The 41668-nt window shown below is 55.4% G+C and carries 34 protein-coding genes and 1 pseudogene; 20 read left to right on the top strand and 15 right to left on the bottom strand.

Annotated features, from left to right (window positions below; translation table 11 throughout):
* Window positions 1–241: 241 nt before the first annotated feature.
* The 9 genes from SFX18_13885 to SFX18_13845 form a co-directional block, all read right to left on the bottom strand.
* Window positions 242–2056, bottom strand: coding sequence for a cbb3-type cytochrome c oxidase subunit I (locus SFX18_13885; protein ID MDX1964239.1), 1815 nt, complete (start codon window positions 2054–2056; stop codon window positions 242–244).
* Entirely contained in the window at window positions 2056–2955 is a 900-nt protein-coding gene (gene coxB / locus SFX18_13880; GenBank protein MDX1964238.1) for a cytochrome c oxidase subunit II, read from the bottom strand. Before coxB ends, SFX18_13885 begins: the two co-directional genes overlap by 1 nt.
* A gap of 116 nt (window positions 2956–3071) precedes the next feature.
* The gene (locus SFX18_13875; protein MDX1964237.1) at window positions 3072–4283 is read right to left on the bottom strand and encodes a cytochrome c; all 1212 of its coding nucleotides are present in this window, start codon (window positions 4281–4283) and stop codon (window positions 3072–3074) included.
* A gap of 78 nt (window positions 4284–4361) precedes the next feature.
* Window positions 4362–5198, bottom strand: coding sequence for a hypothetical protein (locus tag SFX18_13870; GenBank protein MDX1964236.1), 837 nt, complete (start codon window positions 5196–5198; stop codon window positions 4362–4364).
* Between the two features lie 113 nt (window positions 5199–5311).
* Window positions 5312–6085, bottom strand: coding sequence for a hypothetical protein (locus SFX18_13865; GenBank protein ID MDX1964235.1), 774 nt, complete (start codon window positions 6083–6085; stop codon window positions 5312–5314).
* A 148-nt stretch (window positions 6086–6233) separates the two neighbouring features.
* Complete coding sequence (locus tag SFX18_13860; protein MDX1964234.1) at window positions 6234–11303, bottom strand: hypothetical protein; 5070 nt, start codon at window positions 11301–11303, stop codon at window positions 6234–6236.
* A gap of 101 nt (window positions 11304–11404) precedes the next feature.
* The gene (locus SFX18_13855; GenBank protein ID MDX1964233.1) at window positions 11405–12787 is read right to left on the bottom strand and encodes a hypothetical protein; all 1383 of its coding nucleotides are present in this window, start codon (window positions 12785–12787) and stop codon (window positions 11405–11407) included.
* A 141-nt stretch (window positions 12788–12928) separates the two neighbouring features.
* A complete protein-coding gene (locus SFX18_13850; GenBank protein MDX1964232.1) occupies window positions 12929–13702 on the bottom strand; it encodes a cytochrome b N-terminal domain-containing protein in 774 nt (257 codons plus the stop codon).
* 108 nt (window positions 13703–13810) lie between these two features.
* Window positions 13811–14956: a Rieske (2Fe-2S) protein gene (locus tag SFX18_13845; GenBank protein MDX1964231.1), complete on the bottom strand. Its 1146-nt coding sequence runs from the start codon at window positions 14954–14956 to the stop codon at window positions 13811–13813.
* Window positions 14957–15496: 540 nt separating this feature from the next.
* On the opposite strand from SFX18_13845, the gene purD reads away from it, so the two are divergent.
* Window positions 15497–16792 carry a phosphoribosylamine--glycine ligase gene (purD, locus tag SFX18_13840; protein MDX1964230.1) on the top strand — a complete coding sequence of 432 codons (1296 nt, stop codon included), beginning with the start codon at window positions 15497–15499 and terminating at the stop codon, window positions 16790–16792.
* Between the two features lie 398 nt (window positions 16793–17190).
* On the opposite strand, the gene SFX18_13835 is transcribed toward purD, so the two are convergent.
* Entirely contained in the window at window positions 17191–17784 is a 594-nt protein-coding gene (locus SFX18_13835; protein MDX1964229.1) for a transposase, read from the bottom strand.
* 189 nt (window positions 17785–17973) lie between these two features.
* Window positions 17974–18198: pseudogene (locus SFX18_13830) on the bottom strand (site-specific integrase).
* A 164-nt stretch (window positions 18199–18362) separates the two neighbouring features.
* On the opposite strand from SFX18_13830, the gene SFX18_13825 reads away from it, so the two are divergent.
* The 4 genes from SFX18_13825 to SFX18_13810 all read left to right on the top strand — a co-directional run bounded on the left by SFX18_13825 (window position 18363) and on the right by SFX18_13810 (window position 21107).
* On the top strand, window positions 18363–19022 hold the full coding sequence (locus SFX18_13825) for a DMP19 family protein (protein MDX1964228.1): 660 nt from the start codon (window positions 18363–18365) through the stop codon (window positions 19020–19022).
* A gap of 63 nt (window positions 19023–19085) precedes the next feature.
* Window positions 19086–19523 carry a hypothetical protein gene (locus SFX18_13820; protein MDX1964227.1) on the top strand — a complete coding sequence of 146 codons (438 nt, stop codon included), beginning with the start codon at window positions 19086–19088 and terminating at the stop codon, window positions 19521–19523.
* A gap of 723 nt (window positions 19524–20246) precedes the next feature.
* The gene (locus SFX18_13815) at window positions 20247–20546 is read left to right on the top strand and encodes a hypothetical protein (GenBank protein MDX1964226.1); all 300 of its coding nucleotides are present in this window, start codon (window positions 20247–20249) and stop codon (window positions 20544–20546) included.
* A gap of 129 nt (window positions 20547–20675) precedes the next feature.
* The gene (locus tag SFX18_13810; GenBank protein MDX1964225.1) at window positions 20676–21107 is read left to right on the top strand and encodes a DUF4279 domain-containing protein; all 432 of its coding nucleotides are present in this window, start codon (window positions 20676–20678) and stop codon (window positions 21105–21107) included.
* Between the two features lie 265 nt (window positions 21108–21372).
* On the opposite strand, the gene SFX18_13805 is transcribed toward SFX18_13810, so the two are convergent.
* Window positions 21373–22050 (bottom strand): putative 2OG-Fe(II) oxygenase, encoded by a 678-nt coding sequence (locus SFX18_13805; protein MDX1964224.1) that lies wholly within the window; start codon window positions 22048–22050, stop codon window positions 21373–21375.
* A 584-nt stretch (window positions 22051–22634) separates the two neighbouring features.
* Here SFX18_13805 and SFX18_13800 point away from each other — a divergent pair.
* Together SFX18_13800 and SFX18_13795 are read left to right on the top strand one after the other, a co-directional pair.
* A complete protein-coding gene (locus tag SFX18_13800) occupies window positions 22635–23033 on the top strand; it encodes a hypothetical protein (GenBank protein ID MDX1964223.1) in 399 nt (132 codons plus the stop codon).
* A 250-nt stretch (window positions 23034–23283) separates the two neighbouring features.
* Complete coding sequence (locus SFX18_13795) at window positions 23284–23856, top strand: sigma-70 family RNA polymerase sigma factor (GenBank protein MDX1964222.1); 573 nt, start codon at window positions 23284–23286, stop codon at window positions 23854–23856.
* A gap of 1014 nt (window positions 23857–24870) precedes the next feature.
* Here SFX18_13795 and SFX18_13790 read toward each other — a convergent pair.
* Together SFX18_13790 and SFX18_13785 are read right to left on the bottom strand one after the other, a co-directional pair.
* Window positions 24871–25380, bottom strand: coding sequence for a HEAT repeat domain-containing protein (locus SFX18_13790; GenBank protein MDX1964221.1), 510 nt, complete (start codon window positions 25378–25380; stop codon window positions 24871–24873).
* On the bottom strand, window positions 25358–25795 hold the full coding sequence (locus SFX18_13785; GenBank protein MDX1964220.1) for a hypothetical protein: 438 nt from the start codon (window positions 25793–25795) through the stop codon (window positions 25358–25360). Before SFX18_13785 ends, SFX18_13790 begins: the two co-directional genes overlap by 23 nt.
* An 88-nt stretch (window positions 25796–25883) precedes the next feature.
* On the opposite strand from SFX18_13785, the gene SFX18_13780 reads away from it, so the two are divergent.
* The 3 genes from SFX18_13780 (at window position 25884) to SFX18_13770 (ending at window position 29257) form a co-directional block, all read left to right on the top strand.
* Window positions 25884–27065 carry an ATP-binding protein gene (locus SFX18_13780; protein ID MDX1964219.1) on the top strand — a complete coding sequence of 394 codons (1182 nt, stop codon included), beginning with the start codon at window positions 25884–25886 and terminating at the stop codon, window positions 27063–27065.
* A gap of 193 nt (window positions 27066–27258) precedes the next feature.
* Window positions 27259–28677, top strand: coding sequence for an MATE family efflux transporter (locus SFX18_13775; GenBank protein ID MDX1964218.1), 1419 nt, complete (start codon window positions 27259–27261; stop codon window positions 28675–28677).
* Between the two features lie 127 nt (window positions 28678–28804).
* Window positions 28805–29257, top strand: a complete 453-nt coding sequence (locus tag SFX18_13770) for an isochorismatase family protein (GenBank protein MDX1964217.1) — start codon at window positions 28805–28807, stop codon at window positions 29255–29257.
* Between the two features lie 133 nt (window positions 29258–29390).
* Here the strand turns inward: SFX18_13770 and SFX18_13765 are convergent, their stop codons facing one another.
* A complete protein-coding gene (locus tag SFX18_13765) occupies window positions 29391–29741 on the bottom strand; it encodes a DUF3467 domain-containing protein (GenBank protein MDX1964216.1) in 351 nt (116 codons plus the stop codon).
* A 318-nt stretch (window positions 29742–30059) separates the two neighbouring features.
* Between SFX18_13765 and SFX18_13760 the strand changes: the two genes are divergently transcribed.
* The 10 genes from SFX18_13760 to SFX18_13715 all read left to right on the top strand — a co-directional run bounded on the left by SFX18_13760 (window position 30060) and on the right by SFX18_13715 (window position 41552).
* The gene (locus SFX18_13760; GenBank protein MDX1964215.1) at window positions 30060–30455 is read left to right on the top strand and encodes a Dabb family protein; all 396 of its coding nucleotides are present in this window, start codon (window positions 30060–30062) and stop codon (window positions 30453–30455) included.
* 6 nt (window positions 30456–30461) lie between these two features.
* Window positions 30462–31172 (top strand): NAD(P)H-hydrate epimerase, encoded by a 711-nt coding sequence (locus SFX18_13755; GenBank protein ID MDX1964214.1) that lies wholly within the window; start codon window positions 30462–30464, stop codon window positions 31170–31172.
* A gap of 369 nt (window positions 31173–31541) precedes the next feature.
* Complete coding sequence (locus tag SFX18_13750) at window positions 31542–32891, top strand: DUF6690 family protein (protein ID MDX1964213.1); 1350 nt, start codon at window positions 31542–31544, stop codon at window positions 32889–32891.
* Window positions 32892–32944: 53 nt separating this feature from the next.
* Window positions 32945–33952 (top strand): GNAT family N-acetyltransferase, encoded by a 1008-nt coding sequence (locus SFX18_13745; protein MDX1964212.1) that lies wholly within the window; start codon window positions 32945–32947, stop codon window positions 33950–33952.
* A 540-nt stretch (window positions 33953–34492) separates the two neighbouring features.
* On the top strand, window positions 34493–36139 hold the full coding sequence (dnaA, locus tag SFX18_13740; protein MDX1964211.1) for a chromosomal replication initiator protein DnaA: 1647 nt from the start codon (window positions 34493–34495) through the stop codon (window positions 36137–36139).
* 474 nt (window positions 36140–36613) lie between these two features.
* Window positions 36614–37492: a glucose-1-phosphate thymidylyltransferase RfbA gene (gene rfbA, locus SFX18_13735; GenBank protein MDX1964210.1), complete on the top strand. Its 879-nt coding sequence runs from the start codon at window positions 36614–36616 to the stop codon at window positions 37490–37492.
* A gap of 90 nt (window positions 37493–37582) precedes the next feature.
* Entirely contained in the window at window positions 37583–38362 is a 780-nt protein-coding gene (gene rfbC / locus SFX18_13730) for a dTDP-4-dehydrorhamnose 3,5-epimerase (GenBank protein ID MDX1964209.1), read from the top strand.
* Window positions 38363–38663: 301 nt separating this feature from the next.
* Entirely contained in the window at window positions 38664–39173 is a 510-nt protein-coding gene (locus tag SFX18_13725; protein MDX1964208.1) for a hypothetical protein, read from the top strand.
* A gap of 268 nt (window positions 39174–39441) precedes the next feature.
* Window positions 39442–40887: an SPFH domain-containing protein gene (locus SFX18_13720; protein ID MDX1964207.1), complete on the top strand. Its 1446-nt coding sequence runs from the start codon at window positions 39442–39444 to the stop codon at window positions 40885–40887.
* 305 nt (window positions 40888–41192) lie between these two features.
* Complete coding sequence (locus tag SFX18_13715; protein ID MDX1964206.1) at window positions 41193–41552, top strand: hypothetical protein; 360 nt, start codon at window positions 41193–41195, stop codon at window positions 41550–41552.
* Window positions 41553–41668: the final 116 nt, after the last annotated feature.

Raw genomic sequence — 41668 nt, 5'->3', positions numbered from 1 at the left:
AGGGCAAAAAGAGCAAAAAATACCCGCCGCTATTCGGCCAATCGGCGTAGGCCATCCCGGCGTCGGTGGTGGTGACCAGCCCGCCCGAAAAAATCAGCACCCAAGTCGCGCAGCACAACATTCCGGCCAGCCAAAGCGGCCACGGGGAAGTCGACTGTGGGGAAGTGGGGGGCATGAGGGGCGGATAAGAAAATGGGGCGGCGGCGAGTCACTGGATCGCCGCCGCGGAGCCGTTCAAAAATTAGTGATGTTCCACGGCCGGTTTAGCCCCCGGAGGGGGAGGCTGGATTTGCGGGTAATAATCCTCGGTCGTTTCCGGAGAGCCATATTCGTAAGGCCCGCGGTAAATGATCGGCTGGAAATCAAAGTTACCATGGCCCGGGGGGCTGGGGGCGGACCATTCCAGTCCATTGGCCTTCCAGGGATTTCGTCCCGCCACCGGTCCATAAAACATGCTGTAAAAGAAGTTGATGGCAAAGATGATTTGCGTGGCAACCATGCCAATGGCGCACCACGTCATGAACGCATTCAGCGGCTGCATGTGCTGGAATAACTCATAGTGGTAGGCATCGGCCAAACGGCGGGGAAATCCCCCCGCCCCCAGGATGTGCATGGGAAAAAATGTCCCGTTCAAAAAGATGAACGTTAGCAAAAAGTGGACTTTCCCCCAAAATTCGTTCATCATCCGGCCAAACATTTTGGGGAACCAAAAGTAGATCGCCCCCCACACGCCCATCGCCGTGCCGGCAAACAACACATAATGAAAGTGGGCGACGATGAAATAGGTGTCATGGATAAAAATATCGACCGGCGTGGCCGCCATGAAAATGCCGGAAAGCCCCCCGATGATAAACATCGAAACAAAGGAGAGGGCAAACAGCATGGGCGTGGTGTACTGGATTTTCCCCCCCCAAATGGTCCCCAGCCAATTGAATGTCTTAATCGCGCTGGGAAGCGCGATCATCATGGTGGAAACCATAAAGGTCATCCCCAGGGCCGGATTCATCCCCGACACAAACATGTGATGTCCCCAGACGATAAAGCCCAGGCCGGCAATCCCGGCGATGGAATAAACCATCGGCTTATATCCAAAGATGGGCTTGCGGGCAAAACAACTGAGGATGTCGCTGACCATTCCCATGGCGGGGAGGATCATGATGTACACGGCGGGATGGGAATAAAACCAGAACAAGTGCTGCCAGAGCAGCGGCTGCCCCCCCCCGGCGGAGACGCTAAAGTTGTTCACAACGTTTCCTTCGGCCGTAAAAAAGCCGGTTCCCATCTCGCGGTCCATGAGCTGCATAAAGCCCGCGGCGGTTAGCACCGGCAGGGCAAAGGCCTGCAATACCGCGGTGATAAACATCCCCCAGATGGTTAATGGCATGCGAAACATTGTCATGCCCGGGGCGCGCATCAAGATGATCGTGGTCATGTAATTGACCGAGCCCATCATGGAACTGACGCCGACAAATGTCAGGCCCAGGAGCCAGAGTGTTTGGCCATTCAGGCTGCCGGGGGTCGCGGTTTTAACCACGCTTAGCGGGGGATAGCTGGTCCAGCCCGCCGCCGAAGCCCCTCCCTCCACAAAAAAGCTGGCTCCAAAGCAGATAAATGCTGGCCACATAAACCAATAGCTCAGCATGTTTAGCGTTGGAAACGCCATGTCGTCGGCGCCGATCATCAGCGGAATCAAAAAGTTGCCAAACGCCCCGGCCAAGATGGGGATAATGACCAAAAAGATCATGACCGTGGCGTGCATGGTAAACAGCATGGTGTACGCCTCCGGGGACATCTGGCCCCCTTCGGCCGTGTACAAATGCGCCAAACCAGGCACCGGCGACCAGGGCCAGGCGATCTGCCAGCGCACCGCCAGGGCCAATAGCCCGCCGATCAAAAACCAGATCAAGGTCGAGAACAAAAACTGAATCCCGATCACCTTGTGGTCGAGCGAAAACACGTAAGTGCTCAGAAAGCTGGCCGAGTGGCCATGGCCATGCGCGTCGGCATGGTGGGCCACGCCGTGGCTATCATGCGAGGGGAGTGCGGCGCTACTCATTATAGTTCACCCTGATTGGCGGAAGTGAGTTGTGTGGAATCGGCGGGGGCATTGTTGGAGGTGGCATTATTGGAGGTGGCATTGTCCGCGGTGGCGTTTGTCTGTGTGGTCGCGGGTTGCGTGCGAAATTGCTCGCGGGTCAACTTGCGCAGCCAAGCTTGGTAATCTTCGGGAGTATCCACCACCAGCATGCCTTTCATGGCATAGTGCCTCGCGCCGCAGTGCTCGGCGCAGACCAGCTCGTACCGTCCGGTTTTGGTCGCCTGGAACCAAACGGGAATTTTCATCCCCGGCACCGCGTCCTGCTTGACCCGCAGTTCCGGCAGAAAAAAGCTATGCAAGATGTCCATACTTTTCAGCGAAACCACAATGTCCTGATTGACCGGCACATGCAGTTCATTCACCGTGAACAGGTCGTCCGCGGTTCCCAGGCGCCCGTCCTGGCCAGGGTATCGCAACCGCCATTCCCATTGCCGCGCGGTCACTTCCAGCGTGGGGGGCATGTCGTCCGCGGTGCCGGGCTTGCCGTCGGGACCGTACATGGGATTACGCATCTTGGCTTCCGCCCATGAATCAAACTGAAAAATAGAAATAAACAAGAGCGTGGCTGCGGGAATAATCGTCCAGACGATCTCTAGCGTGTGGCTGCCATGCGTGTAGGTGATGGGGTCTTTGTTGGTGTTGGCCTCGTACCGCCACATAAAATAGAACAGCACCGACTGCGTGGCGATAAACACGATGCCGGTCAAGGCCAGGATAAAGTAATACAGGCCGTCGATGGTGTGTCCATGCGTGGAAACATCCTGCGGCAAGCTCATGCGATACGTGGGGCCGATGGCAAAGGTCAGCACCCCGCCGATCAACACGGCCAACACCAGTAAACTCCAAAGTCGTGCCACGGATTCACCCTCCGGCGTCAAACATCAAAAGTTCAAAAAATACCGCCCACCACCGATTTACCACTCCCCGCCCACTCTCCACGTCCCACCTTTCACTCCACACTCTCCACTACCCACTAATTCGTCTCTTTGACCGGCGCCGCCTGTTCGGCATGGGGGTCAAACCGCAATGCTCCTCCCGGCTCGTACGGCAGGGACAGGACATAATCCACAATCGCCCAACGTTCGTCGGGCGTCGCCTCGGCCGTGGCGCCGGACATGCCGGAACCCTGGATCCCCGCGTGGACGCGGTAATAGATGTCCAGGGGCCGTCGTCCCCCGCGATAAATGCCGTTGCGCAGATTGCGCGGCTGCAAAAACCGCACGGGAAGCGAAAACTGATCAATCAGCGCTAATGCGGCGGTGTCGGGGTTTTCGGTACCCTCCCCCGCCACGGTCCGGGCCTCCACCACGCTTTTTGACCATTCGTCCTTGACGATCAATTGACCGTCACCCAGCGCGGTTGTCCCATGGCAACTGGTGCAATTTCCTTTTTTAGCGTCAAAAAACGCCGCCCTCCCCAGGGCGATCGATTCAGCCGTGCCAAAGTTTGCGGGTGGTGTCGGCGGTTCGATGGTTTGAGCGAGGGAATTGATCCATTTATCAACGTTCGTTCGCGCGAGTGCCACGATGGTTTCTTGATCCTGGGGAAGCGATTCGTCCTCGCCCGGAAATTCGTCATTGACCATTTGATAGAGGGCCAGTTCGGTTTCCCCCCGGACAGTCAGGTACTTCACATATTCCACCAGCGCCTCGCGGTCTTGGTCCGGCAACAGGCGGAAGGACGGCATCGATGAGCCGGGCAGCCCCTCAACCAGGGTTCGCATCAGATCGTCATGCGTGGGCCGGACCGGCGTGTCCGAACTGGTCGATTTGAACTTGTACAGACCGGGGCGGTAATCGCGGGGATAGGGATTAAGAAACGCGGCGGTTGTCCCCATGCCGTCCCCGCTAATTCCGTGGCAGTGCACGCAATGTTCGCGGTACAGACCGTTTTTTTTGCGGCTGACGTCACTCCCCACCGGGCCCGCCGCCCGCCGGACCAGGTTGATATCCAACCCCCCGTCCGCCTGCAATTCCGGCGGCAAATACGGGTCATCCGGCGTCCCAAACAACGCCGTCAGCAGATTGGCCACTTCCTGCTGTTTCTTGGGCGAGATTTTATTTTTTACCGCATGAACCATATTCAGGTGAAAGCGGGCCGGCTCGGGCTGGCCGCAACCGGTAAAAAACGGCACGGCCACAGCGGCAATGATCGCCCAGCGGGAAATACTTGTTAAAGCGAACATGTTACTAAACGGGATCGGGGAAATTATAGATTGGTGGTTAGGCAAGGCTGGCATCTCATTGGTGAGTCGCGGGAAGGGCTATTTGCCGAACATGGCGGGTGTTAAGGAAACATCCAGGGGTTTGGTCTCGTCTTCGGTTAGTTTGAGCTTAAACGAACCTTTGGCCACTTTAATGTCCCCCACGGCCAGTTCCAGCTTGTCGTTTTTTTCGTGCCAGATTTTGAATTCCAGTTCTTCCCCCGCGGGCAGGTTGGGAATTTCAAACGTGCCGTCCGCCTTGGTCACGGCAAAGTAGGGATTGTCCCGCACCAGCAAGCGCGCCGCCATCCAACCATGAATGTTGCAACTGACCCCGGCGGGGGCGTTCTCTCCCTTGGCGAGTGTCCGTTCCTTGGTGCTATTGGGGGCTAAGAGTTCGTTAAATCCCTGGGACGTGGAGGAGTAGTTGGTGTTATGGCCGACGTCATCGGAGTTTTTGAGGATCAGCTTTTGTTTGGTCCACAGGGCGGAGACATGCGGGCGAAAGACGCACTTGACGTTGTCCAGCACCACGGGGGTCTCGGCGATTTTCTCGGTCTCGGGATGGATGCGGCTGGCCTTGCTGCGCAAAAAGACGATGATGTTGGCGACTCCCTTGTCAGAGCCGACCACCAACGATTCATCCAGAATTTTTTCCTTACAACAGGTGCCGGAATCCTTATCGCAATTCAAGGTCGCTTGGACGGGAATTTCGCCGTCCCACACGAACCGCCCCTTCAGCGTCCCCCAACCGGTGCCGACGGGGGCGGCCTGCTCGGTGGCGTCCGCCGCCGGGGCCGCGGTTTTCCACTTGGTCCGGATGGCGGCCGCCGCGTCCAGGTCGGGCCGCGGATCGGGATAGCTGGAGGAACAACCCGTCAATACAAGTGCCGCCATGGGTAAAATACACACTAACATCAACTGAAAAGATTTAAGTTTCATATTTCCACCTAATGTTAGTGTGATGCCGAACCACCAAAAACCACTTACCATAAAACCAAAAAGCCAAATTACTTACTCAGCAGCTTGACCGGGATTTTGATCTCGCCCAGGTCGGTGTCGCCAGCCTTTATGTCCAGCTTGAACCGACCCTTGTCGTCGACCGCGCCGCTGGCGAACTTGACCGATTTGACGTAGCCCGATTTTTCATGCCACACGACAAACTCCGCCCCTTTGTCCAGGGGGAGATGCTTGATTTCAAACGTGCCGTCCGCCGCCGAGACAACTCCGTACGGGTTATCCCGCACCAACAACTTGGCCGACATCCAGGGGTGGATGTTGCAGCTTACGTTTTGCGGCAGATTCTCCGACGCCTTTAGGGTCTTGTCCACGGAACCTTCCGCGGGGATCAGTACGTTAAATCCTTGTACCGCCGAACCGTAGTTGGTGTTGTGGCCCACATTGTCGGAATTCTTGAGGAGCAGTTTGCGCTTGTTCCACAGGACCGACGCATGGGGGGTGAACATGCAGTTCTTGTTGTCTAGTTCCAGGGGAGTGGCCGCCAGCTTGTCATAGTCGGGGTGGACCTTGCTGGGCTTTGACCGCAGGTACACAAACACATTGGCGATTTCCTTATTAGGGCCAATGACCAGGGTGTCGTCGATCAACTTTTGGGCACAGCAGGTCGCGGGATCCTTGTCGCACTTGAGTTCCTTGGGAGCCGGGGCTTCGCCATCCAGGACAAATTTTCCCTTCAGTGTTCCCCAGTCCTGCGCGGAACAAAGCAACGGAGTCAACGACAAAAATAGTCCGCACACAACGCCGGTCAAAATGAAATGTTTCATAAAAATTATCCTGTTACGCGGGGGGAGAAGTTGGCCATCCAGGCCGAATGATTTCTCCCGGGTCAAGGTGGGACCGCTCATGCCAAGCGGTAAATTGGGTCTGTAAGGAATTATAGGGACGGACAAAGGTAAGACATCAAAAAAAGCATTATTCTGGCGGGGTTTGCGCCGGGGAAGTCTCGCCCGGTTGTTCCGGTTGCGCGGCATTGGCCCCGGCCCCCTTGGCATCTGTCGCCGCTCCATCGGTCGCTGGTGGAACGGTTACCAACGGTTTGATCGAAAATTGCGATTTGCTGTACTTATGGAAATTCAGCAGCAGGTCCAATACCCCCTGCAACTGGGCCGAGCTTTGCTCCTCAGGCGTTTCGCCGGGGAACTGGGCATCCGGGACGGGAGCGCCGTGGGCAATGACCCGCAACATGCCGGTGTAAGGAAGGATGCTATTAGGATTGGCCACCCACTTTTGAATATATTCCGGACGCAGACGCTCGTGCACGCGGTTAAGCTGCGGAGCGAGCGCTTTGGGGCTTCCCCCCGCGGAGTAATCATTGAGCAGGTGGCACTTGATGCATTGGGCGTTGACGATTTTTAGCGCGTCGTCCAAGCGGGTGGAATGGGCTTGTTGCGCGGCGGCTAAATAGGTTTCTTGCGTTTGGGGATTGGCCTCGTACGGGTACGGAACACCATCCATCGCCGCAAAGTAATTGGCAAATTGGAGGGCCTCGGCGGAGGACATGTTAAATTTTGGCATGCGCAGCGCGGCGGCCGGACGGATGGGGTGGGGTTCTAACAAAAAGTCGTGCAGCCAGCCGGTTTGAACCTTACGCCCCTCGTGAAAGAGTGTCGGTGGACCCCAGCCCCAGGCCTCTTGTTCCTTGCCATCTAATTTGTATTCTTTTTCGTTCTTTACCAAGATGGGAAATAAATACTTGGCAAATGCACCCCCCAAGGTGGGAAAGACCTTCAAGCGGTTGTCTCCCTGGCCGCGACGCGCGATGGCGGCTTCCGGCACGCGAACGGGGATTTTGCTTACCTGGCGGTATTCGCCATTGAGGATGACCGGCTCAAACAGGTCAAAGTTATAGTATCCCGGGGTCGTGGTGTCCCCCGGTTCCAGCGGCGAATCATCGTCCAGGCTGAATTTTTGTATTTCGCCTGTTTGCGGATTACGCTGCGCCAGACCGTGCAGGGTGGCGGTCATCAGCCCCGCCGCATTCAGCTTTTTGGACTGGGCGATTTGTTCCGGCGTGACAATCGGTTTTTCAAAGGGGAAACCGTCAAAATCCGGCCCGGGAGCAATCATTTCCGGGGTGTAGGCGATATCCCACTGTTCCATTCTGATCATGTGGCAGCCGCCGCAGTTGTATTTTTCTAGCAGCAACTTACCGGCAATGATGTCCCGCTTGGCCGGGGGAGGATTAAAGATGTACTGCGGAGCGGGTGGTTCGGCAACGAGGCCCAACACAAAGGTGACCACCGATTCGAGCGCGCGTTGGTGGGCCGCCTCGTCCCGGGCAAAGCGAAACTTGGGCATGCGCAGTTTATCGTTGTACGGCTTCATGGCCGTCTTTTGATAATCGTAACTGCGGGGGGCGTTGAGTTTTTGCCAGATAAAGCCTTCACGCTCGTTAAGGAGCAGTTTTTCGATGAAGAACTCGCGTGTTTGCGCTTGAACCGAGAGCGGAGGAAGCGGATCGGCGGTGGCCAGGGCAAAGGGATCGGTCACGACCCGGGGAGGTCCATCCTGCTGTTCCAGGATCGCGGGGTTTACCGTGGCACTAAGGGGTTTGTTATTGGTGGCGGGATCAGCGGGAGTAACCGCATCGGCCCCGTGCCCCGTTGCATGCGATAAAGCGCCTTTATCCGGTCCAGGCATATCCCCCGCATGGCCGCCGGATTGATCATTGGCGTGCGCGTTACCGTGACCGCTATTTCCGCCATGCCCATGACCTTCCATGACATGATGCACGTAGGCGGAGATATTTTCAAACGCCAGCTTGGAGGTATCCTTGCGGCCCCAATCGGCCAGAGCGGCGCCGATGGGCTTGGCATCCTCGTAGCCGGGGATATCATGGCAGCCAAAACAGCCATACTTGTTGAGCGAACGCTTCCCCACGTACTGCAAGAGGCGCTGGTGGCGATTTTCGGCGGTCAGGCCAATCAACAGCGCCTCGTCCCCTTGGATTTGTTCGGCGGCGGTCGCGGGGAGTCCGTTTTGCAGTAATTCCGCGGCACGCGACTTAGTAAAGCGGCCAATCAAGTGCTCGTAGGCCAGGGCTTCTAGGGGAGTCAGGGCGGTTAGCTTGATACTGGTGTCATAGCCGCTATCGCGGAACTTTTGGAATTTTTGCGGGTCGTTGAAGGCCGTCGCGGCGGGTCCGGCCAGCCCGCGCGCTGGGACATCCAGCGGCTGGTAGACCGCGTCCGAATGGGGATCTAATTTTTGAGAGGCAAACAAGTAGGCCGCGATATCCGCCGCGGGATCGATGACGCCCAATTGCGCGTCCTCGTAGGGATCGAGGTACAGGTTGGGCATCACCGTGCGGACATGGTAACGGTGTGGCTCGCGCACCCAACTATAGAGCCACTTTTGACCCTTTACCGGATCGAGACTTAGTTTGGCCCCCAGGTTGCTCAGGTCGGGACCTTGATTGGCGGTGATAGACGGAAAATCAACATGCGAGTGGCAGGCTAAACAACCGCGCACTTCAAAGAGTTGCTTGCCCCGTTCGAGCGAGGGGGGAAGCGCCTTTTCGGTCGGTTCCACCGGTTGGTAGGTCTGCGAGGCGGTCAGCAGATATTCGGTAATTCCCTGGATTTCGGCTTGTTCAAAGAGCTTGGCTTTTTCCAGTTGATCCCCGGAGAGCGCGTCCCACAACCCAAAGAAGCGGGGCATTTTGGTGGTGGGGCGGAAGTGCGTCGGATCGCGAATCCAGTCGTACAAAAAGTCGTAACCCACTTTCTCGTTAATAAATCGCAAGCTGGGACCGACTTTGCGCAGTTTGCCAGGTACGGAGACATCCTTGAGCGCGGCTTCCAGGCGATGGGCGTCCGGCGACAGCACCGGGGGAGTGGTGGATTTTCCCTCGCGCACGGCGGCGGCCGCCGCGGCATCCAGTGAGATCATTTCCAGCAAGCGCCGACGAGTGGCGTCATCCTCGGGATGTTGGACCACGGTTTGGGCGAGTTGTACGGCATCGGGGCCGAGGGCGTTGAATTTGGCATCGGCCAAAAGCTGCTGCGCCGCGGCGTAATAGGAAGGTTCATTCCGCAAATCGGGACCGATCCGGCGATTTGGCCCATCATAGCCGTTGATTTCGTGACAGCCAAAACAGCCGTAATCCTTGATCGTGTTAAAGCCTTCCACCAAGCGGGGGGCGGGGGTATCGGGAAAACGTTCGCTGGAATCTAGTTCAGCTACTTCGTGGTGGCACTTTAGGCAACCGGATTCGGCAAAGCGCGCCGGCCACATGGGATAAACCCAATGGTGATTGTTAAACCAGCCATACTCGCTGGTCCATTCCGATTCGGTCTCGACCAAGTTCGGCGTATGGGACGCCCATTTGAACGCCGTGGCCGAGCCATTTCCCTGGTGGCAGACGGAGCAGCCAAAGGATTCGATCGGATGCGGACTCAACGAACCTACAAACAAGTCCAAGCGCGGATGGGCGCAATAAGGCTGCGGCGCGCCGCGCTTAACGGTAATTTTAAATGGTTTCCCCCACGTCATGTCCTCGAGGAGATAGGAGAAAGCCAGATTAATGGTGGAAGTCTCGGCGGTCTGGACCGAGAGAATCACATCACCCATGTTCAGGCCGGCTTTGGCGGCTAAACTTTCGGGCAGGACGGAACTGATGGTGGCCTCGTCCGGGCGGAAAAGCCCCGTCTCGGCCAGGGTAAAGCCAAACTGCTGTGAAAGAAAGTTGTTTCCTTCGGTAAACAGATCGCCCGCGGCGAACTTTTCTTGCATTTCGTTGATTTTGTCCTGTTCCAGCGCGGGGGCAATTATTTCCACCGTGAACGAATGCTGGGGAGGAAACAGGGGTTCAACCGCGGAGCCGGGCTTGGTCTTGGCGATGCCCATGTGGCAGGTCGTGCAGCGGTCAAACCGCGCCACCTGGCCAAAGCTGCCAAAGGTCTGGGTAAGATTGGGGAGCCAGGTTTGGTCGGGTCGCAGCCGCGCGCCAAAGGCATTGATGATGGGTAGGTCCACAACGTCTTTTTGCCAATGATTCGCCCGTTCTTCCAGGCTCTTGCGCAGTTGCTCTAACTTGGCCAGTTGATCGTCCAGCTTTTTGCGGGAGGCGGTTTCGATGGCGGTGACGGACTTTAGCTGGCCTTCCAGCCCTTCCCGCAAGGTCTTTATCTGTTGCAATTGCGGCAACATGCCGACCACTTGGGCCGCGGGTTGCGTTCCGGGGGCTGGGCGGGCAAGTTCTGTCCCCTCGAGTTGTTGCTGTAAATCGCTATAAGTTTTTTTGTATTTGGCGATAACATCGTCAGGTTTATTCTCATTGATGGATTGGTCGTATTCCGCGCGGGCCTTGTCTAGGTTGGCGCGTTGCAATTTCACTTCCGCGACCAGGTTTTGTTCCACAAAAAATACTTGCTTGATCAAGTCGCGCACTTGGCCAAGGACTTTTTCCCGTGCGAGGCGGTAGTTTTCTAGGGCGGCGGTTTGGGCGGTAGTCCCCTGTCCCGCGGCAATCTCCAAAAGTTTCTTTTGGGCCGCGTTGTCGTCCGGCAGAGGTTGGCCGGGGGGGACCGTGGCGGGATCCAGGCCCGCGGCGGTCAGTAGCTCATTCCGGGCGGTGCCGGCCGCGGTAATCGCGGTGGTCAATTGCTCGGTGACATTATCCGTCGAAGTCAAATAACCGGTCGACAACTTTAACGGCACCAGCTCTTTGGCGTCCTGGACCATTTGGACCAGTTTTTCGACGGCGGTGGAATCAACGAACCAGCTTTGGACGGTATCGGCCAGGACGTCCCGCCGCAAACTATCCACGTCCTTTTTAAAATTCGCCGAATCCGTCTCGTTAATGCGCTGCGAGACGCTCCACGCCTCCAAGTCGTACCATTTTGTCTGGTACTGCCGCCATTCGCGATTATGGTCCGCCACCAAGAGCCACACCGTGGTCAAAAACATCAAGATCGCCGAGATCCCAAAGACCACATGCAGTTTTGGCAGGCTGCGCCAGGTTTGTTCGTTAGCAGGCATGAACGATCACCGCAAAAAATGAACCGCGTCCCCAGAAAAAAAACCGCCCTAGCCAACGGACGTTTAACAACGCCGCGTCTCGGTCACGTCCTTCTGACACGCTAAAAGTTCAGGAAATATTCGGGAATGTTAATAAAGTATTTCAGGTTGACGGTCCAACGCAGGACCATCTTGATTGGCAAGGTCATCATGAACAAAAACAGATTGATCATGACCATATAACGCACAAAGCCCATCTTGACGTAAAATTTGCGAAACACGGTCACGGCCAAAAGCGGCGGCAAAAACAAAAAGTACGCCAGCACCGTCACAATCCCTGGCAATTCCCGCAACAAGATGTACGCAAAACCCGTCCCCGCCCCCGAGCCTTCGGGAGCCTTGGGCAATGGCATTCCCAACAAGTCATTCCAAAAGAATTGCGACAAATCGCGGTTGGACAGCACCTCAACCTTGTGCGGATCCCATAATTCAAAGGGTCCGTAAAAATTCCAGTTAGGCCCGCGCAAAAACGTCCCCAGGATAATCAGCGTCACCCACAATTCCAAAAAGCCAAATTGAAAAACCAAATAGCTAAATTGTCGTTCCTTAATCGTGTAATAGCCGTTTCCTTTTTTGTTAAAATCCAAATACGGAATGGCCATCAAACCCACAATGACCAGGCTGGGGAGCACCACGCCGGCGTACCAGGGATCAAAATACACCAACATTTCTTGCAAGCCCAAAAAGTACCACGGAGCCTTGGACGGATTGGGTGTTTTGACGCTGCTGGCGGGTTCTTCCAGCGGGGCGGGAAGGGCAATGGCCCAGACCAATAGGAACGCGGTCAGGGCGATCATGCAGATCAATTCGGTGTAGACCAGATCGGGCCAAACGAGAACTTTTTCGTCCATGCCGTCGGACTTTTCTAAAGGAGGCAATCCTTGCTCGATCCGATCGTCATTTTTTACGGCTATGGCGGTGGCCAGCCAGGTAAAATAACCCAGCAAGTAAACCAGCCCCACGATTGGCACGTTGTCGGGCTTCATGACAATCGCGGCAAAGTTGGGGTCGGCCATCGCTAGGCCTAATGCCAGCAGCGAAAGATTTAGCATGGTCCAGGCGACATCCGTCTGGACAAAAAATCGCCGAAAGATGTACATCACCACCAGGATGAGGGTGGTTCCCAGGGTGTAGGCGACCGGTCCAGAGAGATAATTGACGATCTGCTTAATAAAGTCGGGCATGCTGGGGACCCAGCCCTGATGGCCGCTCATGGCCAAGGGTGCCAACACCCCGGCAAGCAGGACCGCCACCACCGTCCAAATGAGCGCCCGCGCGTTATCGTTTTCCCTTTGCCACCATAGATAGGCCGCCACGCCGTTCATCACGGCCATCAGCACGTAATAGCCCCCCAAAAAGGTGGCCACGGCGTACAAATGCTTGACCGGGTCGGGACCGGCCGACGCCAACAGCGGTGACAACAACAGTGTCGAGCTAAGTTCCATCTGCGTCCTTCACCCGCCGCCAGCGCGGCAAATCAAATGCGTAACAATCGCCGGATTAACAAAAAATCTTTCAACAGACTATCACATTCGTCCAAATGCTGAAGCGCCCAGACACTAACGCGCCCGGGACTCCTGCCCAAGCTACAGCGGCCCGCTAATCCCGCCATCCTTGCGCACCCGCCAGAAATGGATCGCCAAGAGCAACGCCACCACCAGGGGAATGGCAATACAGTGCAACACATAAAAGCGATTAAGGGTCTCTTCACCCACAAACCGCGCTCCCAACAACCCAAATCGCGCGTCCGAGCCGGAAGTGATCATGTCCCGACCACCGAACGACAACAATCCCTGCAATGGTCCCTCATGGCCTAAAAGCGGCGTGGCCCGGGCCATATTGGAACCGACCGTGATCGCCCAAATTGCCAATTGGTCCCACGGCAATAGATAGCCTGTAAACGACAACAACAGCGTCAGTAACAATAAAATCACACCCACCACCCAGTTAAACTCGCGCGGGGGTTTATAGCTGCCGGTTAAAAATACGCGGTACATGTGCAGCCAGACGGTAATCACCATCGCGTGGGCTCCCCAGCGGTGCAATTCGCGCAGCACCCCCAGGCTGGTCACATCGCGCAAATTCATGATGTCCTGGTACGCCCACTGCAGCGTGGGACGGTAATAAAACATCAGCAGGACGCCGGTGATCGTCTCGACCAAAAACAAAAAGAACGTGATCCCCCCCATGCACCAGGTATAACTAAGCGCAATCCCCTGTTTTTTGATGGAAACGGGATGCAAGTGCAAAAAGAAATTGGTCAGCATCACGACGATGCGATTCCGCCGATCAAGCGGAGCCGGATGCCGAAAAATGCTTTTCCAAATTTGGGAATTACGGATGGATTCGCCAAGTGACATGCGAACAATTCCTAGCCGTCGAGGGATAAGGGATGATTTGGGTGGGTGATTCGCAAATGATAAAAAAACGAGTGATCGATTGTCGTTCGAAAAGGAAAATTTACCCGCTTAAACGGGAATAAACGAGCTGGGATCGGCCCATTGGCCCAATTCCTCTTGGAACATCCGGCTTTTATCAATTTCTAGTTGACCGTCATCGGCAATGCGGATCGCGTATCGTTCGAGGGGCCGCGGCGCGGGTCCCTCAAAGTTAATGCCATCCTTATAAAAACCGCTGCCGTGGCACGGACATTTGAATTTTTGTTCCCCTTCTAGCCAATTTGGCGTGCAACCCAGGTGCGTGCATACCGTCCGCAACGCGTAAATCATGCGTTGACCTTGAAATTCGGTATTGACCACCCACACGCCAAATTGAGACACAAATCGGGTGTCGACCATACCTGGTGCAAAGGCGTCCTTAAAGCCGACTTTGAACCGACTGGGGGGTTCCGTAAGAATATTGGGAAACATGTAACGCGCCATGCCCAATGTCCACAACCCGCCGGTCATCGCCATGGCGGTGTTCCCCAGGGCAAAGGCGGAGCCAGTCACAAAGGCCGCCGCGCCGGCAATCCACCCAAACATCCCCCGCCGCGAAATCTCCGCCGCTTCTTTTCCTTTTGGCTTGGGCTTGGCATAGTCGGGCTTGGCCGGCATAGGCGGCACCGCGGCTAATTTTGCCTTGGCGGCTGCGGTGGCTTCTTTGTCTTCCTTGGCTTCGGCCGCGGCCGCTTCAGCTTTGGTCACGGGGCCAGGTTTTGCTCCCCCCCGAGCAGAAGCCAAAATACTGGCCGTGTCCTTCGGCACGACTTTGGCGGCGGCTGGCTTGGCCGCGGCCTTATCCGCGGCTTTTTCAGCCGGTTTAGGGGCGGGTTTTGCCGCTGGAGCAGGTTTTTCGGCGGGGGCCGCAGTGGCCGCTGCCGCGGCGGGCGCGGGCGATCCGCCAGCTTTTTGAGCGCGGGCCATAGCCAGCATTTCAGCCACGCTGGGCTTTCCACCGCTAGCGGGTTTAGCAGCAGCAACCTTAGGCGGAGCGGCCTTTGCCGGGGCAGCGGCCGGATTGCTGGGGGGTGAAGTAGCGGCCGTGGCGGCTGTTGACGATTTTTCCGGGATTTCCGCAGCGGGCGCCGACGACTCCGTCCCTTCCGCAGGTTTATTTTTACGTGCGGCCGCTAAAATCTCGGCAACAGTTGGGCGTTTTTTCTCTTCAGCCATGATCACTCACCCATGACAGCACCGTAATGGCGTCTGGTCAAAAGAGGTTGCAACCGGGTTAAACATCAAAAAATCCGAAATTTGCAGAAACACAAAGATCGGAAATCCGTATAGGGAAAAGCTTTGTATACGTTCGGTCGAAAGCCGGGTCGTCCTTGTGACTTTTTTCACGAACTATTTCAGTTTATGATTTGTCAGCGGATTGTCAACGGCTTTTCCCCAACAATTGCCAGAAACCGCATTTTCCCTCTTTTTGCTACCCTCCCCGGGTCAAATGGGGTGGCTAGCAGGCAATTTCAGGCACGTATCTTAACAAGTTTTTAGCCGCTGGCGAGTCATAACTTTTGGTAATATCCAAATCCCCGCCTGTGTCAATTAACTGAGGAAATCCACCCGCAAATAACAAGCCTTGGTGGTGGAAAATCATGCCGCTGGGGGAAGTTCGGATTTCGCGGCTTGTCTTTTTAGGATGATCCCTGAAAATAAGGTGCAAATCGCTTGATTCAGTGGGGGGCCGGTAGACTATTTATTTAACTAACAATTGCCAGCATGAAAATTTTAATAATTGGCCAAGGGGGCCGGGAACACGCGCTCGCCTGGAAGTTGCGGCAAAGCCGTCGTGTGCGCGAGGTCTTTATCGCGCCGGGAAACGCTGGCACCCTGGCCGTGGGAGAAAATGTCCCCATCGCGGCCACGGACCTTCCCCGGTTGCTCGCCTTTGCCAAAGCGCAAAAAATAGATCTGACGGTGGTGGGGCCGGAACAACCCCTGGTGGCGGGGGTAGTGGATCTTTTTCAAAAAGAAAAGTTGCGGATTTTTGGTCCCAGCCAGGTCGCCGCCGAACTCGAGGGGAGCAAAGCCTTTTGCAAGCATCTGCTGCGGCAAGCGGACGTTCCCACGGCCGATTATCAAACGTTCTCTGATCCGCAACGCGCGCTGATTTACCTGCGGGGCCGAGAGGATGTTCCCGTCGTAGTCAAGGCCGACGGTTTGGCCTCGGGCAAGGGAGTCTTTGTCTGCCATAATCGTGTCGAAGCGATCGACGCGGTGAATCGTATTATCGATCAACGCGAATTTGGCAACGCCGGTCGCCAAATTGTGATCGAGGAACGCCTGGATGGCGAGGAAGCCAGCGTGTTGGCAATTACCGATGGGCAAACAATTATCACGCTCCCTCCGGCACAAGATCACAAACCGGCCTTTGATGGCGATAAAGGGCCAAACACTGGCGGCATGGGGGCCTATTGCCCCGCCCCGTTGGTGAAACCCGCCGACCTGCACAAGATCGAAGAGCAAGTGTTGGTTCCGGTGGTGCATGCCATGAAGCGTGCTCGGCGACCCTTTAAAGGGGTGCTTTACGCCGGGCTAATGATGACCAATCAAGGCCCCAAGGTGCTGGAATTTAACGTCCGCTTTGGCGATCCCGAATGCCAGCCGCTGCTCATGCGGCTAAAAAGCGACTTTTGCGATTTGCTGCTGGCGACCGTCGAGGGGCGCCTGGCGGAATTGCCCCCGATTGCCTGGGATCCCCGACCCAGCGTTTGTGTGGTCATGGCCAGCGAGGGCTATCCCGGCAATTATACAAAGGGACTGCCAATCCGTGGTTTGGAAGACGCGGCCAAAGTCCCCGATGTTCAAGTCTTTCACGCCGGAACCACGGTGCGCGACAACAAAATTGTCACCGATGGGGGCCGCGTCCTGGGCGTGACGGCACTGGGTAATACCATCGCCCAGGCCAAGCTGGCCGCGTATACCGCGGTGAAAGCGATTCGCTGGGACGGGGCCTGGTGCCGCAAGGACATTGCCGATAAGGCGCTGGCGTGGGAGACGGGGTGATGGGGAGTGTCTAGTGGATAGTGGGGAGTGTGTAGTGAGGAGTGGATAGTGTGTAGTGGGGAGTGTGTAGTGGGGAGTGGGGAGTGTGTAGTGGGGAGTGGGCGGATCGCGTTTTTCAGCCCGCAGCGTGAGCAAGGGACATTTCAGCCCGCAGCGTGAGCAAGGGATCATCCCGTAGGTCGGATCATGATCCGACAAACGCGTATTGGCACTGACGAATCTCCTGCAGTGCATATAAGCATTGCCCTGTTCTTGTTGGCAACCATTTCCTTGCACTACCACGAACTACCGTTAATTGGGCCATCTTGACAAGCATTCGTGTGCCACTGGCGTTTCGCCAGTGCTTGCGTGGCGTGACGTGATATACATAAGATAATCGTTCCCTTCTGTGCGAAATTTCACGCCCTAGCGTATTCGGCTGGCAGTTTCCAGAGTCGGGGCAAGTCCGGGTCGTCTGTTTGAGCCTCGCTGGCAAACCAACGGGCACTCGACCATTTCCAATCGGTGGGCAGCTTGCACAGGCCCGCGCGCACCGGGTTGAGATGCAGATAATCGATAGCGGCCTGGATGGTGGCGGCGGTTTTCAGGTTGCGGTCATAACCACCCCCTTCTTGCCAAAAGCGAAACACGATTCGCCCCGGACGTTCCTGAATGGTCAGCTTCGCTAAGAGAGCATTATTACCCCGCTCGCAATCTTCTTTCACCTGGACGGAACACTTGCGTTTAAAAGCGGCGAGATAGTGACTTAGAGATTCCTTCTTATTGATGCCCACGGGATTCACTAACAAATGGAGATGCTCCCGCATAAAGACAAAAGCATACAGTTGAATTTGCGCCGCTTGGGCGGCAGTATCCAAGGCACGGGCCAGGTAGCCGCGCCAGAGATTGTTGGTTAAGAGCGGCAATCGCCGATAGCAGGAACAGGTCAATTCATGCACGTCACCGGCATCGTGGTAATGCTTGACCCGTTTACGATGGGATTCGGACGGCATCGTTCAGAAGTTGGATCGGAGGCAGTGTCCTTAATGGCTTCGACCCGATTTCAATGCTTGGCACTGGCGGAACGCCAGTGGCACCCTCGGTTGTTGATGATGGATGCGGTTGGGTGCAAGGAAATGGTACCGGCAAGGGCGTGGCATTACTTTTTTAAAATAAAATCTTTAACTGTGCCACCCCGCCGAGAGAAAGGCCTTAACCTCCAAGGCTCCCATATCTTTGGGGTGTCGCTTGTTGTGAAACAAAATGAACCTACGAACCCAGGCGACATAGGACTGCTCGGTTCGATAGGAAAAATGCTTCAAGCGGCACGCAATGGCCACCTGATCCAAAAAACGTGGCTCTCCCCGACCGGGTATTGTGCGGTCATTTTGAGAAGGGTATGATTTGAATTGTGAAGATTGCGGCATAGCACGGTCTCCAGTGCGGTCTAGCATGGTAAAAACTCCGAGCGATCCGTCGCAACTCTTTACTCAGTATTACATATTTGTTTTTACCGATCCATACTCGGCCGCAATTCAATCGTGTGCTATACCGCGATTTTGCGGTCGAATATAAGTTCGTTGCAAGAGACATGACAGCACTCAAGACAAATTGCCGTGAATGCAACGCTGAGATTTTGGCGACGACCGCCGAAACTACTGGTGGCCTGTGTATGCCCTGCAAGAACGGTACGAGAAAGCGTATCAAAGAAGGTCGACGTTACCACGAGGAACGGAAGAAATATGATCCTTGGCGTAAACTCTGGACATCACTCGTGAAGCGAGCATATGCAAAAGAGGAAGGTTGGCGGCAATTCTCTGATATCGAACGTTTGTACTACTCCGTGTCCATTCTAAATGGCGAGGTTTACAATGGAGGGATGCATCAGTTTTTTTCAAATTCGTCCGGCGAACTATTTAGTGAAGCACTAAGCGGTCTTGAGACTTTGGGTGCAGAAGAAACTAAACGCTTGTTGCACAATGCATCGTCTATATTGTTTGATGATGTCGAGCCTCCTACTGATCGCGCGGCGAGATGGGACGCAATGAAACAGTACCCCGAGACAATTGACAGAAACACTTTACCTGATTGGTGTGAACGGATCCACGCAATTGACGAGGCGTACTGGCGAGATCCTGATGACTTGAATACAAAGTTGACGAGGTTCGCTGAACAGAATGGTTTGATAGAGCCTTACCTGCTAAGCAACGAACAAAATGTTGGACCGAAGCCCCCGACGGACCTTTCCTAACTTTAGAGACCATATTGGCGGGGGCTCGGTCAACATGGTCGTTCGGCGGCGGAGGGCACTCGGATGGCGGAGCTTTCGGACGAAGCCCACGAGCGCACCCAAGCCCTCTGCAAGAAAGGCGACGCCCTCGCCAAGAAGGGCCAGTACCCCGCCGCGCTCCAGCAGTACTGGGCCGCGTGGGACTTGCTCCCCGAGCCGCAAACCGAGTGGGAGGCGGCCACCTGGATTCTCGCGGCCATCGGCGACGCGAACTTCCTCGGCGGCGACTTCACGGCCGGGCGGGACAACCTGTCGCTGGCGATGCACTGCCCGAACGCCATCGGCAACCCGTTCCTGCACCTTCGGCTGGGCCAGTGCCAGTTCGAGCTGGGGAGCTTGGACCGGGCGGCGGACGAGCTGGCCCGCGCGTACATGGGCGCTGGGTCCGACATCTTCGAGGGCGCGGACAAGTACTTCGCGTTCCTCAAGACTCGTCTCCAGCCCCCGCCGGGTGGTTGGTAGCCCACAAGGCACGCCGAACCCGGCGCTGCACCGGACCCGGCCATGTGCTTTGTTTCCCGTTGCTCCCTGGGCGCATCAGCCGCACACTGGTGTCGCGGCCGGGCCGGTGAGCTTAGTCGTTCGGCGACCACACGGGAGCACGTACGTGATAGCAGAGGTGTCCTGGAGAACCACAGACCGAGCGACGACAATTGAAGAACTTGACGCATTGCTGGATTCGATCACACAGCAAGTGTCGTCGGAAAGGCCGCAGGCCGTGGATGTTGTCCGCACAAATGGAGATTGCCTGACGATAGTGCTGGGGGCACTAGTGGGAAGTTGCCTAAGTTTCGTTGGCAATACCGGAAATCCACCGTATTTCGTGAGCTTGGGCGATCCAAATGCTAAAGGCATCTTTACATTCTATGTCGCACTCGATCATCATTCAGAAACACTGTTGCGAAACGTGATTTCTCAGACGGAAGCAAGACAGGCAATACGCGAGTTCGTGTTGCATCCCGCGAGGCTGCCAACTTGTGTAACGTGGACAGAGGTGTGAGAAATCGCCGAACAAAGCCATCCACCCGAGCACGCGATCGGGCGTTTTCTACATGGTGGCCACACTCGCGCGTGCCGGGTGATGGCCAGCGTTATCCGCTTCACCGATTCACGACGAAACCGAACAACAAGGGTGCAAAATACGCGATGAGTTGGGACATTCACTACTCCCGCCCGAACGGATCAATGGGCACGAAAGAGCATGTCCGTGAACAGTTCTTAACTGCCTGTGAACAAATCATTGGTTCGGCAATATCTCGGCGCGGCCCAACCGAGATCGATATCGATCCCAGCTTCCGTTATGAAACATTGTTCGTCGGTGCGAAGCATGCCGTTGAGTCCTTTATTCTCGTGTTCAAGATAACGAGCGACATTCCGGAAGATGAAAATCACCCGGCACTGGCGTTTGCGCGACAGATTGCGGTGCATACCCGATGGCACGCCGTTGACTCCACTACTGGACTACCGCTGAAGATGAGCGGATAACAAAGGGTTGCAGACGAAGCCCTCGATCAGCCGCTGTGACTTGCGTTGAGTCAACTGCTCGGGCTCGCTGAACCCTGCCGTTATCCCGCCAGATGGACTTGCCCTCACGACTCTTTCTCACGCTCACTCATGGCACACCTCCACAAGTCGAAACTGTCCCTGCGTATCAGCGGTGACTCACTTGTCCCTGCGGAGGTCACGGCGCTGCTTGGTGCCGAACCGACATTCAGTCATTCGAAGGGCGAGGAAATCCGAATCAATCAAACTGGGCAAGTCCGGGTCGCTCAAACCGGAATGTGGCTGAAGTCGGTCGATGATAGGACGCCGGAGAACCTTGATGGCCAGCTACGGAAGCTATTTGATGAAATGTCCGACGATCTCAGCGTTTGGCAGAGAATTCATGAAACCTATTCTGCCGATTTATTTTGCGGCTTGTTCATGCAAGGATTCAACGAGGGTTTGACCATTTCGGCCAGCGTCATGAAAATGATTGCTGACCGTCGACTCGAAATTGGGTTCGACATTTACGGTGGGGAGCCAACGCCAGAGACCACGGGATAACAAACCGTTGCACCGAAGCCGCGGGCCGCGCGGATTCTGAAGCTTTGCACTTCGCCGCGGCCCGGTGAACGGTAGCGTTATGCGGCGGCGCACACCACACTATGGAGATGATTTCTTACAGACCCCGTAAGTCGGATCGTGATCCGACATACTCATTTGTGCGTTGCAGCGCCGAACCCCTGCCGACCTACTTTCTAAGTGCTTGAATCGGCGGAACGCGTTCCGCCCCACGTGCTCGAACCGGAGGGACGCGTTCCCCCCTACGTTACTTTTTCACTTCCGCTTGCGCGTTAAACGCGATCAGCACCCGGTCGGTCTCTCCTCGGTACGGCAGCCCGCTATGCAGCAAATACGCCGGAAACAACAGCACCATCCCGTTGCGCAAGGGAGGGTCCATGTAGCTTTGGTTGAGATATTGATTACCGTAGTCGCGATAATTTCCCCCGGCTCCCAGGGGAGAATAAAAGCGGCTGCCGCCATTCGGCGCGCCTCCTCCCGCCACCGGCCCGGACTGGCCCAATTGGATATAGTAAATTCCACACCAAGAGCATCCCCCATGAAAATGCGCGTCGTGAAAGCCGCCGTCATTGGTGATGTGGTACCAGCTATCCACGATGCGCGGCTGAATTTTCTCCGGTGGGACTTTACCACCGTTAATATGCGAGACCGCCAGTTGCAGGCAGCGTGTTAAAAACTCATGCAGCTTTTGCAGACTGGCCACCGGTCGCGATAGCAAATCAAAATCGCTTTCGTACAGGCCCGCCGTCGATTTTGCCGCGGGGGCGACGTGGCTGTCAATTTGCTTGTTTTGTCCGTCGCGCAGTTCGTACAAGTCCTTAATCAACTCTCCCGCCGTTTCCGTATGGTCGGGTCGTTGAAAAGCGTAAAATGTCGTCGCCCAAAGTTTTTGGACCTCGACGGTCGGCTGCGGGGGGGAAGGCATTGTCTGTGTATCCTGGAAGGAATTGCTAGGATCGGGTGAAAACAAAGTGCTGAAATTTTCCGCTAGCTTGTCAGCTCCTGATTAACCAAACAACAGCCACAGTTGTGATTATGATGAATTACGACGAAAATCTGGGCTTTGGCCAGGAAGCTACCCACTGACTTTGTGAATTCCTTCACAAGTGGCCCCGATTTCTGACAATAATAATTAATTTTCGCGGTGAAATGTCGATTTATCCGGCAAAAATAGCGGATTTTCAAATTTTTCCAACTTTCTGGATACATTTTCGCGAACCTCCCCTCCGATAGTGCGTCTAAGAGGCGTCACGCCAAAATTGGCCCGGTTGCCGGTCCCGGGAGATAGTTGGCGGACCTTGTGTTGTTTTACAGTTCACTTGACACCGGCGTTGATTCAGGGCACTGTTAAGATAGTTCGATTTCCTGCGGTTTTACGGGATAGGGTTCATTCCTCTGTCCCGTGGCATACTTGCCAGTAAAAAGGCGTACATGCCAATAAAAAAACCGGGGAACTAACCCACATTTTTTTGTTTCTCTCTCAACCGCGCGACAGCGCAGGAGCGAGCCATGCGGACGTCCATCACCACAACCACGATTGCCAGCGCCATTGCCAATTTCGGCCGCGCCATCGTCGTGACGGTGCGTGATGTGCGTTTTGTAGTGGCCCATGTAAGCTCCCTGCGCCAGTCCCACAGTATAAAGCGCAACCGGCAACACGCCTGTTTACGCGCTTTGTGCGAACAAAGTGGATCTTGGTGCGCGGCGATTTTTGGCGCGGCTGTTATGTCCTGCGCCAGATTGTTTGGGGAGGCGTTTTTGTCAGCGGACCTCAGGCTAGCACGCCTGCCGGTACCCGCCCCGATGCCACCGGCCAGTTATCTGGCAGGTGGGCACCAGGCGGAATCGGCGGATCGTTCCGGCCGGGGCCACTGGAAAAACGCCCACGGCCGAGTCGTCCTGGGTTAATCCTCCGCGGGCGAGCGTTTCGCCCTGGTGGAACAACCTGGCAGATCTGACGACTACGCTAGCGACCCTAGCCGGTGTGTGACCGGTGATCCCGCCAGCGTCTGACCCTGTTTCCCCGTTCGCAACCGCATTTCGCGCATGATTTGGCGCGTCGCGGTCCGGTTCGATTTTTCCGCTTTTTACCCCCGGCGTTATGGTGCGCCGGGACCTGGGGAAAAATCTTCGCTCAAGAGAGAGAGCAGTGTGAATCATGATGACTTTGGAAAAGTCGGTTGAGCAATGGTCGGTCCGGGAGTTGGTCTTGGCCGCGCAGGCGGGCGAGCGCGAGGCGTTCGGCCAGTTGTGCCTGCGGTACGAGCAAGCGATCTACGCCGTGGCGTTGCGCCGGCTGGGGAACCACGCCGAAGCGCAAGAGCTGGTACAAGAGGTCTTTATCCAGGCCCTGGAAAAGCTGGATCAATTGCGGGTGCCGGAGTGCGTGGGCGGGTGGCTGCGCTCGATCGCCAACCGGATGGCCATTAACCGGGCCATGCGGCGCGGTCCCGAGTACGCGACCGAGGTGGAGTCGTTCGAGCACAACTGCGCGACGCAAGAAACTCCGTTGGATGAAATCCTGCGGAGCGAGACGCGGAACCAGGTCCGGGCCGGGCTAAAGCGACTGGGGAAGCTGGACCGGGACACGCTGAAGGCGTTTTACGTGCGGGGCCAGACGCTGGTGGAAATGGCCGACGCGTTTGACGCGCCGATCGGCACGATCAAGCGGCGGCTGCACGTCGCGCGCAAGCGGCTGGCGCGGGAGCTGGCGGAGCTGACGCCCGCGTAAGGTGTGGTGTTGTCCGCGAGGTTTCTAGCTAGTGGCACCTTATGGCCAGTGGTCGTAATTTTATCATTGCCTGGGCGGCAATCGTGCCGCCCAGGGGGTTGGAAGGAATGGTTAGGATCGCTCGAAAAATAAGGACCCGGATTATGATACTCCGAATGCCTGCTAGCACGATATTTGGTCCATCCGGGTATAGTGTGGGTAAGCTTTACTCCTGATGGGTGGTGGGGTCTTGAAGGGTGGTAAAATCTGCGGTCAGCGATATCGCTTTGTACGGGTTCCTCTTCTCTGTTGTGAGGAGTAAGGTCCATGCCAGGAATTGAGTTTCGTGAGGTCCGGGGGCTGATTTCGCTAGAACAGGTTCTTGACCTGGTCGGGTTTGAGGTGGTCGAGCGTACGGGTGACCAAGTCCGTGGGCCGTGCCCGATTCACGGATCAACATCGCCGGAGAGCCGCTCATTCTCAGCAAATCCGCGAAAGAACACGTTCCGTTGCTTCGGTTGCGGGGCTGGCGGAAATCAACTCGACCTGTGGGTCGCTGTCTCTCGCCTGCCGCTTGTCCAGGTCGCGAAAGACGGGCCACGGAAGACTTGTGCTTGCGCCTCGGCATCAGCACCTCGCCGGTTTGCAAGTCACGACCATCTCGCTCGCAACAAACAGAGAAGAGGAACCCGTAGCCGCCGCTTGACCGGGCGAATCGCGACGCATCAACCCTCATATCCGCGGCTTTTGCCCGCGACCCACACTGTTTCCGGATGGACAGGTATTTTGAAGCCAGACCAATTTGTTCAGAATACCATTTAGGAAATAATTGCCAGTTGAGAACGGTCACAATAACCGCATTCCTGAAAAATAATGGGTTTCTGCCTTCAACGGAGCCAGCCTTCGGTCGCTCGCCAAGACTTTGGTAATCGAGGCTGCCAGAGACGCAGGTGGAAACTGGTTTTGTTGATGGAGTCAAAGGAAAGTAAAAATATTTTTAGCGGGAAGCACCCATGTAAACGCGGATGCAGCACGTTATTCAATGCCTTGGCTATCAAGCCACTTATACCATTTTTTTACCGCAGCGCGACACTCTCGAAAGGTACTGTTTACATGTAAGTTGCCCAATGAGTCCCAGAATGCCCGAAAATTGATATAGTGCTTCTGGCTTTTCCAGCCAACACCTCCTTCAATAAACCCATATTGCTTTGCATAAATCCTTTTCAGTGCCCTGACAGCCATCCAGCGTATTTCAGCGTTATCCTTTTCCTCTAATACTTGAAGTAACTGCCTTGTGGCGGGTTTACCAATCTTAGTAAGTTCGTATACCGAAGGAGTTGAACGGCCAAATTCATCTGGGTCATCAGTAATTGTCCTGATGAGTGATTCAATCTTGCATTGAATATCTCGATGTTGCGTAGTGGCCGTGGTCTCATTGGCGTCTATAGACTTCTCGTGCTGCGAAAGAAAGGTAAATCCTGTAAGCGCAACAATGATCGCGATACAGTAGCACACAAGCGAATTATTTTGGTTTGTTGAGGGCATTGTACCTATTGGCCGCATCTCGGGCCGTTGGAGTTAATTCCTGTAGTTTTCTCGGTATTTGAACATCGCTTAATTGTTGCTGGGCACCTAAGACTGTAAATCCCCAGCCGATGCCACCCAAAACGTGACCGTTGTCCGCACAAACCGCATATGATTCAAACTCGTAGATACGCGTATTAAAAGCATTTGTGCGTGGATGGTCGTAAATCGCGGTGGGTGTAGGTATTCCTTTAGATGTAAATCCCGTGGTTGAACCAAGTGGTGTATTGCTGTTGAAATATCGTAAATTAATATTAGGGTTATTTTCGGCATCATAGTCGAGACACCAATTTCCATCAATACAATTTATTGGGATTCGGGCAGGATCCCACGGGGCGGCGGAGGAAATTTGACTCTCCGCATGGCCTCTGTCCACGGCACGCCGAACCTCTCTGTCGGCCCTGTGTCAACGTTCTTGCGGGCCGGATTGATCCGGTCACTCAGGCATCTTTGTTGGTAGGACGATGTTAAAGAAGCTTACTGAAATTCACGCTGTCTTGACGCAAGTCAAAGCGCAGGTCGAACGCGCGCTAACGCAGGAAGTGCTTACCCTGCGCTTCGGCTGGGAGTTTGAGTGGTACTTGCACCATGACGGAAAGGAAACGCAACATTTGGGTTTGATTGACTTGCCGCCGTTAATGTACTTAGATGGGGGTAAGCCGGGACATCAATTATCTTGGGGGCTTAGATTTTACACCTTGCGGCATGCGGGAACGGAACTGCGCGCCGTGGAGCTACTGACTCCACGTAAATGGGAGTTTCCCGATGTGTGGTTTGTGCCCACGGGCCAGGTTCGGCGGCTGTACCGCTACCTGCTGCGCCGTCAACGCCGCGCGAAACGGGAACAGCCCCCCATCATGCCTCCAGGCGAGCAGCAAAGCCTGTGGGATAATACGATTGGCGTGTTAAAGCGCGACCAGCGACTGCTGCGTCAGTATCGGATCACTCAAAAGCGCGGGGTTTTGTTGCTTGGCTCGCCGGGAAATGGCAAAACCATGGCGTGCCGCTGGCTGCGGTACGAAGCGCTGCGCCGCGGTTTGGCCTGGAATCAAGTTACGAGCGAGGAATTTCAAGCGGCACGCTCTAACGGCTCGATACGCGATTTATTCAGCTTGGATGAGCCGGGAGTCATCCTGTTCGACGATTTTGACATGGCCTTGCGCGACCGCCAGCGCTACGGTGACGAAGGGCAAAGCACCTTCTTGACGGAAATGGATGGCATGCATCCCAAGCATGGTGTCATCTATTTATTCACCAGCAACCTGAATTTGGATGAGCTCGATCCCGCCGCCAAACGTCCCGGGCGGCTGGATCAGATTCTGCATTTTAACAATCCCACCGCGGAATTGCGCAGACGGTTCGTACGCGAAACCTGGCCCGCTCCCTTGCTAGAGAAGTTTGATTGGGAGCGAGTTGTGGCCGATAGCCACGGTTGGAGTTTTGCGGAAATGGAGGAAGCCCGCAAATCGGCGGTTATCCGATGGTTGGAAACCGGACAAGTCGATTGGTCCCCCACCTTGGCCAAAATGCAAGCGCGCTTTTCGCAAGAACCGCTGCGGCGTCCCGTGGGGTTTGCCACGGGTAATCATGGCGTTGTGGGGGAGATCATTGGCCCCGCGGCCCAAATGACGTCGATTTACAAATAGCGTCGGAAGCGGGGCCTGGCCGTAAACGGGAAGCCTCCTGTTCCTAACCGCGGAGGAGGGATAAACTGTGTTGGTAGCTTACGCAAGCTGGAGTGGTGGCAACGTCACATCGTCAAAAAGCCACCCTACTGGGATCCCGCATGCTTTTCGCACCGCAGTCAGTCCACGGATTTAAGTGACCCTCGAGCGGACCATGCACCAGTCGCTATCGCCAGCTCCGTCTCCCATCACCGCCCCGGGACCTATTCTGCCCGTGCTGGCCCGGCTGGCGCTCCCCATCCTGGCGGTCCAAATTTTGGATATGCTGGTCGGCATGACCGATTCCTGGCTGGCTGGTACCCAACTGGGCCGGCCGGAACATCTGGCCGCGATGAATCTGGTTAATTACTGCCTGTGGTTTTTGATCAGCATTTTTAGCCTGGTCTCCATCGGCACCACCGCCATTGTGGCCCGGTCCATCGGCGCGGGGGAATATCATGAAGCCCGCCGCATCGCCAATGTCTCGCTCTTTTGGGGGGGGCTGTTGTGTCTGGTTCCCATGTTGGGCCTGTATTTTTTTAGCCGACCCGTGGTGGAGCTATTAGGTTTGCACGGGACCGCGGCGGAGCTGGCCGCCCGATATTTTTTGTTTCTTATTCCCGCCCTTCCAGCGATGATGATCGAAAGCGTCGGCGGAGGCGCGCTCCGCGCGGCCGGGGACACGTTTAGCCCCATGCTCTCCATGGTCGCCGTCAATGCCATTGATATGCTGGTCAGCTTTGGCCTGGTCGTGGGTCTGGGGCCATTCCCCCAATTGGGCTGGGATGGCCTGGTCATCGGCACGGTTGCCGGTTACGGCGTGGGGGTGCTGATCATGCTTTGGGCCATGAACCGCGGGACCGCCGGGCTAAAAATCATTCCGGCGGAAATTCGCTGGGACGCCGCGCGGGCGTGGCGAATATTTTCCGTGGGAATTCCCGGCGGGATTGATTTACTGGCCATGATCGGCTGCCACCTGTGGTTCATGCGGGTGATCAACGACCTGGGTGAGGTCTCGGCCGCGGCACATGGCGTGGCGATCCGGCTAGAGTCGCTCAGTTATCTGCCGGTCGCGGCCCTGCAGGTCGCCGCCACGACGATGGTTGGGCAAAACCTGGGGGCGGGGCAGCCCGCCCGCGCGACGCGCAGCGTCTGGATCGCCTGTCTGGTGGGGGAGGCGTTTTTAATTTTGAGCTGCGCGATTTTGTTTTTTGGCAACGAGTTTTTAGCGCGGATGTTTGTCAAATCTGACCAGCCCGAGGTAATCGCCCAGGCGGCGCGGGCCTTGCGGATTGTGACTCTCGCCCAGCCGGGGCTGGTGATCCTGATGATCCTGACGGGGGCGTTGCGCGGGGCGGGGGACACGCGGTGGCCGCTCTTGGTGACGTTTGTCGGTTTTTTGCTGGTGCGGATACCGCTGGGGACCGCGCTCGCTCATTCTAGTCTGACGTTGCCGTGGATGGCGCAATCGCTACCGCTTTTAGGTTGGGGATTGTCCGGGGCGTGGTACGCCATGGTGATCGATATTTATGTGCGGACCGCGCTAGTAGTATGGCGGTTTAGCGGCGGAAAGTGGAAGAAGGCGCGCGTGTAGCAAGCTCGCTAATCGCGTGGACAGTAAAGCCATTGAATTTTATGCTTTCATTAATTCCGCGGAGCGGGTTTAATACGTTGGTTATTAAATCTACTGCCACTCCGCCCCATGCTTCCTAGGTGACTTCATGCGCGGAATACTACTGATCGATCTGCAAAACGATTACTATCCCGGTGGAAAATTCCCTTTGTGGAATACCGGCCCCGTCACCGAGCGAATCCTCGTCGCGATGGCCCTAGCGCGGGAGTCAGGCATACCGCTGGTGCATATTCAGCACCTTGCCAATCCGGCGGCGGGCCCGGCGCCGTTTTTTGAGCGGGGGACAGTCGGTGCCGAAATTCATCCCCAAATTTTGGCCGCTGCTCCGGACGCGCCAGTCATTATCAAGGAATACGCTGACAGTTTTTATCAAACAAAGTTGCAATCAACGCTGTTAGAGTTGGGCGTGACGGAACTTTTGGTCTGCGGGATGATGACGCAAAATTGCGTCACACATACGGCGATTTCGCCCACGGCGGAGAACTACCAGGTAAAATTCTGGCGGATTGTTGCACGACCGTGTCGGAGATGCTCCATCTGATCGCGCTGCACGCGGTATCGACCCGCGTGGAACTGGTGGAGAGCAGAACGGCTTTGGAATCGTAGGAAATAAAAAACCCGCGCGGAACAGGCCCACGCGGGTTTGCTAATTTCTTAAAGACGTCTGCGCATGCTTAGGACTGCTGCCCTGGTTGGCGATAGGCGGTCGGAACCACGCGTTTTTGCACGTCGGTCTCTAATACGCCAAAGGCCTGTTCGTGCCGCTGGACCGACATGCTCAGGGCCACTAGCAAACGCTTGGCGGTAAAAAAGTTGAGCACGATCCGGTTGGAAATATTGATCGGCTCGGCCGGGATGCCCATCGGCTGGGGATTGAGCGCGAAATCGACGATGAGTTCCTCGGGAGTTCCCGTCACGCGGCAAAAATTGGCATAACTGGCCACTACCTTGGAATCATTGACTTGAATCTGCTGCCGCTGGGCCGCGCCCGCTTCGGGTGCTCCCGCTTCATTTTCCATCGCCATGATCGCTCCTCACTTCAGAATAAAATATGGTGAACCTGCCCCGAACAAAAAACTTTGTTAAGCGGAATTCTTAATTTCCCAAAATTTGCCGGAATTGCAAGCGGTTTCTCTTAAAAACCTGCCAAAGACAATTTTGAACAGGATCTAGCGGAAGGAGAGGAAAGTGATTTAGAACAATTTTCCCCGTAATCCTCCGCTTCCTCTGATTTCTCCTGTTCACAAACAGAATTTACAAGCTACTCACAATCAGCCATGATAAATGATAAGTTGGGCAATTTGTGGCATTCCTTCTGTAACACGCATCCAGGGAGTTTCACGATGTTAAAAATTCTTGGCGGGTTGACGTTTATTTTGGCGGCCACGGGGGTTGTTGCTATTACGGCGGCGCTGGCCGCTCCCGCTGAAAAGCAAAAACTGCTTCGGCATATCGTCATGTACAAATTCAAGCCCGAGGTTTCCGCCACCCAAGTTCAAGAAGTGGTGGACACCTTTGCCGCCCTCCCCTCCAAAATCGATACGATTCGCCAGTTTGAAATGGGGACCAACGTCAGCCAAGAAGGCAAATCCGACGGCTTTACCCATGTCTTTGTCGTCAGTTTTGCCGATGAAGCGGGTCGCGATCAATATCTCGAACATCCGGCCCACCAGGCTTATGTGCGGGTGGTGAAGGACCGCCGCGAAAAAGTGTTGGTACTGGACTATTGGACGGAGTAGTAATCCATGAAGGTCCGCCTCAGTCGGGAAAATAGCCGCGCCTTGGATGCGCGGGCAATGGCGGAATATGGCCTGCCCGGATTGGTCCTGATGGAAAACGCTGGCCGCGGCGTGGTCGATAAAATTTGCCAGTTTGGCATCGATGGGCCGATCGTGGTCTGTTGTGGCAAGGGGAATAACGGGGGCGATGGGCTGGTTATTGCCCGGCATCTGGATTTGCGGCGTATCAGCGTGGAAGTGCTGCTGTTTGCCGATCCGGCGGAATTATCCGGTGACGCGCTGGTGAATTACCAGGTTGCCGTTGCCGCCCAGATTCCGATGGTGATCTGTCCCGCGAGTTCCGATCCGGCCCCCCCGTGGCGGCACCTCATGGGGGAAAAACTGCGTCGGGCTGGTTGGATTGTGGATGCCCTGCTGGGAACGGGTTTTCAAGGAAATTTGCGTGCTCCTTATGACAAGGCGATCGAATACCTCAATCGGGCCGCACGCCCGGTGGTGGCCGTCGACCTGCCTAGCGGACTGGACTGCGACACCGGTCATCCCGCCATTCCGACCGTGCGGGCCACGCATACCTGCACCTTTGTGGCCGAAAAACTGGGCTTTGCGGCGGATGCCGCCCATGCATACCTGGGGGTGGTGCACGTGTTAGACATCGGCGCTCCGCGGATTTTGGTGGAGGATGTGCTGCGTACGGCCGAACGGGAACAACGGAAATAACCCGCCTGTGCTTTTCTTGGCGCGATAAAGCTTGCGCAATCGCCATTTATGCTCTTCCCCCAAAATGGATTCCAATGACAAGGGCCGGTTGTGACCTGGGGATAAAGATTTATCAATCCCGCCAACAATAAAGTCGAAAAGAACGGGAGAGCGGCGACGGTTCTGGCAGGTGGAGCGGACGATGGGCATTGCCCGCGGCCAGCTTGATAGGCCGATGATCCACCCCCGGACGCGCTCCCCCCGTGGATGGAACCTGGGGAAAGATTTTTTCCAGTTATCCAGTTTCACGCAGCGTCGGCGGTATTCGTTCGGGTTTCCCGCAGTGGAAGCGGGCCACCGACGCCAACGCACGGGTGGGAGTGGTGGATCATGTTGAAGCAGCATTTGTTCTATCTGGGATTATTGACCGCCGCGGTTGGGGTCCCCTACTCTGCCAGCGAGTGGAAAACCATCACCCGCTGGGTGCTAGAAGGAGGCGCCGCGTCCCCCGTTGCCGCAAATCCGGTTGCCGTGACCCCTCCGGCAAGCGCCCAACCCCCCAACCCGTCCTTGATCGTAGGTTGGGGACAAACATCACCCCAGGGAGCCGTCGGCCCGGTTTCCACGCAATTTGCGGGCTATGGCAGCGATAATAGTTACGGCGGCATCGATAGCCCGGTTTTTAATTCTCCCTTTGCCACGGGGAATGATGCCTCCAGTGCGTCGGGCAAGACCGCTGGATCTTCGTCCGTCAATTCCCGCGGCGGTACGGGTAGCGGAAGTTCCACCAGCGGTGCCAATTCCTATGGATCGTCAAGCAATTCTGGCAATACTTATTCCGGCAACAGCTACGGAGGAAGTTCCAATTCCGGTAACTCCTACACGGGGCAAAGCAGCGGGACCAATTCTTATAGTAGCGGAACCAATAATAACTCGGGGGGCACTTCGAGCGGTTGGAACAGCTTTGGTACCAGTGGCAATAACAGCGATGCCAATTCCAGTACGGGAACTAGCTCCGCTAGTAATGGCTACGGCGGAAATAACTATAATTCCAGCAATGGAAATTACACAGGCTCATCCAGCAATTCGTATTCTTCTTCGACAAATAAAAGTACGAATTATGGCGGATCAACAAATAACAATACCACGGGCAAAAGCAATTCTTGGGGAAGTTCCTCCCATAGTGACGGCGATGGGGGGGGAGGCAATCAATACGGCAGCAGTTATTCTAGCAAAAAAGCCGAAGAACCCGCCACGGCCAAGTCAACGGCGGAGGAGTTGGCCGATATCGAGCCCGCGGTCAAGCCGGCGGATATTTGCCTGGTCGGTTGGGATGAAGCGCTGCGCTTTGAAGTGACCGAGCCCTGGATTATGCAGCGCTGGAACCGGGTGAATACGTCGGTCGCCCATGACAGCATGCGCGGTTATCGCGTCCCTTTGGTCACGGGCGCGGGAGAGGAAGACTTGGCTGGCGCGTTGACTTACTATTTTGACCAGGAACATCTGTGCCAGCGAGTGGCGTTTCGCGGGACCACGGGCGATCCCACTAAGCTGGTCACGTACCTGTCCCAACGGTTTGGCCTGGAAGCCGTGACCTCCACCGAACCTGGCGTGCACCTTTATCAAATCCGCTGGAACGGCCGGGCGCTCAGTGAATTAAAAATCACCCCCGCCCCCGTTATTCGGGCCAGCAGCCCGCATTTACGCTATCAAGTGGAATTTAATCTCAATGCCCGCTAAACTGCGCTGCATCTCGGTAATATAACGCCTCGCGATTTTTCTTGATCCCCCCTGTGACTTCGTCCCCCCTCCGTCCGGTAACGGTTCTGGAATTACCGCTTGTGGCTGGCTGGATTTCCAGCGTTGCCGCGAGCGAATTTGAACTGAGCGGTTGGTTAAACGCGATTCAAAACGCGACCGCTCGTCCCCAATTATTAGCAGGTTTATGGGGTTTATGGGAAAATGGCACGCTAAGCGCGCTCTGCTGGGCGGAAAATTTACCAGGCCAAATTTGTCAGCTACGCCCGCCCCTGGCGGATCCCAACCTTTCCTTGAAAAAAATTCGGGATTTACTGGCCCAGGCGCTGGCTGGAGCGGCAGCGGCGGGTGCAACGTGGTGTCAATGTTTGACGGGGCCAGCCCAGCGGGGTACCTACCAAGCGATATTTGCCAACCGTTTGAGCCACTTTACCGCGTTGTCCTATCAAATTCGCGAGTTATCAGGGGAGGATGTGTTACCTGAAATTGATCCGACTGAATTCACCCCTTATGCTCCGGCTGGCGATCGGGAGGCATTGGAATTGCTGCTCCTGCGGACCTATGAGCAAAGCCAGGACTGCCCCCGTCTTGATCAATGGCGCAACCCTGGTCAAGCATTGTCCGGCTATGCCGCCGTGGGGCACAGCGGCACCGCGGAATGGTGGTGGGCGCGGGGGACTAGTCGAACTATGGGCCCAGCTATGGGACCAGGCGACCAGCCGGGCCAAGCTTTATCGTTAATTGGGTGTGTGCTTTTAGCGGTGCATCCAGAAGGAGAAAACGCAACCCATTGCAAAGACGCACTTCCGGCGGGGGGGCTGCTGGAGCTTTTGTATTGGGGAGTAATTCCCGAAGCGCGGGGCCAGCGGTACGGAAAGAAACTGGTAGCTTGGGCTATTTGGCGAGGCAAATGCCTTCGGGCAAAAGCTCTTGTGGCGACGGTAGACGTGGCCAACACCCCGGCCTTAGGTGTTTATCAGGAACTGGGGTTTGTGGAAGCCTTGCGTTTGGATTTGTGGGGTTGTGGTTTGCCAGCAGAATAGGTGTGAAAGGGTCGCCACGGGGGTGCAACGCGCCACCGGATGAAACAAGTACACCAAGGAAACATGACGAAAAAATGGTGGCCTTAACACAATTCAAATGGAAGCGATATTTAGTGAATTGACACAAGTCCATTTTATACAAAGGTTTGCGCATTTTTTGCAAGTTCGAGACTTCAGTTCTTTACATGAACCAAACAACTTTTCCACGTTCTGTCCTTTCCTGGGGAAAAAAACTTCCTGGCAATTTTTTCCATTCGGGAAACATCCTTTCGGGAAAATGTGGCGGATGTTTGTGGATTGTTGGAGAACTCAAAATCGGGAGAGGGAGCAGAGGTTTGACAGACATGCTAGCTAGCTTACAATCGGATCGTCGGGTGACACAATCAAGCACGCGTTCCGTTGACCAAGATCGTCTCCGGAAAGCAACAAACTCGCCAGCCCGCTGGCTGGCGGAATAACGCAATTTGTTCAACAACCTTGTGGCAACACAAGGTTGCGTTGTCTTATTGCGCGAATTTTATTCCTAGGCAGGATGTGATCATGGACGATATGGAAATCGTATCAGCCGTGCTAGCCGCATTGGCTGAACGGGTCGGTCGAGAAAGATTTGAATTGTGGTTTGGGCCGCAGACACGGTTGACGGTGCGCGCTGCCAGCGTCCTGGTGGAAGCCCCCAACCGGTTTTATCAAGATTGGCTGCGTAACCAGTTTCGCCGTGATTTAGAAGCGGTTTGCGCGCAGGTTCTGCGCCGCCAGGTCACGTTGGAATTTCGAATCGAACCAAGTTTACAAAAGGGAGACATTAGCCCAACCCATACGCAAAATATCACCAGCACCAGCAACGGAACCTATCATTCCCAAAATGCAGAATTAGCTCCGATTGTCCAATTTGCTAGAGCGGGTGACGTAGCCCAGGCGGACTGTTTGGCAAGCACTGGGTGCGCGGGAACAGATGGGCGGATTGTTGATCATACAAGCGAGTTGCCCGGGGTCGTAGATGCCCCTCGGACGCGGCTGGCATCCCCACCAGAGGGGGGGGCAGCGCCGACGCGTGATCCACGGCCAGGACAAACACCGGCGAACCAGGGACGAACGTCAGTTCAGGGACGATTAACCACCACAACCCCCCCCGCCACCACGGGACGTCCCAGGCAATACGCGCGCATGGATCAATTTGTATCGGGATCGGGTAATCGACTGGCGCATGCCGCCGCGCTGCAGGTGTTGGATTCTCCCGGAGAAACCAACCCCCTCCTTATTTATGGGGGGACCGGGACGGGCAAAACCCATCTGCTCGAAGCCATTTTAACTTCCAATCGCGAGGCTCCCCGCCCCCGCAACGCCGTCTACCTGACCGCCGAGCAATTCACCACGCAATTTTTAGAGGCATTGCATGGGGGCGGGCTCCCTATGTTTCGCCGTAAAATCCGCGGTGTCGATTTGCTCCTGCTGGACGATGTGCAATTTTTATTTGGTAAACGAGCCACTCTGACAGAACTGTTGCACACCGTGGACGCTCTTTTGGTCGATCAGCGACAAATTGTCCTCACCGCCGATCGCCCCATTCAAGAAATGCAAGAACTAGGCCGCGAACTGGGGACGCGTCTGAGCGGGGGATTGGTCGCCCGGCTGGATCCCCCCGACCATGCCACTCGCATAGGCATTTTACGGCAATTTTCCCTAAAATTGGGCGTGGAACTCGATGCCGAGGTGATCGACTTTGTTGCCACGCAGTTTAGCTCCCACGCGCGGGAATTGGCCGGGGCCGTGCATCGCCTGCGGGCGGTTAGCCGCATGACGGGCCAGCCGATTACGGTCGCCCAGGCGGATGATTCCTTGGCGGAATTGCTGCATCGCCAGACGCGGGGTGTCAAACTGCAAGACATCGAACGGGCGGTATGCGAAGTATTGGGCCTACCGGCCGAGAGTTTGCAGACGGAACGGCGGGTAAAGTCACTCAATACGACCCGCATGCTGGCGATGTGGCTAGCGCGCAAACACACACGCGTGGCCCTGACGGAAATTGGCAGTTATTTTGGTCGTCGCAGCCATAGCACGGTTATCTCGGCACAAAAAGCGGTGGGTGGTTGGGTCAATCAACAAGAGGCCATTTCCTTTGGCCAACAAACCTGGAATATTGAGGAAGCCATCCGCCGGGTCGAGGAAAAGCTGCGCTCGGCGGGTTAAGACGATCTGAGGCAAAATCGCTCCTTTCAGCGATTTACAAAAGTTAACGAAGGAAGTATTTAGCTGTTCTTCGTTTCTACTTGTTTTAAATGCATTTTTTACAGGAGGTAGCAGAGGAAGCAGAGTTTGTGATTCCGGCATTTTCTGTATTTCTCCGATCTCTCTGCTCCCTCCTGTTCAAAACAAAAGTCTGTTGGCTCCAAAGTTTTTATAAAAGGTAACGAAGGGAAGTATTCGAACTTTTCTTCCCCTTCGTTTTCTTCGTTTCTTCTTGTTTTAAATGCATTTTTTACAGGAGGTAGTAGAGGAAGAAAAGTTTGTGAATCCGGCATTTTCTGTATTTCTCCGCTCCCTCCTGTTCGAAAAAGGCCAAACTGGTGGCAATTCTAATCTCCTGTTGCCCCCTCTTTGCTAAATCGTCTAAATTAACAGTTCAAAACTTCATTTGAACACACATATTCTACGGGGTTGCCGATGCACTATTTTCAAAAAGGGATTGTCCTGGCGGGCGGGGCGGGAACTCGGCTGCATCCCGTCACCCGCGCGGTTAGCAAACAGTTACTCCCCGTGTATGACAAGCCGATGATCTATTATCCGCTGTCAACGCTGCTGCTGGCGGGGATTCGACAAATCTTGGTGATTAGCACGCCCGAGGATATCGGCGGGTTTCAGCGGTTATTGGGGGATGGTCACTCCTTGGGTATAGAAATTCAATACGCCGTCCAACCCAAGCCAGAGGGCCTGGCCCAGGCGTTTATCATTGGACGGGAATTCGTGGGGCGGGACCATGTGGCGATGGTTCTGGGAGACAACATATTTTATGGTCAGGGTTTTCAACCACTGCTCAAGCAAGCCGCCGCGCGGGAAGCGGGCGCGACCATCTTTGCCTATCCGGTCAAAGATCCCGAGCGGTACGGCGTGGTCGAGTTGGCCCCGGATGGACGGGTGGCCTCCCTGATGGAAAAGCCCACCCAGCCCCGGTCCAACTTGGCCGTGACGGGCCTGTACTTTTATGACAATCAGGTGTTGGACATCGCTGCCAACATGCGCCCGTCCCCCCGGGGAGAATTGGAAATCACCGATGTCAATCGAGAGTACATTGCCCGCGGGCAGTGCGCGGTGGTGCAGTTTTCGCGGGGGTTCGCTTGGTTGGACACCGGCACGCACGAATCGCTGATCCAGGCGTCAAACTTTGTGCAAACGATAGAGTCGCGGCAAGGGTTGAAGATTGCTTGCCTGGAAGAGGTCGCCTGGCACCAAAAATTTATCACTGATGAGCAATTGGAACGGCTGGGCCGGTCGATGAAAAATGAGTACGGGCAGTACCTTTTGCAGCTCTTGCAGACCAAGTAGGCCCTCGGGATGCTAGCAAAAGTCCTCCTAACGTCGGGCCGTGCGTTCCCCTGGCGTTAGGCCGTCGCGACCTCATTGATGGCAACCCCCATGCAACTGGCAGTGGCAAGCTTAGCTTGGCAAGAAATCTTTGCGCGGACCAAATCTTTTGCATCAGCCACCTTCCGTGAAAGGGCTGGAATGGTCCCGGGGGGGACGCCGCACGAGGCTTTATCACCCCCTTTGCGGATAGCGGGGGATTTAACCGAGGAGTTTTTGGTGCCCGTCGATCAGATCGGCCTGTGGAATAATGTCGCGGATTTGGCCGCCACGATCGATGTGGTGGGTGGGGCCAGTTTTGCGCGCTTGGGACAGACGGGCATTGTTTTGGTTGAACCGCGCGTCTTTCGAGATAATCGGGGCGAATTTTGGGAAACGTACCACACTGAAAAATTTAGCCAGGCGGGGATCGGCGCTCAGTTTGTCCAGGATAACCATTCCATCTCCGTCCAGCATGTCCTACGGGGCCTGCATTATCAAGTTTCCCGCCCCCAGGGAAAACTGATCCGGGCCATCCGGGGAGAGGTGTTTGACGTGGCTGTCGATTTGCGGCGCTCTTCCGCAACCTTTGGCAAATGGTTTGGCACTCTCTTAAGCGCCGAAAACCGCCGCATGATGTATTTGCCGGCGGGATTCGCCCACGGTTTTTGTACGTCTTCGCTGGAAGCGGAAGTCGTTTATAAATGCACGGATTTGTACAGTCCCGAACATGAGCGGACACTCTTGTGGAATGATGCTACCGTGGGGATCCCCTGGCCTGTGAGCGAACCCATCGTGGCCGAGAAAGATCGTCGCGGCCAGACCTGGGAACACGCGGAGTTTTTTGAGTAAGGGTATTTAGCCCGCCGCGTTAGCCAGGGAATTGCCCCACGGATGTAGCGGAATTTGCTCGAATTCCGTAATTTTCCAGCCTGCTGCTTTAACAAGGGATACCCCACGGACGCGTCAGCGCCGCATCCAATTCTTGCCCAGCTAATTTCACCAAGAATTTCTCCCCGCGCACGAAATAGTTGCGGAAGGTACGGCGGGGGAGGAAAATCTTTTTGCGGACTTGGCCGACTTTCTGCTAAATTACCGACTGACGCCCCGCCAGGCGGGGTGCGTTAAACTTTGCCCTGGGGAGTAGCCTGACATGCCCGAACCGCGCGACCATAGTCAAAATCGTGGTTACATCGAATCGTTTTTGCGGGTGATTCCCGGTTTCAAGGGATACCTGGAAAAAGAATACCGTCGCGAAAGCGACGCCCTGGCCCGCGAGCAACTCGTGACCCTGCTGCAAAACAGCAAACGCGGGATTGACGATGTGACCCGCGGGTTGGTGGACGCCGGTCAAATTGACACACTGCCGCAGTACGACCGCGTGCGGGGCCGGATTGATAAGCTGATCGGCCAAATTCGCGGGGCGATGCAGGGTTACAGCGGTTTTTTTGACTATGTGCAGATCTCTGAAAAAGAGTTGGACAAAATTTACGAGGCGGACTTGAATCTGCTGGACGAGGTGGAACTCCTTTCGGCCAACGTCAAAAAGCTGAGCGGTGGCGCGGCCGATTTTACCGCCGCGGCGATGCGTCTGCTGGCGGAACTTGATATGCTGGAGCAAAAATGGCAATTGCGCGACCAGTTGCTCAAGCAGGGGCATTAAGCAGATTGTTCATGGCGGAGTCCCAGCTTTGTTCCCTTCGTTAACTTTTGTAAAGTTTTGCAGCCAACAGATATTTTTTTGAACAGGCGGAAACGGAGGGAACGGAGGAAGACAGGTAAAGCCGGAATCACAACTCTGCTTCCTCCGCTACCTCCTGTTAAAAATGCATTGGAAACATGTGGAAACGAAGACGACCGAATCCCAACTTCGTTCCCTTCGTTAACTTTTGTAAAATTACGATAACCAAAATTAATCGCGGAGTTCACTCATGGGTTTGCGTTTAGAAGTCATTCAGTTTCATGATGAAGCCAACACCAGCGTCGTGCAGCGCATCCCGCCGGAAGGGACCGCAGACATCAAATACGGCGCGCAGCTTATTGTGGCGGCCACGCAGGAGGCGGTCTTCTTTCGCGATGGCAAGGCCATGGACACCTTTGGCCCCGGCCGCTACACGCTGACTACGGCCAATATTCCCGTGATCACCCGTATCCTGACAATCCCGTGGGAAAAATCCCCCTTTCAGGCCTGCGTGTATTACGTGGGCAAGCAGACGTTCATTGACCAAAAATGGGGGACGCGGCAGCCGATCATCTTTCGCGACCGGGACTTTGGCGTGGTCCGGCTACGTTCGTTTGGCAAGTATTCGTTCCGCGTGGTCGATTCCGCCCTGTTGCTCAATACGCTGGTCGGCACCCAGGGTAAGTACACGACCGAGGAAGTCACCAGCTATCAAAAAGATATTATCGTGTCGCGGCTGACCGACATGATGGGGACGCTGAATCTGAATCTATTGGACATGGCCGCCCGCTATGACGAAATCGCCGCCGGCGCGCGGGCCAAAGTGGCCGAGGAATTCAGCAAATTCGGCCTAGAACTAGTCGATCTGTTCATTAACGCCATCACCCCCCCCGACGAAGTTCAAAAAGCCATCGACACCCGCAGCAGCATGGGCGTGGTCGGGGACCTCAACGCCTACATGAAATACCAGGCGGCCAACAGCATGAGTAAAATGGCCGAACAAGGGGGCGGGGCCAACGGGCCGATGGGCATGGGCCTGGGAGCGGGCTTTGGGATGATGCTGCCGGGAATGATCCACGGAGCGATGCAAGCCGGCGGTGGGCAGGCGGGTGGCGGCCAAGTAGGCCCCGGCGGCGCGCCTGGCGGGGGAAATTTTCCAGCGGGGGGACCGAGTCCCGGTATGCCGGGGGGGACGCCGGTCTTTCCGGGGGCCGTCAGCGGGCCGGGAAATCTGCAGGAGACCCGGACCACGGCCGGGCCGCTGGATTTTGGGGCGCTAGCCCCGGCCACCATCAATCCCGTGGAAATGATCCGGCAAGTGGCGACCGCGGCCAATTATCAAATCGCCGACGAGCCGGACCAACTGTTAATCACCGTCCCCATTGGCACCTTGCGCAAGCAAAAAGTGGCGGTCCGCTTTGACCGTCAGGACGAAGCGGGAAATAAACTGGTGAGCTTTCTTTCGATCTGTGGGCCAGTGAGCGAAAAGAACGCCCTGACGCTCTTGCGGTTTAACACCAAGATGGTCTATGGGGCGTTTGCCGTGGTGCCGCAGGGGACCGGCGAGGCCCTGGCCATCCAGGCGAATTTGCTGGAGGAATTATTGAATCCCCTGGCCATCAGCCAAACCCTGAGCGCGATCGCCTGGCAAGCGGACCAGGTCGAGGAAAAGCTGGGGGGCGGGGATGTGAACTAGGAGGAAAGGCAAAATTGAAGGGTGGGACCAGCAGACAATACGTTTTGCAAACGTCAAGATTTGGTTGCCTGCGCCGTCCCACCCGTTGTTCATTGGTAGTCGAATATATAGAGCCATAGTTGTTGGGACTGCGCCGGCCTCGTTATTTGACCCGTCATTATATTTATGGCGGCTGGCCCCAACCTACAAAAACTGTTCCTTTAATGACACAATCACCTGCCCCCCTTTGGATGGCGTAACCCATTCTTAACTGGATAGATTAGAGAATTGCCTGAATTGCTTGCCTTTTTCTATCACCACTTAACATGAAACTTCAGATGCGTTTTAGTTTGTGGCACGCCTTAATTGCATTTGCAATTTGCGCAATTATTTTACTTCCTATCTCCTGTGCGATTAGCGTATATAGCAACCATAGAAATGCATTGTCACATTTGAGCCAGCAAGGATATTCGATGTACTCAATAAATAATAATACAAATGGGTTGCGCGAATGCTATGCGGGAATTATCGCTCGCATATTTTTCAATGAAGAATATCGCAGGATTGACCTCATATCCATTAGCAACAAAAGGCTCACTGATGATGATATTATCGATATGAAAAAACACGTAAGCAATCTTCTCAACCCTATTTCAGTTCATCTAGAGCGCTTTTTAGCTAGCTAACAACTGGCGGAAATCCTTTGCTAGCATCTTTGTTTTTTTTGACCAAATGTGCGTGCCGGGCGTAGAATCCCAAAAGGAGGATTTTCGATGCACGCTTATTCCAATGATTTACGCGT

The organism is Pirellulales bacterium, assembly GCA_033762255.1.
Classification (GTDB): Bacteria; Planctomycetota; Planctomycetia; order Pirellulales; family JALHPA01; genus JANRLT01.
The sequence above is the reverse complement of the archived record's forward strand: the minus strand, read 5'-3'. Positions and strand labels throughout refer to the sequence as shown.

Bases quoted from the DNA above. Each gene is read 5' to 3' on its own strand.
- SFX18_13725 (MDX1964208.1), top strand. From the start codon at position 38,664: ATGCCCGAACCGCGCGACCATAGTCAAAATCGTGGTTACATCGAATCG.
- SFX18_13855 (MDX1964233.1), bottom strand. From the start codon at position 12,787: ATGGAACTTAGCTCGACACTGTTGTTGTCACCGCTGTTGGCGTCGGCC.
- rfbC (MDX1964209.1), top strand. From the start codon at position 37,583: ATGCAACTGGCAGTGGCAAGCTTAGCTTGGCAAGAAATCTTTGCGCGG.
- SFX18_13775 (MDX1964218.1), top strand. From the start codon at position 27,259: ATGCACCAGTCGCTATCGCCAGCTCCGTCTCCCATCACCGCCCCGGGA.
- SFX18_13820 (MDX1964227.1), top strand. From the start codon at position 19,086: ATGGCGGAGCTTTCGGACGAAGCCCACGAGCGCACCCAAGCCCTCTGC.
- SFX18_13715 (MDX1964206.1), top strand. From the start codon at position 41,193: ATGAAACTTCAGATGCGTTTTAGTTTGTGGCACGCCTTAATTGCATTT.
- SFX18_13805 (MDX1964224.1), bottom strand. From the start codon at position 22,050: ATGCCTTCCCCCCCGCAGCCGACCGTCGAGGTCCAAAAACTTTGGGCG.
- SFX18_13875 (MDX1964237.1), bottom strand. From the start codon at position 4,283: ATGTTCGCTTTAACAAGTATTTCCCGCTGGGCGATCATTGCCGCTGTG.
- SFX18_13860 (MDX1964234.1), bottom strand. From the start codon at position 11,303: ATGCCTGCTAACGAACAAACCTGGCGCAGCCTGCCAAAACTGCATGTG.
- SFX18_13850 (MDX1964232.1), bottom strand. From the start codon at position 13,702: ATGTCACTTGGCGAATCCATCCGTAATTCCCAAATTTGGAAAAGCATT.
- SFX18_13720 (MDX1964207.1), top strand. From the start codon at position 39,442: ATGGGTTTGCGTTTAGAAGTCATTCAGTTTCATGATGAAGCCAACACC.
- SFX18_13835 (MDX1964229.1), bottom strand. From the start codon at position 17,784: ATGCCGTCCGAATCCCATCGTAAACGGGTCAAGCATTACCACGATGCC.
- SFX18_13815 (MDX1964226.1), top strand. From the start codon at position 20,247: ATGGGCACGAAAGAGCATGTCCGTGAACAGTTCTTAACTGCCTGTGAA.
- SFX18_13760 (MDX1964215.1), top strand. From the start codon at position 30,060: ATGTTAAAAATTCTTGGCGGGTTGACGTTTATTTTGGCGGCCACGGGG.
- SFX18_13765 (MDX1964216.1), bottom strand. From the start codon at position 29,741: ATGGCGATGGAAAATGAAGCGGGAGCACCCGAAGCGGGCGCGGCCCAG.
- SFX18_13790 (MDX1964221.1), bottom strand. From the start codon at position 25,380: ATGCCCTCAACAAACCAAAATAATTCGCTTGTGTGCTACTGTATCGCG.
- SFX18_13845 (MDX1964231.1), bottom strand. From the start codon at position 14,956: ATGGCTGAAGAGAAAAAACGCCCAACTGTTGCCGAGATTTTAGCGGCC.
- SFX18_13750 (MDX1964213.1), top strand. From the start codon at position 31,542: ATGTTGAAGCAGCATTTGTTCTATCTGGGATTATTGACCGCCGCGGTT.
- SFX18_13770 (MDX1964217.1), top strand. From the start codon at position 28,805: ATGCGCGGAATACTACTGATCGATCTGCAAAACGATTACTATCCCGGT.
- SFX18_13810 (MDX1964225.1), top strand. From the start codon at position 20,676: ATGGCACACCTCCACAAGTCGAAACTGTCCCTGCGTATCAGCGGTGAC.
- dnaA (MDX1964211.1), top strand. From the start codon at position 34,493: ATGGACGATATGGAAATCGTATCAGCCGTGCTAGCCGCATTGGCTGAA.
- SFX18_13755 (MDX1964214.1), top strand. From the start codon at position 30,462: ATGAAGGTCCGCCTCAGTCGGGAAAATAGCCGCGCCTTGGATGCGCGG.
- rfbA (MDX1964210.1), top strand. From the start codon at position 36,614: ATGCACTATTTTCAAAAAGGGATTGTCCTGGCGGGCGGGGCGGGAACT.
- SFX18_13825 (MDX1964228.1), top strand. From the start codon at position 18,363: ATGACAGCACTCAAGACAAATTGCCGTGAATGCAACGCTGAGATTTTG.
- SFX18_13885 (MDX1964239.1), bottom strand. From the start codon at position 2,056: ATGAGTAGCGCCGCACTCCCCTCGCATGATAGCCACGGCGTGGCCCAC.
- SFX18_13800 (MDX1964223.1), top strand. From the start codon at position 22,635: ATGCGGACGTCCATCACCACAACCACGATTGCCAGCGCCATTGCCAAT.
- SFX18_13865 (MDX1964235.1), bottom strand. From the start codon at position 6,085: ATGAAACATTTCATTTTGACCGGCGTTGTGTGCGGACTATTTTTGTCG.
- SFX18_13795 (MDX1964222.1), top strand. From the start codon at position 23,284: ATGATGACTTTGGAAAAGTCGGTTGAGCAATGGTCGGTCCGGGAGTTG.
- SFX18_13780 (MDX1964219.1), top strand. From the start codon at position 25,884: ATGTTAAAGAAGCTTACTGAAATTCACGCTGTCTTGACGCAAGTCAAA.
- SFX18_13870 (MDX1964236.1), bottom strand. From the start codon at position 5,198: ATGGCGGCACTTGTATTGACGGGTTGTTCCTCCAGCTATCCCGATCCG.